At 55.8% G+C, this 55710-nt stretch carries 60 protein-coding genes (2 of these 60 cut by a window edge); 27 read left to right on the top strand and 33 right to left on the bottom strand.

The window, feature by feature from the left end; genetic code table 11:
- From ACR0DL_RS04770 to ACR0DL_RS04755, 4 genes are all read right to left on the bottom strand, one after another.
- On the bottom strand, window positions 1-1488 hold the 5' portion of the coding sequence (locus ACR0DL_RS04770) for a glycosyltransferase family 2 protein (RefSeq protein ID WP_480687836.1). Its footprint begins 189 nt before the window's first position; 1488 of the gene's 1677 nt are visible here — the first part of the coding sequence; its start codon is at window positions 1486-1488; its stop codon lies off the left edge, out of view.
- Complete coding sequence (locus ACR0DL_RS04765; RefSeq protein WP_480687834.1) at window positions 1485-1853, bottom strand: ApeI family dehydratase; 369 nt, start codon at window positions 1851-1853, stop codon at window positions 1485-1487. The genes ACR0DL_RS04770 and ACR0DL_RS04765 overlap by 4 nt, the downstream gene beginning before the upstream one ends.
- 41 nt (window positions 1854-1894) lie before the next feature.
- Window positions 1895-3193: an AMP-binding protein gene (locus tag ACR0DL_RS04760; RefSeq protein WP_480687832.1), complete on the bottom strand. Its 1299-nt coding sequence runs from the start codon at window positions 3191-3193 to the stop codon at window positions 1895-1897.
- Window positions 3194-3360: 167 nt separating this feature from the next.
- Window positions 3361-3954 carry a 4'-phosphopantetheinyl transferase family protein gene (locus ACR0DL_RS04755; RefSeq protein WP_480687830.1) on the bottom strand — a complete coding sequence of 198 codons (594 nt, stop codon included), beginning with the start codon at window positions 3952-3954 and terminating at the stop codon, window positions 3361-3363.
- Between the two features lie 59 nt (window positions 3955-4013).
- Here ACR0DL_RS04755 and ACR0DL_RS04750 point away from each other — a divergent pair, with 59 nt between their 5' ends.
- From ACR0DL_RS04750 to ACR0DL_RS04705, 10 genes are all read left to right on the top strand, one after another.
- Entirely contained in the window at window positions 4014-4574 is a 561-nt protein-coding gene (locus ACR0DL_RS04750; protein ID WP_480687828.1) for a hypothetical protein, read from the top strand.
- A gap of 74 nt (window positions 4575-4648) precedes the next feature.
- Window positions 4649-5284 carry a beta-ketoacyl synthase chain length factor gene (locus ACR0DL_RS04745; protein WP_480687826.1) on the top strand — a complete coding sequence of 212 codons (636 nt, stop codon included), beginning with the start codon at window positions 4649-4651 and terminating at the stop codon, window positions 5282-5284.
- Window positions 5277-6071 (top strand): lysophospholipid acyltransferase family protein, encoded by a 795-nt coding sequence (locus tag ACR0DL_RS04740; protein WP_480687824.1) that lies wholly within the window; start codon window positions 5277-5279, stop codon window positions 6069-6071. The genes ACR0DL_RS04745 and ACR0DL_RS04740 overlap by 8 nt, the downstream gene beginning before the upstream one ends.
- On the top strand, window positions 6052-6327 hold the full coding sequence (locus ACR0DL_RS04735; protein WP_480687822.1) for a phosphopantetheine-binding protein: 276 nt from the start codon (window positions 6052-6054) through the stop codon (window positions 6325-6327). The genes ACR0DL_RS04740 and ACR0DL_RS04735 overlap by 20 nt, the downstream gene beginning before the upstream one ends.
- Entirely contained in the window at window positions 6320-6571 is a 252-nt protein-coding gene (locus ACR0DL_RS04730; RefSeq protein ID WP_480687820.1) for an acyl carrier protein, read from the top strand. The genes ACR0DL_RS04735 and ACR0DL_RS04730 overlap by 8 nt, the downstream gene beginning before the upstream one ends.
- Window positions 6572-6594: 23 nt before the next feature.
- Window positions 6595-7206 carry a COG4648 family protein gene (locus tag ACR0DL_RS04725; RefSeq protein ID WP_480687818.1) on the top strand — a complete coding sequence of 204 codons (612 nt, stop codon included), beginning with the start codon at window positions 6595-6597 and terminating at the stop codon, window positions 7204-7206.
- Window positions 7207-7706: 500 nt separating this feature from the next.
- Entirely contained in the window at window positions 7707-8798 is a 1092-nt protein-coding gene (locus tag ACR0DL_RS04720) for an ABC transporter ATP-binding protein (protein WP_170348690.1), read from the top strand.
- Window positions 8798-9727 carry an ABC transporter permease gene (locus tag ACR0DL_RS04715; protein WP_170409855.1) on the top strand — a complete coding sequence of 310 codons (930 nt, stop codon included), beginning with the start codon at window positions 8798-8800 and terminating at the stop codon, window positions 9725-9727. The genes ACR0DL_RS04720 and ACR0DL_RS04715 overlap by 1 nt, the downstream gene beginning before the upstream one ends.
- 3 nt (window positions 9728-9730) lie before the next feature.
- Entirely contained in the window at window positions 9731-10540 is an 810-nt protein-coding gene (locus ACR0DL_RS04710; RefSeq protein ID WP_170348688.1) for an ABC transporter permease, read from the top strand.
- A gap of 19 nt (window positions 10541-10559) precedes the next feature.
- A complete protein-coding gene (locus tag ACR0DL_RS04705; protein WP_480687816.1) occupies window positions 10560-11597 on the top strand; it encodes an extracellular solute-binding protein in 1038 nt (345 codons plus the stop codon).
- A 74-nt stretch (window positions 11598-11671) separates the two neighbouring features.
- Here ACR0DL_RS04705 and argE read toward each other — a convergent pair whose 3' ends face one another.
- The 7 genes from argE to ACR0DL_RS04670 all read right to left on the bottom strand — a co-directional run bounded on the left by argE (window position 11672) and on the right by ACR0DL_RS04670 (window position 19031).
- Window positions 11672-12820, bottom strand: coding sequence for an acetylornithine deacetylase (gene argE, locus ACR0DL_RS04700; RefSeq protein WP_170375313.1), 1149 nt, complete (start codon window positions 12818-12820; stop codon window positions 11672-11674).
- Window positions 12821-12961: 141 nt separating this feature from the next.
- Entirely contained in the window at window positions 12962-13900 is a 939-nt protein-coding gene (locus ACR0DL_RS04695) for a LysR substrate-binding domain-containing protein (protein WP_170348685.1), read from the bottom strand.
- A gap of 25 nt (window positions 13901-13925) precedes the next feature.
- Window positions 13926-15422 carry an aldehyde dehydrogenase gene (locus tag ACR0DL_RS04690; RefSeq protein WP_480687814.1) on the bottom strand — a complete coding sequence of 499 codons (1497 nt, stop codon included), beginning with the start codon at window positions 15420-15422 and terminating at the stop codon, window positions 13926-13928.
- Window positions 15423-15437: 15 nt separating this feature from the next.
- Window positions 15438-16112, bottom strand: a complete 675-nt coding sequence (locus ACR0DL_RS04685) for a DUF1028 domain-containing protein (protein ID WP_480687812.1) — start codon at window positions 16110-16112, stop codon at window positions 15438-15440.
- Window positions 16113-16201: 89 nt separating this feature from the next.
- On the bottom strand, window positions 16202-16618 hold the full coding sequence (locus tag ACR0DL_RS04680; RefSeq protein WP_170330089.1) for a RidA family protein: 417 nt from the start codon (window positions 16616-16618) through the stop codon (window positions 16202-16204).
- Window positions 16619-16635: 17 nt separating this feature from the next.
- Entirely contained in the window at window positions 16636-17916 is a 1281-nt protein-coding gene (locus ACR0DL_RS04675; protein WP_480687810.1) for a flavin-containing monooxygenase, read from the bottom strand.
- 287 nt (window positions 17917-18203) lie between these two features.
- On the bottom strand, window positions 18204-19031 hold the full coding sequence (locus tag ACR0DL_RS04670; protein ID WP_480687808.1) for a helix-turn-helix transcriptional regulator: 828 nt from the start codon (window positions 19029-19031) through the stop codon (window positions 18204-18206).
- Window positions 19032-19184: 153 nt separating this feature from the next.
- Here ACR0DL_RS04670 and ACR0DL_RS04665 point away from each other — a divergent pair, with 153 nt between their 5' ends.
- Window positions 19185-20537: an aminotransferase class III-fold pyridoxal phosphate-dependent enzyme gene (locus ACR0DL_RS04665; protein ID WP_480687806.1), complete on the top strand. Its 1353-nt coding sequence runs from the start codon at window positions 19185-19187 to the stop codon at window positions 20535-20537.
- Window positions 20538-20596: 59 nt separating this feature from the next.
- Window positions 20597-22666, top strand: coding sequence for an oxidoreductase (locus ACR0DL_RS04660; RefSeq protein ID WP_480687804.1), 2070 nt, complete (start codon window positions 20597-20599; stop codon window positions 22664-22666).
- Between the two features lie 43 nt (window positions 22667-22709).
- Here ACR0DL_RS04660 and ACR0DL_RS04655 read toward each other — a convergent pair whose 3' ends face one another.
- The 4 genes from ACR0DL_RS04655 to ACR0DL_RS04640 all read right to left on the bottom strand — a co-directional run bounded on the left by ACR0DL_RS04655 (window position 22710) and on the right by ACR0DL_RS04640 (window position 26268).
- A complete protein-coding gene (locus ACR0DL_RS04655) occupies window positions 22710-22952 on the bottom strand; it encodes a hypothetical protein (RefSeq protein ID WP_480687802.1) in 243 nt (80 codons plus the stop codon).
- 160 nt (window positions 22953-23112) lie between these two features.
- The gene (gene tcuB / locus ACR0DL_RS04650; RefSeq protein WP_480688472.1) at window positions 23113-24192 is read right to left on the bottom strand and encodes a tricarballylate utilization 4Fe-4S protein TcuB; all 1080 of its coding nucleotides are present in this window, start codon (window positions 24190-24192) and stop codon (window positions 23113-23115) included.
- The gene (gene tcuA, locus ACR0DL_RS04645; RefSeq protein ID WP_480687800.1) at window positions 24182-25576 is read right to left on the bottom strand and encodes an FAD-dependent tricarballylate dehydrogenase TcuA; all 1395 of its coding nucleotides are present in this window, start codon (window positions 25574-25576) and stop codon (window positions 24182-24184) included. Before tcuA ends, tcuB begins: the two co-directional genes overlap by 11 nt.
- Before the next feature lie 11 nt (window positions 25577-25587).
- A complete protein-coding gene (locus tag ACR0DL_RS04640) occupies window positions 25588-26268 on the bottom strand; it encodes a GntR family transcriptional regulator (protein ID WP_480687798.1) in 681 nt (226 codons plus the stop codon).
- Between the two features lie 168 nt (window positions 26269-26436).
- Here ACR0DL_RS04640 and ACR0DL_RS04635 point away from each other — a divergent pair, with 168 nt between their 5' ends.
- Complete coding sequence (locus ACR0DL_RS04635) at window positions 26437-27411, top strand: AbrB family transcriptional regulator (RefSeq protein ID WP_480646626.1); 975 nt, start codon at window positions 26437-26439, stop codon at window positions 27409-27411.
- On the opposite strand, the gene ACR0DL_RS04630 is transcribed toward ACR0DL_RS04635, so the two are convergent.
- The 5 genes from ACR0DL_RS04630 to ACR0DL_RS04610 all read right to left on the bottom strand — a co-directional run bounded on the left by ACR0DL_RS04630 (window position 27380) and on the right by ACR0DL_RS04610 (window position 33024).
- Entirely contained in the window at window positions 27380-28360 is a 981-nt protein-coding gene (locus tag ACR0DL_RS04630) for a D-2-hydroxyacid dehydrogenase family protein (protein WP_480687796.1), read from the bottom strand. The genes ACR0DL_RS04635 and ACR0DL_RS04630 overlap by 32 nt on opposite strands.
- Window positions 28357-28593 (bottom strand): hypothetical protein, encoded by a 237-nt coding sequence (locus ACR0DL_RS04625; protein WP_170348673.1) that lies wholly within the window; start codon window positions 28591-28593, stop codon window positions 28357-28359. The genes ACR0DL_RS04630 and ACR0DL_RS04625 overlap by 4 nt, the downstream gene beginning before the upstream one ends.
- A 51-nt stretch (window positions 28594-28644) precedes the next feature.
- Window positions 28645-29733, bottom strand: coding sequence for a 4-oxalomesaconate tautomerase (locus ACR0DL_RS04620; protein WP_170548828.1), 1089 nt, complete (start codon window positions 29731-29733; stop codon window positions 28645-28647).
- A 91-nt stretch (window positions 29734-29824) separates the two neighbouring features.
- Window positions 29825-31855: a tripartite tricarboxylate transporter permease gene (locus tag ACR0DL_RS04615; RefSeq protein ID WP_480687794.1), complete on the bottom strand. Its 2031-nt coding sequence runs from the start codon at window positions 31853-31855 to the stop codon at window positions 29825-29827.
- A gap of 80 nt (window positions 31856-31935) precedes the next feature.
- The gene (locus ACR0DL_RS04610; RefSeq protein ID WP_170548822.1) at window positions 31936-33024 is read right to left on the bottom strand and encodes a type 2 periplasmic-binding domain-containing protein; all 1089 of its coding nucleotides are present in this window, start codon (window positions 33022-33024) and stop codon (window positions 31936-31938) included.
- A gap of 139 nt (window positions 33025-33163) precedes the next feature.
- Between ACR0DL_RS04610 and ACR0DL_RS04605 the strand changes: the two genes are divergently transcribed.
- The 5 genes from ACR0DL_RS04605 (at window position 33164) to ACR0DL_RS04585 (ending at window position 37239) form a co-directional block, all read left to right on the top strand.
- Complete coding sequence (locus tag ACR0DL_RS04605; protein WP_170409815.1) at window positions 33164-33832, top strand: response regulator transcription factor; 669 nt, start codon at window positions 33164-33166, stop codon at window positions 33830-33832.
- Entirely contained in the window at window positions 33829-35196 is a 1368-nt protein-coding gene (locus ACR0DL_RS04600) for a sensor histidine kinase (RefSeq protein ID WP_480687792.1), read from the top strand. The genes ACR0DL_RS04605 and ACR0DL_RS04600 overlap by 4 nt, the downstream gene beginning before the upstream one ends.
- 193 nt (window positions 35197-35389) lie before the next feature.
- Window positions 35390-35881: a hypothetical protein gene (locus tag ACR0DL_RS04595; protein ID WP_170375278.1), complete on the top strand. Its 492-nt coding sequence runs from the start codon at window positions 35390-35392 to the stop codon at window positions 35879-35881.
- A gap of 172 nt (window positions 35882-36053) precedes the next feature.
- Window positions 36054-36215 carry a hypothetical protein gene (locus ACR0DL_RS04590; protein WP_170505242.1) on the top strand — a complete coding sequence of 54 codons (162 nt, stop codon included), beginning with the start codon at window positions 36054-36056 and terminating at the stop codon, window positions 36213-36215.
- Window positions 36216-36570: 355 nt separating this feature from the next.
- Entirely contained in the window at window positions 36571-37239 is a 669-nt protein-coding gene (locus ACR0DL_RS04585) for a YrbL family protein (RefSeq protein WP_480643763.1), read from the top strand.
- A gap of 118 nt (window positions 37240-37357) precedes the next feature.
- Here ACR0DL_RS04585 and rpsI read toward each other — a convergent pair whose 3' ends face one another.
- Together rpsI and rplM are read right to left on the bottom strand one after the other, a co-directional pair.
- Entirely contained in the window at window positions 37358-37843 is a 486-nt protein-coding gene (gene rpsI / locus ACR0DL_RS04580; RefSeq protein ID WP_039535473.1) for a 30S ribosomal protein S9, read from the bottom strand.
- A gap of 6 nt (window positions 37844-37849) precedes the next feature.
- Window positions 37850-38308 carry a 50S ribosomal protein L13 gene (rplM, locus tag ACR0DL_RS04575; protein WP_170348665.1) on the bottom strand — a complete coding sequence of 153 codons (459 nt, stop codon included), beginning with the start codon at window positions 38306-38308 and terminating at the stop codon, window positions 37850-37852.
- Window positions 38309-38545: 237 nt separating this feature from the next.
- On the opposite strand from rplM, the gene ACR0DL_RS04570 reads away from it, so the two are divergent.
- Window positions 38546-38908 (top strand): nuclear transport factor 2 family protein, encoded by a 363-nt coding sequence (locus tag ACR0DL_RS04570; protein WP_480687790.1) that lies wholly within the window; start codon window positions 38546-38548, stop codon window positions 38906-38908.
- Window positions 38909-38912: 4 nt separating this feature from the next.
- Here the strand turns inward: ACR0DL_RS04570 and ACR0DL_RS04565 are convergent, their stop codons facing one another.
- Complete coding sequence (locus ACR0DL_RS04565) at window positions 38913-40316, bottom strand: aminotransferase-like domain-containing protein (RefSeq protein WP_170394003.1); 1404 nt, start codon at window positions 40314-40316, stop codon at window positions 38913-38915.
- Between the two features lie 98 nt (window positions 40317-40414).
- On the opposite strand from ACR0DL_RS04565, the gene ACR0DL_RS04560 reads away from it, so the two are divergent.
- On the top strand, window positions 40415-40642 hold the full coding sequence (locus ACR0DL_RS04560; protein ID WP_170348662.1) for a DUF1127 domain-containing protein: 228 nt from the start codon (window positions 40415-40417) through the stop codon (window positions 40640-40642).
- A 56-nt stretch (window positions 40643-40698) separates the two neighbouring features.
- Here ACR0DL_RS04560 and ACR0DL_RS04555 read toward each other — a convergent pair whose 3' ends face one another.
- Window positions 40699-41142, bottom strand: coding sequence for a PaaI family thioesterase (locus ACR0DL_RS04555; RefSeq protein ID WP_170358407.1), 444 nt, complete (start codon window positions 41140-41142; stop codon window positions 40699-40701).
- 58 nt (window positions 41143-41200) lie between these two features.
- On the opposite strand from ACR0DL_RS04555, the gene ACR0DL_RS04550 reads away from it, so the two are divergent.
- The 4 genes from ACR0DL_RS04550 (at window position 41201) to gluQRS (ending at window position 45110) form a co-directional block, all read left to right on the top strand.
- Complete coding sequence (locus tag ACR0DL_RS04550) at window positions 41201-41986, top strand: enoyl-CoA hydratase (RefSeq protein ID WP_480687788.1); 786 nt, start codon at window positions 41201-41203, stop codon at window positions 41984-41986.
- A gap of 253 nt (window positions 41987-42239) precedes the next feature.
- A complete protein-coding gene (gene trmFO / locus ACR0DL_RS04545; protein ID WP_480687786.1) occupies window positions 42240-43580 on the top strand; it encodes a methylenetetrahydrofolate--tRNA-(uracil(54)-C(5))-methyltransferase (FADH(2)-oxidizing) TrmFO in 1341 nt (446 codons plus the stop codon).
- Window positions 43581-43617: 37 nt separating this feature from the next.
- Window positions 43618-44232, top strand: coding sequence for a class I SAM-dependent DNA methyltransferase (locus ACR0DL_RS04540; RefSeq protein ID WP_480687784.1), 615 nt, complete (start codon window positions 43618-43620; stop codon window positions 44230-44232).
- Window positions 44229-45110, top strand: a complete 882-nt coding sequence (gluQRS, locus tag ACR0DL_RS04535) for a tRNA glutamyl-Q(34) synthetase GluQRS (RefSeq protein ID WP_480687782.1) — start codon at window positions 44229-44231, stop codon at window positions 45108-45110. The genes ACR0DL_RS04540 and gluQRS overlap by 4 nt, the downstream gene beginning before the upstream one ends.
- A 5-nt stretch (window positions 45111-45115) precedes the next feature.
- Here the strand turns inward: gluQRS and hisI are convergent, their stop codons facing one another.
- Complete coding sequence (gene hisI / locus ACR0DL_RS04530; RefSeq protein ID WP_170358401.1) at window positions 45116-45505, bottom strand: phosphoribosyl-AMP cyclohydrolase; 390 nt, start codon at window positions 45503-45505, stop codon at window positions 45116-45118.
- A 48-nt stretch (window positions 45506-45553) separates the two neighbouring features.
- Between hisI and ACR0DL_RS04525 the strand changes: the two genes are divergently transcribed.
- Together ACR0DL_RS04525 and ACR0DL_RS04520 are read left to right on the top strand one after the other, a co-directional pair.
- Window positions 45554-46006 carry an iron-sulfur cluster assembly scaffold protein gene (locus ACR0DL_RS04525; protein WP_480687780.1) on the top strand — a complete coding sequence of 151 codons (453 nt, stop codon included), beginning with the start codon at window positions 45554-45556 and terminating at the stop codon, window positions 46004-46006.
- Between the two features lie 59 nt (window positions 46007-46065).
- A complete protein-coding gene (locus ACR0DL_RS04520; protein ID WP_480687778.1) occupies window positions 46066-46704 on the top strand; it encodes a MarC family protein in 639 nt (212 codons plus the stop codon).
- A gap of 185 nt (window positions 46705-46889) precedes the next feature.
- Here the strand turns inward: ACR0DL_RS04520 and ACR0DL_RS04515 are convergent, their stop codons facing one another.
- The 5 genes from ACR0DL_RS04515 to sciP form a co-directional block, all read right to left on the bottom strand.
- Window positions 46890-47012 carry a hypothetical protein gene (locus ACR0DL_RS04515; protein ID WP_480687776.1) on the bottom strand — a complete coding sequence of 41 codons (123 nt, stop codon included), beginning with the start codon at window positions 47010-47012 and terminating at the stop codon, window positions 46890-46892.
- A gap of 111 nt (window positions 47013-47123) precedes the next feature.
- Entirely contained in the window at window positions 47124-49214 is a 2091-nt protein-coding gene (gene recG, locus ACR0DL_RS04510) for an ATP-dependent DNA helicase RecG (protein ID WP_480687774.1), read from the bottom strand.
- Entirely contained in the window at window positions 49211-51337 is a 2127-nt protein-coding gene (gene ligA / locus ACR0DL_RS04505) for an NAD-dependent DNA ligase LigA (protein ID WP_480687772.1), read from the bottom strand. The genes recG and ligA overlap by 4 nt, the downstream gene beginning before the upstream one ends.
- A gap of 119 nt (window positions 51338-51456) precedes the next feature.
- Window positions 51457-52173 carry a response regulator transcription factor CtrA gene (ctrA, locus tag ACR0DL_RS04500; RefSeq protein ID WP_170348651.1) on the bottom strand — a complete coding sequence of 239 codons (717 nt, stop codon included), beginning with the start codon at window positions 52171-52173 and terminating at the stop codon, window positions 51457-51459.
- An 82-nt stretch (window positions 52174-52255) separates the two neighbouring features.
- Window positions 52256-52549, bottom strand: a complete 294-nt coding sequence (gene sciP / locus ACR0DL_RS04495; RefSeq protein WP_170358393.1) for a CtrA inhibitor SciP — start codon at window positions 52547-52549, stop codon at window positions 52256-52258.
- 129 nt (window positions 52550-52678) lie between these two features.
- On the opposite strand from sciP, the gene mnmA reads away from it, so the two are divergent.
- The gene (mnmA, locus tag ACR0DL_RS04490; RefSeq protein WP_480687770.1) at window positions 52679-53824 is read left to right on the top strand and encodes a tRNA 2-thiouridine(34) synthase MnmA; all 1146 of its coding nucleotides are present in this window, start codon (window positions 52679-52681) and stop codon (window positions 53822-53824) included.
- On the opposite strand, the gene ACR0DL_RS04485 is transcribed toward mnmA, so the two are convergent.
- The 3 genes in view from ACR0DL_RS04485 to ACR0DL_RS04475 are tightly spaced (each overlapping or abutting the next) and all read right to left on the bottom strand, a layout consistent with a single transcriptional unit that may run on beyond the window.
- Window positions 53821-54402 carry a cadmium resistance transporter gene (locus ACR0DL_RS04485; protein WP_480687768.1) on the bottom strand — a complete coding sequence of 194 codons (582 nt, stop codon included), beginning with the start codon at window positions 54400-54402 and terminating at the stop codon, window positions 53821-53823. The genes mnmA and ACR0DL_RS04485 overlap by 4 nt on opposite strands.
- On the bottom strand, window positions 54402-55559 hold the full coding sequence (gene lpxB / locus ACR0DL_RS04480) for a lipid-A-disaccharide synthase (RefSeq protein WP_480687766.1): 1158 nt from the start codon (window positions 55557-55559) through the stop codon (window positions 54402-54404). Before lpxB ends, ACR0DL_RS04485 begins: the two co-directional genes overlap by 1 nt.
- Window positions 55559-55710, bottom strand: partial view of an LpxI family protein gene (locus ACR0DL_RS04475; RefSeq protein WP_170348646.1) — the end only. Its footprint extends 643 nt past the window's final position; the window shows 152 of its 795 coding nt (coding positions 644-795); its start codon lies beyond the right edge, outside the window — the gene reads right to left on this strand; the stop codon is at window positions 55559-55561. Before ACR0DL_RS04475 ends, lpxB begins: the two co-directional genes overlap by 1 nt.

Here is a 55710-nt window from a genome sequence, read left to right as displayed (position 1 = left end):
GCGCCGGTGGCACCCCATCATGTAGACCGGGCATTCAAGCAAATGTGAAATCAGGAATGGCCCAACGGGAAAGGCAGCCTCATCGCCCAGAAATGGAATGCGAACTACATTGTCACGCGCCTCAACGGGCGTCCTATCCGCTGCGATGACCAGCCATTCCCCCCGCTGGACACGGTCATAAAGCTCACCCGCGACCACAGGATTCAGCGCCGTGACCTCGATTAATCGGGCCTGTGAACCGGGGTCCAGCTTTCTGAGAACACTGTTGAAGTTTTCGGCGTGTTTGGTGTGAGCAAAGATATTGACCACAAAGGATTTCTGTTTAGACGCCACCGCCCGCAGAACCTCGGGATTGCCCTGATGCGACACCAGAACGACAATGCCCTGCCCCGATCCGACCTGATCGCGCAACGACGCAACCCCGTCGCCCAACCATACGTCCTCGGCCCCGATATCGCCATTCCAGGCGCTGGCCTTATCCAAAGCCGCGCGGCCGAAATTCAGAAACTGCCAAAAGCTGTGATACCACGCGGTGCCACAGCGAACCCCCGCCTGCCGCGCCCGGACCAAGTACTGGCCCGACGCCCGCCGTGCGTCGCCCGAGAACAGGAAAGCCATCGCCACAACCGGCGCGATCAGCACCATCGCCGCCCGCGCGCCCAGCAAGCGGTAAATGGAGGCCACGCAGCGAATGCCCCAATAGGTTCCGCGCTCTCTCTGGTCTGCCCAATGTGTCGATCTGACCGGGCGCACCCACCCGAACAACCGTCTGTACAACATCGAGAACACAAGTCGTGTATGCATCTTCGAGATGGCGATATTGTCGCGGAGCGCATCGAAATTCGAATGGTTCTCAGCAGGGTAATTCACTATCACTGGAATCTGGCGAACTGGTGTTTCGTTCCAGAACATGCGCACCATCACTTCTATGTCGAAGTCCATCCGGCGGCCATGGACCTGGGTCGTGCAAACCTCAAGCGTTCGGCACACCGGATAAACTCGCAGGCCGCACATGGTGTCCTTGATCTGAAACGACAGCGTTTCCACCCAGACCCAGAAATGAGTGATATAGCGCCCGATCCGGCGACCCCATGGAGCGTCACTTTCATAAATCGGGCGACCGCTCCATAGTGTGTCGGGCGCACCAAGGGCGTTGGCAAGCAACTCTTCGACCGCATCCAAATCATGCTGACCGTCAGCATCCACCTGAACGGCATGTGTGAACCCAAGTGCCTGAGCCTCTTGCAAGCCACGAATGACTGCAGCCCCCTTGCCGCCGTTTTGCGGGCAGCGAAACACGCGCACTGAACTGCTGGGTTGCGCCAACTGCGCTATCGCCGAGGCCGCCGGTTCCGCCGACCCGTCATCTACAACAATCACCGGCAGACCAAGCTGTTTCAGGCGCTCTACAATAGCTGGCAGACCTTTGTAATGATTGAAGCTGGGGATCAGCGCGCAGGGTCTAAATTCGGAAATAGCGCCGGTCATGCTGGCACCAGTTCGACAATACCGCTGGCATGTTCACCCAACACCGAAGCAATGGTGAATTTGACGCGGTCGCGTTCAAGCTGGTGTTCCAGTGTCAACTCAAGTTGCGCGCGCGGTTCAACCACCTTTTTGAATTTCAGATTCCGCGTACCGGCGACCGAACGGCCACAGTCAAATACCTGATCGGCCAGTCGAACTGCCCAATCAAGCAAGGCAATGCCCGGAACGATCGGGTTCTCTGGGAAATGCCCCTGTAGGCATGTCATCTCTGGCACCACGTCCAGAGACAAAACTGCGTGCGGGCCTTCAGACTTGATAATCCTGAACGGAGGCAAATCGGTGGCGCGAGGGCTCTGTCCACTCACGTCCGAACCGTACGTTTGTTTGTGATTATACACTGCCATACTCACCCCGAAAAAAGTTCAGCCAAGGCGGCCGTCTGTCTTTTTCCGCGCTCATTGGTTGGAATTTCGCGGACAAACCGCCACAGCTTTGGCGCGGATGCCGCGTTTTCCGCCGTCCTGATCGCGGTTGAAAGGACGCGTTCGAGGCGAAATTTCCCCCTGCTTTTCAGCAATTGCTCGCCCTCGGACGTGAGGGTTGCCACCATGGCCAGCTTTTGGCCCTTGTCCGTATCCAGGCCAAGTGCGGCGGCTTCCAGAACGCACGGGTTTGCTTGCGCAAGTGCTTCGATCCGAGGCAACGAGATACGCACCCCTTCGATCTTGAGGACGCGGTCGTTTCGCCCACCCAATTCGAAACTGCGCGCGTCTTCTGACAAGGTACATAAATCTGACGTTTCGAACCAATCAGCACCGGGCGTCACCGCCGAGCGAACGGCCAAGCAACCCGAAGACGTTTGCATGGTTTCAACCCCCGAGAACACGGTCCACTGCTGCCCCAAAACAGCCTGGGTTCGGAAGCCAATGCCCCCGGTTTCCGTGCTGCCATAGACTTCAATCGGAAAGGAACCGGAAATCTTGGCCATAGCCCTCGCAACGTCCGGCATCAGCGGCGCGCCAGAGGAAAAAACCAACATCGGTGCCCGCTCTGATGCCTGTCTGGACCCGAGGCGCATCATATGCGCCGGGCAGGAAACGATGACGGTCGGGCATTGCTCGGCGTAATCCAGCGCCGCGTCGACGGAAATCTGGCGCGGCACAAACAGCGCTCGCCCCGTGCACAAGGGCCAGACGAGGTTAAACAGAATTCCATAGATATGGTGATGCGGAACCGTGGCCACAACCCGAGCCCCGCCGACGTCGGACCCAAACTGCTGGTGAAGGGTTTCAGCCTCGGCCTCAATCTGCCGCCAGGATTTCTGGACTGGCTGTGGTGCGGCAGTTGAGCCGCTTGTGAAGAACACCAGATTGCACTTGGCCGCCTCTGGCAGGGTCAATGTGTCATGTGTAACCATCTCGTCGGAAGTCAGGCGCGCTATCCCGGCATCGGTAACCAAGTGATCAAACTGATCGGCCCTATCTGCCAAGCCATCGGGTGACGTAATTCCGGGCAGGATCGCAATGCTCCGGCACGCGAAACACGCCAACAGGGCCGCCAGAAAGTTCGATGGGTCTTCGCAGGCAATTGCGATCCTGTCCACATCCCCTTGGCGTCTGCGCTCATAGACATCCGCGACGAGTGCGCGCGTCAAACCCAGCACGTCGCCCACGGTCGTGGCAACGGCGGACCCCTGAAAAAGCATCCCGTTTTTCGGCCAATTCGGCAAGTCGCACAGTGTTCTGAATGGGCGCAAAGTATTCCTGCTCGTTCAATTTGGACAGGGCTACCGCTTCTGTGACGTCTACGCCCTAAATTAGAATTCAAAAGCTCTGTACCAACAGATCGGCCTGAGGGATCGCTTCACCCGCGTCAAACCGGACGCTGCACTACCGCATGCACCGTTTCAGCGTCAATACAAAAGGCATACCTAAGTCCACAGACACGTCCCTCCACCCAAGTGGATGTGACGATTTGGGCACAGCTGTCTGCAGTTTTGTCCGCAATTTTCTCAAACTGGTTTTCGGCGCCACACTTCACACACGCCTCCCACAGTGTCCAGAACAGGTAAAACCGCGTCTGATCCTTAGGCTGCATTCCACCCGGCCAGGCCACCTGCGCAAGCTCTGTCCAGTTCGGTCGGTCCTGCAGAATTTCCAGATCCACACCGACCGGTCCGATTTCGGACAGGCCAGCACCAACAAACCCACCGCGATGCGTTATCGATGCCCAAAGCCGCCTGTTATCAGAGGTATAGGTTATTGGGCCATCCCGAGGGTCGCTCAGCACCGCATGGCGCATGTCTTCCCGATCCTGAACCGCCCCCGCCAATAACTCCCGTGCAGCCTGTGATTGCGCGGCTCGGTGTGATGGCCGGTTCAGGGGCTCTCCCTCCAGCTTTGCAGTAAGAACGGTGCAACTCTGCCCGAACAGCAGCTGCGGTTTCTGGGGATAAAATAGGGCCATCCAGAAAGCAGCTACGCCCTACGCCCGGAAACGTCATTGCGACTAAACGTCATCCTTGAATGTTTCAGGCCACACTGACATTCCTGCGTCTATTCGAGTACCTTTCCGAAACTGAGCATCATTGGTCCAATAATCGCATGGCAACCAACATAAGACTTTCAACCATCCTATTCCTGACACTTGTGATCGCTGGCTGCACGAGTGACGTGCAAAGTCTGGACGCCAACCAGACTACATCTTCGGGTCAGTCCTACACGCCTCCGCTCATCGAACGAGTGGTTCCGGTTTTCACACCGGTTATCAACGTTCCGCAAGGTTCAACGCGCCTGTCGTTATGGGATGTGGAACAAGCCATCTTGCGCGGAGCAGGTGCCCGTGACCAATGGCTTGTGACCAACAAGCAACCCGGCCAAGTGGACCTGACCGTCGTTGTCCGGTCGCATCAGGCGCGGGTCAAGATTCTCTACAACACCAAGACAGTCAGCATAAATCTGGTCGACAGCACGAACCTGTTGCAGTCTGGGAACAGGATTCACCGGAACTACAACAAGTGGGTCATCCTGCTGCAGCGCGAAATCGAAACTGAGCTGCTGAAAAAGTCCGGGGGGAGCAACAGCTGACCCATACCGACCAGACTTTTTTTGCTGGACCCTGCCGATATTGGGATGAACGGGGCGGTGATGGCCCGGGCTTCGTGGATGCGCCTCATAAGAACGTACCCCCGAAAATCCGCCGTCGCCTGAGCAATTTTGCCCGAACGGCATTGGGTACCTATCTGGCCGCCGAGGACCCAGCGGACTCGGATCTGATTTTCGCGTCCAGATATTCGGACATGCAAGAGACACTTAAGCTGTTGACCGAACTCAACCAGCAAGAGCTTTTGTCGCCGACGGCCTTTTCAACCTCGGTACACAATGCAGTCCCGGGGTTTGCCACTTTGATACGTACGTTGCGGTCGGCCCACTCCGGCATCTCCGCGGGTGTTGAAAGTTTTACAATGGGACTGACCGAAGCGTTGACCCGCATTTCCTATAACCCGACGCGACCAGTGACATACCTGTTTCACGAGGCTGCCCTGCCCGACGAATACCGCTCACTCGCGCCTGAAGGATCGGATTGTTTTACCCTTTGTGTTTCGCTCTCTGCCAGCCCAAGCGCCTTTCACGAACGCGCATTTGTTCTGTCTCCTGCGGGCATAGAAAAGACACACACAAAACCCTACGGCCTGGAAAATGCCCGCGCGTTTGTGCGGCTTCTGGGTGATGAAACGACCGAGGTCCGATTGCCCGAAACCCGGCGCAATCTATTGCTGAGACGCGTCGATGCGTAAACTGAACTACTATTGGCGCGTTCTGGCCACCGGCATTTCTTTTTCAACCTTCGGACTGGGCAGCCTCGTATTGGGGGCCATTTGGTTTCGTCTGCTGGCATGTATCGAAAATGACCCTGCAGAGCTTGAACGGCGAAGCCAACGCGGCGTCAGCCTTACCTTCAACGCGTTTTTGCAGTTGATGACCGTGTTGGGTGTGGCCCGGTTTAACTATCGCGACATGCAGAACTTGACGACGGCCCCTTCGGCTGATGGTAAGGGCCGCCTTATCATCGCTAACCATCCGACTTTGATAGATGTCATCGCTTTGATTTCCCGCATGCCGAATGTGCAATGCATCGTGAAACACCAGCTTTTTTCGAACTTTTTCATCTCACCTGCGGTGTCCGGGGCGAATTACATCCGGAATGATGAAGATCCGGAGAAATTGGCTCAGGACTGCATCGACGCGATCAATTCGGGTAAATCAATTGTCGTTTTCCCCGAAGGTACACGAACACCTGCCAGCAATGTAATGAAGTTTCACCGTGGGTTCGCCGCCGTCGCCTGCGCAACGCAATGCGAAATCGTCCCAATTACAATCACCGTCAACCACCGGACGTTGATGAAAGGCGTGCCGTGGTACCGTGTGCCGCCTGAGCGCCTTTCGATGACCCTGACCGCGTTGCCCATTGTATCAACCAGTGATCTGTGTGATACGACCCTGCCCGTGCCAGCGCGCAAGCGGCACCTTTCAAGAAATGCACAGAAGATTTTGGAGGTATCCCTTGGATATCCAATCGCTTGAACAACGACTAAAGACACTGATTATCGAGGCTCTTGCCCTCGAAGATGTGTCTGAAGCTGACATTTCGTCATCGGAGCCGCTGTTTGATGGCGGGCTTGAGTTGGATTCGATCGATGCTCTGGAAGTCGGCGTTGCCGTTCAAAAAACTTATGGCGTAAAGCTTGACGCAAACTCGGACGACGTGAAACAGGCGTTTTATTCGGTTGCTACGCTGGCGCAGAAAATCTTGTCTGACCGCGGAGGCGCCAATGTCTAAACCTGCTAATTTCGACGAGGTTCTAGACCTACTGAAGCAGTATCTTGAAGAAGACTTCGAGGTTCAGTCGGCAGACGTTCAACCAGAGGCTCGGCTGTATGAGGACCTGGATCTTGACAGTATTGATGCGGTCGATTTGATCGTTCGCTTTCAGCGAGACATCGGGAGACGATTTTCGGCAGAGGAGTTCAAATCGGCGCGGACCGTTAGGGACGTCGTCGACGTGGTGGTGGCGAACCTCTGAGGTCGCCCAAAGCTCGTAATTCGATGAACATCTTCCGCGCAGCACTTTCTTTTCTTCTGGCCGCTTGCTTGGTCGCCTTCCCGCTTGCGGTATACTGTTTCTCGTCCTTCGCATATCCGTATTGGCTGTTTGCTGCCGCAGTCGCGCTGAGCGTTCTTCGGTTTGCCATGACAGGACGAACAGCAACCGATCTTCTTATACCGCAACTGATCTTCTACCTTGTTGTCATGGCCCTAGCTCTTTTGGCGTTTAAAGATCAGGCCTATCTGCTACACCCATTTGCAATGAGCGGTTCCTTTGCGCTGATTTTCGGCATCAGCCTCACAAAAGAGCGGTCACTAATCGAAATTCTGGCACGGCTGCGAGAACCAGAATTACCAACATCTGGCGTCGTTTACACACGTAAGCTGACACGCATCTGGCTGGTATTTCTGGTATTCAATTCCATTGTCGCAGCAATAACCGCCCTCTTTGCTCCCATAGAAATCTGGGCCTTTTATAACGGCTTTCTGTTTTATTGTTTGTCGGGTGTTCTGATGGCATCTGATTTTTTGTACCGCCGTTTCTTCGTAGCCCATGCAAAAGAATCCAGCCATCCATCTCAGCCCAAGGACGAAGCTGCTCCGGCGGCCTAGAGCGCCCATGGCGGGCATTACTTATTGAACTCCCCTTCCCGACCAATATTAGTTAAGGGAACCTTGGCAACCGCCAGAAATGTCCTGAAAGCTAATTTGCCAGACAGTTCATAAAACTACGTTTAGGTGCGTGAAACGCTCTGCCCCAAGCCGCAGGATACGCACCAATCAGACAAACTTCATTCAGCCATCAGACGCGAAATTGAAGGTGGAGAACAAAAGCTCCGAAATTTAGGACACTGAAAATCTTTCGCGTTAAATAGCGGTTGCTCCCATTGTTGACGAGATCACCGCAGGGAAAAATGCGACACTTCACATATGTTCACTGGGCTTTTCTTTTTGCTGAAAAAGCTGCTGAACCACGATAGCGCATTGATTTATAGGCGATAATAGAAATGATTAGGCAAATCCTAATGTTTAGTGAGGAAGTCAATTCTTAGGACGGCAACGCAGCCCGTATATACCTGAATGGAATTTCGCGATGCTCAGGGGAGGCGCAATTGTCTGGCAAAGAAAATATCGCGATTGACGTGCGGGACGCGGTAAAACGTTATGGCGATTTTACGGCGCTCAAGAAGATCTCGCTGTCGATCATGGACAATGAGTTCTTTACCCTTCTGGGTCCGTCTGGCTGTGGCAAGACAACTCTCCTTAGAATGATCGCCGGGTTCGAGGCCGTAACCGAAGGTGCGATCTACCTATACGGAGATGAAATCGAGAACCTGCCTCCCAACAAGCGCCCGGTGAACACAGTTTTCCAAAACTATGCTTTGTTTCCGCATATGACCATTTTGGACAATGTTGCATTCGGGCTGGAAATGCGCGGGGCCTCGAAATCCGAAGCGCGTAAGAAAGCGGGTGAGATGCTGGAATTGGTACAGCTCTCTCAGTTCTCGGCCCGCAAGCCCAGCCAATTGTCAGGTGGCCAGCAACAGCGTGTTGCGCTGGCACGTGCCCTGGCGCCTCAGCCCAAGGTTTTGTTGTTGGACGAACCCCTGTCTGCACTCGATTTGAAGCTCCGCAAAGCAATGCAGCTTGAGCTGAAGCATCTGCAACGTGAAACCGGGATCACCTTTATCTTCGTGACCCACGACCAAGAAGAAGCGTTGACCATGTCCGATCGCATCGCGGTTATGTCCGCTGGCGAGCTGCAGCAACTGGGGTCTCCGACGGACATTTACGAGCGTCCACACAACATGTTTGTGGCTGATTTTATTGGCGAGACCAACCTATTGGAGGTTTCCGTTGACGATATCTCGAATGGCCGTGCAACCTGCCACCTTGGCGGTGGGCATGAGTTGACCTGCAACTCGGTTGAGGGGGTCGGCGTCGGCTCCAAGGTTCACATGTCAATCCGGCCAGAGCGGTTGTTTATGTCGGACAGCCCTGCCGAAACCGAAAGCCTTAAAGGGCGGATCAAGGAAAACATCTTTGTCGGCACAGATATCACAACCATCGTGGATTTGCAGGATGGCCCAGATTTTGTCGTACGCACCTCAAACTCAGACCGCGGCAACAAGCGGATTTTTGAGCCGGGCACCGAAATGTATGTCAACATGGAGCTGGGGGCTGGTCGCCTCCTGGTCGACTAATGGCGGCGGGTGCGGCAAGCGGCGGCAGCGCAACGACAGATACCTATAAAGAGGCGCGAACCTGGCTTCTGCTGCCCGCATGGGTGACACTGGCCATTCTGGTTCTGGCGCCGGTCATCATGATGCTGATCTACTCTTTCCTGACAAAAGAGTTCCGGGGCGGCGTCATTTGGGAATTCTCGCTGGCGGCTTATGATCAGTTCTTCTTTGATCGAGGATTGTTCGGTGACGACCCCCCTAAGATAGAATGGACCTATATCACGATTTTCTGGCGCTCGATCTGGCAGGCAGGTGCTGCTACATTGCTCAGCCTCGTGATCGGCTTTCCAACGGCCTATTTCATCGCCACCCGATCCGAAGGCATGCGTCCAGTTTGGGTGTTCCTGATTACCATCCCCTATTGGGTGAACCTGTTGATCAGGACCGTGTCGATGAAATTCCTTCTGCGCGATCAGGGGCCGTTGAACGACTTTCTGATGAATATCGGCCTGATCGACAGCCCCCTGCATATCGTTAACACCAATTTTGCGGTGCAGCTCGGCCTGTTCTATTCATACCTGCCCTTCATGGTGTTGCCGATCTATGCAGCGGTAGAGCGGTACAACTTTGCCCTGTCCGAAGCTGCGGCCGACCTCTACGCGTCGAAATGGACCACACTGCGCCGCGTGCTGCTTCCCGCGGTCAAACCCGGAGTATTTGCGGGTTGTATTTTGGTGTTTGTTCCGTCGATGGGGTCGTTTCTTGCACCCGACCTTCTGGGTGGCGCCAAAAACTTTATGATCGGCTCGCTGATTGAAGAGCAGTTCAAAGGCAACGCCGGCAACTGGCCGTTTGGCGCGGCCGCGTCGATGATCCTGCTGACAATGGTTTTGATCATCCTGATGTTATCGGCCCGTCAGCAGGCCAAAGCCGACAAGGCGGGGGGCTGATCCATGGCAAGCAAACAATTCGACATCAAGTCTTACACTGGCTTCAAGGGGATCACCCTGTTGTGTCTGGTCATTCTCTATGCGCCGCTGGTTGTGGTCACGATCTACAGCTTCAACGCATCCCAATCACTAACCAACTGGGAAGGCGTTTCGCTCCGTTGGTATGCGGATGTTTTCACCGGGCCTGAAAGCGGTAAGTTCAAGACGGCTGCCAGGAACAGCTTTATCATTGCGATCATTGCCTCAACCACGGCAACCGCAATTGCAACGTTGGCCGCAACTGGCATGGTTCGAGGTGGCAAGTTCCGCTTTCGCACATTGTCCTTTGGGTTGATCAGCCTGCCGCTGATGGTGCCCGAGATCGTTCTGGCCGTCGCGACCCTGATCTTCTTCAATTCGATCGGATTCGAACGCGGGCTACTTACCATCCTACTTGCCCATATCGCCTTTTGTATTCCGTTTGCCTATCTGCCGATCTCGGCCCGTATGCAGGGGATCGAGGACAGTTATGAGCAGGCCGCACTGGATCTCTATGCTACTAAACGGCAAGCATTCACTAAGATCCTCCTCCCGCTAATGATGCCCGGCATCATATCAGGTTTTCTGCTGGCCTTCATCGTCAGCCTGGATGACTTCATCATCACCAACTTTGTGAAAGGTGCCGGGGTCGAGACTTTGCCAACGGCGATCTTTGGCTCGGTCAAACAAGGGATCAAACCGAATATCATGGCGATTTCGACCATGTTGCTGAGTGTGTCCATCCTCATGGTCACGATCAGCTATTTCGTCAGCAAGTCTGACAACACAAAATAACCAACAGATGGAGAGACACATGAAACATATGATGAGAAGCGGCGTTGCTGCCATTGCTTTGGCTATTGGCGCGAACGCCGCCGCCGCCGATGGTGAACTGGTTCTGTACCATTGGTTTGAGTACATCCCGCAAGAGCTGCTGGACAAGTTCACCGAAGAAACCGGCATCAATGTCACCATGGACACCTACGACTCGAACGAGGCGATGCTGGCCTCGCTCAAGGCCGGTGGTATCGGGACCTATGACGTATCGGTTCCGGGCGATTACATGGTGTCGATCATGGCCGGCGAAGGCATGTTGGACACAATCGCCGACGGTGAATTGAAGAACAAGGGCAACATCGCCGAGGAATGGGCCGATCCCGGTTTTGATCCCGGTCGGCAGTCCTCGATCCCGTATCAGTGGGGCTCGACCAGTTTTGCAGTCAGCCGTGATGCGTTTGACGGCGATATTCAAACCACCGATATTCTGTTTAATCCGCCAACTGAACTGCAAGGTCGTATCAACATGTTGGACAGCCAGGGCGAAGTGATGGCCATGGCCGCGTTGCATATGGGTATCCCGCAATGTTCCACTGACCGCGAGCAGTTGAAGGCGCTGAATGCCATGCTGCAAGAAGCTAAGCAGCACTGGGCGTCGTTCAATTCGGATACCGCGAAAGAGGTTCTGGTTTCCGGTGACGCAGCCGTAGGCCAGATCTATGACGGGTTCTCTGCCAAGGCGCGCGAGGAAGGCGCCAATGTGGAATACGCCTTTCCGACACAAGGTTACATCGCCTGGATGGACAATGTCGTTCTGCTAAAAGACGCCCCCAACCGCGAGAACGCGCTGATATTCATGGATTTTCTACTGGAGCCCGAGAATATCGCAGCTGTGTCCAACTTTGCGCAGTACAACGCCGGTGTGAACGGTGTGGGTGAATTCCTAGACCCGAAGCTGGCTGAACAACCCGAAAAGAACCCTCATGCCAATGCAGGCTCGGGCGTGTTCATCGAAGTATGTGATGAGGAAACCCAGGCGGTCTATGACCAAATCTGGACCAACTTGAAGAAGTAATTCAGGCCCTATTCCTGACGCGAAAGCCCCCGTTTTTTTCGGGGGCTTTTTCGGTTTCAGTAAGGGGGTGTTGTTTAGCGGCTGATGTCTTCGAGGATGCGATCCATCATCGCGTCGCACGCGTTCAGCTGTTCGATTTCAAGGTATTCATCCGGCTTGTGTCCCTGACGCTCCATGGAACCCGGCCCGCAGACAACAGTTGGAATCCCCAACTCGCTGAAAAACCCGGCCTCGGTACCAAAGGCGACTTTGGTGGTGGCGTTGCTTTGCGCAAGTTTCTGGGCGTAAGCGATGACACCCTCGGTCTCGACAACATCCAGTCCGGGATAGGCGTTATACTGTTCGACCTCAATGCGCGCCTCCGAGCATAGGGCCTGATACCGGGCCCCTACCCTGACCGCTGCGTTTTGGATCTGTGACAGAATATCCTTGCCATGATCCAAAGCAAGATGACGGTATTCAAAGGTCAACTCAGCGCGGTCGGGCACAATATTCAGGGCTCTGCCGCCCGACAGTATACCCACGTGGAAGGTCGTATAGGGCACCGAGTAAGCCGGGTCGCTGTTACCACTCTTGGCGTAAACGTCTTGTAGCGCACGCAACTCGGCCACAAAATCGGTTGCAAGATGCAGTGAATTGACAAATTTAGGGGCCAGCGCGGAATGCCCGCTTTGACCGTGGCAAACAGCGCGCAGCGCAGCTTTGCCTTTGTGCCCGATAGCGACCTGCATTTCTGTCGGTTCGCCGACGAAACACGCGCGGGGCTGACCGAGCATTGGGGCGAGCCGATCCAGCATGTGTTGAATGCCGACGCATCCCACCTCTTCGTCATAGGACAACGCGATCTTAAGGGGTTCTCGCAGGTCAACCCCAGCAGTCCGGTCTGCCAAAGCCATAACCGACGCCACATAACCCTTCATATCTGTGGTTCCACGACCGTAGACACGGTTACCTTCTTGCGTCAGGCAAAACGGGTCTTTGGTCCAGCTTTGGCCTTCGACTGGGACAACATCCGTATGCGCAGACAGCAGAACTCCGTCACCGTCAGGGCCTTTTTCCGCGTAGAGCCCAGTTTTGTCGCCGCCGGGATCGGTGATGCGATGAACCGCAAAGCCGCGCGCCTCTAGAAACTCTTCGACATAAGCGGCAAGTTCGAGGTTCGAGTTCTTGCTGACCGTATCGAAGCCAACCAGTTTATCGAGAATACCCAGTGTAGACGTCATGCGACTTGAACCTGCTTTTCGGATTGCCGACCGGTTTGACCCCCTCTGCGTTGGGGATTGTAGATTAGCCTATACGACAGGCAGAATACTTAAATCTGGGAATGACGAAGCAGAGGTTAGGAGATTTCTAAGGACCTGCGGTCACTCTTTCTCTGGAATGCACAAACCCGGGAGGGTTCCCGATTTCACGGCGTGCGCACAATGATCGACAAAGGTTTTCAGAGTGTTTGTTTCATTCTCGGCCCGGGCGCGCAGCAGACCAAGGCGCATGGGGCGCACCTCTCCAGCCAAAGGCACAAAAATCAGTTTCTTTCCGTCCGGTGACAAGCTGTTCAAAGGGCGAATATTCGCAATGGAAAAGCCGAATCCGTTGGCAACCAGTGAACGCATCACCGACATATCTGCGGTTCGTTCCGCGATATTGGGCTTTATGTTGGCCTCGCGGAAAAACGACAAGAAGTACTCACCGCTGAATGGAAGGTCCAACAGAACCATCGGGCTGTCCTGCAGGTCTGGAATCGTTAATTCGACCTGCTTCGCCAAGGGATGGTCTTCTCCCAAAACCACATAGGGCGGGAGCGCGTGCAGAGGTTGGAATTCAAGATCAGTGGGAATGTCCAGGTCGTATGTCAGTGCAATGTCCAGCTCGGCCCGGCGCAATTGGCTGAAGATGTCAGCCTGATTCAATTCACGTTGTTCAATTTGTACATTAGGGTAGCTGTCCTCGAATTCGCGCCGCAAGCCCGGCAAGACGATCTGAGCGAATGTCACAAGACACCCCACGGACAGAATGCCCTGAACCTTACCCGTGATTTCCCCAGCAAGCGTGGCCAGCAGTTCGGCTTCACGCAGAACGAACTCGGTTCGTTCCATGATCTTGTGTCCCGCCTTCGTCAGCGACAGACCGCGTGCATGTTCGCGCACAAACAACGTAACGCCGAATTCGACCTCAAGCTGAGTTATCGCCGCCGAAATCGACGGCGACGACACGTTCAGCTTGTCGCTGGCCGCAGCGATACTGCCCGCCTTCCCGACCGCAACAAAATACTCAAGCTGTCGCAGCGTGTATCTGAAAGGCAATGGTACATCTCCGCTTGGCCGTGGATTAAGCCTTGTACTTGATCCACGTGGTCTTCAAAGCAGTATACTTTTCAAGTGAGTGCAATGACAAATCGCGTCCAAAACCTGACTGTTTCATGCCTCCGAATGGTGTCATGGCTGACAATGCGTCCACCGTGTTGACCGAGACGGTTCCCGCCATCAGCTTGTCAGACACTCGGCAAGCGCGAGACAGGTTGTCAGTCCAGACTGACGCGGCCAACCCATAGATCGAGTCATTTGCCATCGTGACCGCCTGCTCTTCGGTGTCAAACGGGATCACCGACAAGACGGGGCCGAAAATCTCATCCCGAGCCAATGGGTTGTCATGGGTCACGTCGTCAAAGATGGTCGGTTGAACAAAACAACCTTTACCGTCCACGGTGACACGTTCACCCCCTGTCACCAGATTGGCCGTGTTCTTACCTTCGTCCACAAAGCGCATGATGCCTTGTGTTTGCTTCTCATCGACGATCGCTCCCATCTTCGATGCCGGGTCTAGCGGGTCGCCAGGCTGCATTGCTTGCGCGCGGGCAATCAGCTTTTCAACAAACGCATCCTTGATCGAGCGCTCCACATAAAGCCGAGAGTTGGCCGAACACACTTCGCCCTGATTGAAAAAGATGCCAAAGGCCGCCATGTCCGCGGCGGCGTCCAGATCCTCGCAGTCGGCGAAGACCAGATTGGGGCTTTTGCCGCCCGTTTCCGGCCAGACCTGTTTCAGGTTCGACTGGCCCGAATATTGCATAAACATTTTACCAATCGCGGTAGAACCAGTGAAGGCCAGGCAGTCGACATCCATATGCAGGCCAAGTGCCCTGCCCGCAGTCACCCCAAAACCGGGAACAACGTTGAAGACGCCATCCGGAACACCGGCTTCAGCCGCCAGCTCTGCCAGGCGAAGTGCTGACAGGGGCGATTGTTCTGCGGGTTTAAGCACAACCGAGTTTCCCGCAGCCAGCGCTGCAGCGGCTTTCCAAGTCGCCATGTCCAGCGGAAAGTTCCAAGGGGTCACGGCACCAACAACGCCCAGCGGCACGCGACTGACCAACGCCAGATCGCCAGGGCCGGTTGGGGCCACTTCATCATAGACCTTGTCGATGGCCTCGGCGTACCACTGAAAGAAATGTGCCGAGCCCGGCGCGTCGATAGTCGCCGCATCGGTTACCAGCTTGCCCATATCAAGGCTGTCCAGCAGCGCCATCTCCTCCAGATTTTCCCGGATCAAGTCAGCCAGATTCAGCATCACCGCCTTACGGTCACCCGGAGCCATACGCGACCAGCGGCCATCCTCAAAGGCAACACGACCTGCGGAAACGGCACGATTGACGTCTTCTTCGTCACATTCGGCGACCGGTGTCAGAACCGCACCTGTGGCCGGGTTTATACTGTCAAAAGTCTTGCCTGACACGGCATCGGTGAATTTACCGTCGATAAAGGCTTGCCCCCGGAACGACAGACCGGCGGCGAGGCTTTTCCAATCCGCGTGGGTATTGTCCAACATTTTGTTTCTCCCTGATTATTCGTCGCCGGGGACGCCATAAGACGGTGCCTCGCGCGGGTCGAGCGCACGCTGGACATAGGCGTCAAGTTGCGGCTTATAGATGTCCCAGGCGGTCGCGATGGCCTCAATGGGGCAATCCTCGGTCCAGTCACAGCGAAGATCGGCGACGGGCCAACTGACTTTGTCGACAATCTTCATGCCTGCGGAATGCACCGGGCCAGCCTCGCCCCCTGCGGCCAATCCGGCGCGCATGGCGGCGATCAGACGGTCGCCGATATGGCCCGAGGCCGACAGAAAGCCATCGACGATGGCCTGCGGGACCCCGTTATTGGCCAAAAGGTTGCCGCCCGAGGCAACATTTTCAGCCTGTGCTTGCGTCCAGATACCAAGGCTGTTGGGACCGGAATGGATCGCCGTGCGCCCGGCCGTATCCACTGCCAGAACCTGCCGGTATTCGATGAATTTTGCCTTCGCGGTCATGGCCTCGATTGCTTGAGGTGCTGTCTTGCCCTGCTCCATCAGGTCCAGCGTCAACGGACCGAGGCTTGGGTCTGTAACGTTCTGCGATGCAACCGCGCCAACACCTGCCCGCGCAAAAGAACAGCGCGCAGCCACGGCGGGTGACGATGACGAAATCGCCAGACCGAACATGCCGGTTTCAGCGCAGCGGGCGACCAGTGAAAAAGTCATTCGAATCTCCTGGAAATAGAAAGTCCGGACCGCGCCTGTTTGGAGGAGAACAAGTGGCGCGGTCCGGCTAAGGTGGTTGATCTGGTGGATCAATCGGGAATAACGGCGGTTCCGTCGATTTCAACCAACCAGTCGGGACGCGCCAGTGCCTGAACGACCAGCCCTGTCGAAACAGGATGAACACCTTTGATGTACTCGCCCATAGTGCGGTAAACAGCCTCACGGTGGCGCACATCGGTGATGTAGACGACCACCTTGACCAGATGCTCCATCGAACCGCCGGCTTCTTCGATCAACTGTTTGATGTTCTGCATCACTTTGTGGGTCTGTTCGACCGGATCATGACTGTCGATATTTACCGCATCATCCAGATTTTGCGGGCACTGACCACGCAAGTAAACCGTTTTGCCGCCCTGTGTCACAACGGCCTGACACAGGTCGTTATCCAGGTTTTGCTCAGGATAGGTTTCTTTGGTGTTGAATTTGCGAATGCGTGTATGGGCCATTTCGAAGTCCTGACTACTTATTCCGCCGCGGCGGGGGCGATGATCGCAGCTTCGCCGTCGTATTCGGCATAAGCGCGTTGAATAGCGATCTGATCGGCGATGTATTTCGCGTCGTGCCAGACGCCCCAAATGAAGGTTGAACCGCGTCGCGATTGCCAAGGCAGGCCCAGAAAATAGATGTCGGGCTCGACAGACACGCCTCGCTGATGGATCGGTGCGCCTTTGGCGTCAAAGGCGTCGGCCTTGATCCAACTGAAATCCTGACGGAAGCCTGTCGCCCAGATAATTGTCGTGATGCCTTCCTTAGCAAAATCGACTGAAGTCAGGGGATTGGTTAGGCTATCGGGATCAGCAAACCGCTCTCGTGCCTCTGGCTCTTCGGGCAAATCAATACCAGTACGAGCGATGTAGGCGTCCGCCATGTCCAGCATTTCAAGGTAGTTGGCATCGCCCGCAGCGACGTTGCCTTGGAGATCATCGGCAAAGCTGAGAATACCGTTCTCGAAGCTTTTGGTCATCCCGGTAAGGGTCACCCCTTCATTTCCCAAGCGGCGGAAATCCATCGTGTGGCCGCCATTCGCGCCGCTGACCGAGATCGTAACGTGTTCAGTACCTGGTTTCTGTGCAGCCATATCCCAGAGTCCCAGAACGCCCAGCCACCAAACATTATCGCGGCTACGATAGCGACGCGGGGGGCGATCATGAGGACCAACAGACAGGAACACCTTGCGACCGGCGCGATTTAACTCATCCGCAATCTGAGCACCGGACGAGCCGGCGCCCACAACCATCACCGCCCCTTCGGGCAGTTGCTCGGGGTTTTTGTAGTAAAAGGAATGAAGTTGCTCGACGCCGGCCGTTTCCGGCACAATGGGCGGAATAACCGGGTGCTGGAAAGCGCCTGTTGCGGCGACAATGCGCTTGGCATGGATTTCACCGGCGGTCGTCTTAATACGGAACCCACCTTCGCCGGGCAACCGTTCGGCGTTCAGCGCCTCAACACCCTCGCGGATTGGGGCGTTCACCATTTCTGCGTATTCAACCAGGTATTCGGCGACACGGTCCTTTGGCACAAACGCATCCGGATCATCCCCGTTGAACTGGAGGCTGGGAAAACGGTCATGCCAGCATGGTCCATTCGCAACCAATGCATCCCAACGGCCGGTGCGCCACGCTTCGGCAGTTCGGTTCTTTTCCAGAATGATATGGGGCACATCGTTGTTTCCAAGGTGCTCGCTTAGCGCGATACCCGCCTGCCCGCCGCCAACAACCAGCGTATCCGTTTTCTCAATGGACATGTGTCGGTTCCCTATTCCTGCGTCTCGAATTGACCTGAAATGGTCGTTGTGCCCGTGCATCTTGCGCTGCCTGGACGGACGAACGACCACAACGGGCCGAAGACCTTGCACTTTCAAAACAGAAGACATCAGAGCGGAGCCATCGCATCGACCAACACCGAACAAGGGCCGCTTTGGCGTTCCGTTTCCTGTGCCACTCCAGCACGTTTTGCACGTTTCCGGGTAAAGGTTTCACAAGTTGGGAACAGACGAAATTACTGTCTAACTTACTCTTAATTAGGCTTTGACTAACCCGCCGGGAATTGCCCTTGTTTCCCAGCCGGTTGTCCGCTTTCCGACAGATACGGCGCGATCAGATAGTATAGTTCACCCTGCGAAGAGATCTGACATTTCCGGTAGAGTTGCTTACGCAAAACCTTGACGGTCTGAGGGCTGATACCCAGTGTCAGGCCAATAGAAATCGATGAATGACCCTGCAGGATTAACAACGCCACCTGCGCCTGCCTCGGACTTAAACCGATATCTTGTTCAACAGACAAACGCTGACGCAGTTGCGCGACGATATCTTCCGGCTTTTTTTCATTCGAGGGCTTCAGATCAGGCCAATTCCTTCTCACCAGCGCATTGACGATCGGCGCGACATTTTTTGCGATGGCAAAATCCTTGCTGGAAAAACGCGATGCGGTGGTTGCGTCCCTGCCGAGACAAACAGTGATCGAACTCATGGGGTTGAGACCGGCGTAAAAGGCCAGCTCGTCCGTCAACGTCGTGTTTGTGTAATAGGATTTAAAGTACTCGTTCCGTTGAAACTGATCCGGGGCAACATCGGTCAATCTGTAAAGACCGTCCGCCGCGCGGCTTTGATGCAGGCCATAAAACGGATCCAACAGATAAGCGCCTTTGACATAGTGGCTGTCGATCCGTTCAAAAACGCGGCTGTCGCGGGCATGTGTCATTAGTACCATCGGGCTGCTGCGCCGAAAAAATGCGATGATAGCGAAGTTGTCGAAGGAACAGGTTGCATCCAGCCACCTGTAGAGCGCATCGCCGAACCCTTCTGATCCGATTGCCGTTATTGCGGCTGATAGAGCGTCTGGTGCTTCAACAGTTGACATTTCGAATACCCCCCTGGGGGTATGTACCCCTCAAATGAGCCTAAGTAACCTTTGAAATGAATATAGGTGGTATGCAATCGCCAACACGTTCGTGGTTCCTAACAAACCTCACCGGATCAGCGAAATTGCATCGCGAAAACAAAGGGGTTGATCATGGCCATAGATACACTCGACATTCTTGCACAGGACGAACACCTGATTCAGTCCTTCGCTGATCTAAACGCACTTAAGCAACAAGGCGCGCGCACCGTGATCTCGCGCGCAAAGGGCGCATATGTTTACGACAGCGATGGCAATGAACTGATCGACGGCATCGGCGGGTTGTGGTGTGTCAATATCGGCCACGGCAATGATGAAATGATTGAGGCGATTTCCAATCAGCTGAAAACGCTGGACTATTATTCGACTTTTTACAATTTCACGCACCCGGCAGCGGCAGCACTGGCTGATAAGATTGCGCAACTTGCACCGGGTCATTTGAACGCCGTTTATTTTGGCAATTCCGGTTCCGTCGCCAATGACAGTGCCATTCGGATGCTGCATCACTACTATATCCGCAAAGGGAAGCCGGAAAAGAAACTGGTTCTGTCAAGGCGCGGGGCCTATCACGGCTCGACCCATCTGGCGATGGCGATGACCACGCCCGGTTATTCCGAAGGCTGGCACGCGGCCAGTGAATTGGTGCATCATCTGCGCTCGCCCCATTACTGGCGCGAAGGCGGTGATATGACCGAGGCCGAGTTCCTCGACGCGCTGATCGACGATCTGACGCAAAGCATTGAGAGTATTGGTGCCGAGAACATCTGTGCCTTCATCGCCGAACCGATCCAGGGCGCGGGTGGTGTCGTGACCGCGCCAGCTGGTTACCACAAGCGCGCGTGGCAGGCCTGTCAAGCTAACGACATCAAATACGTTGCTGATGAGGTCGTTACCGCCTTTGGTCGCCTTGGGCATTTCTTTGCATCAGAAGACGTGTTTGACATGGTGCCCGACGTCATCACCACGGCCAAAGGTCTGACCTCAGGCTATCAGCCGCTGTCTGCTACGATCGTTTCCGACGATATTCACGAGGTCATCTCAGGCCCGGACGGAATGTTCCTGCACGGCATGACCTATTCGGGCCATCCAGCAGCTGCGGCAGCGGGTCTGACCAATATCGCAATTATGGAGCGTGAAGAAATTCCTAAGCGTGTGCAGACAACCGGGAAGCAGTTTGAAAACAACCTGCGCGGCCTGACCGATATCGAAATGGTCGGCGAAGTACGTGGCAGCCATTTCATGATGGGGGTCGAATTCGTCAAGGATCGCTACACAAAGGAAGGCCATCCGGCAGAGGCGCAAGTTGGTCTGAAAGTCGCACGCGCTTGTCAGAAACGCGGTCTGATTGCTCGTCAGCTCGGCAACGTTCTCATCTTGTCTCCGACGCTGATCATGGACGAGCCGATGATTGACCGTATCGAAGCCATCCTGCGCGACGCCATCACTGAAGTCGCCGCTGGTCTGTAATCCCGCATTCGGGGCGGCACGGCCCCTTCATCATCTTAGCCATCCATAAGGAGCCAGCTATGCGCGATCCACGCTATGACATCCTGTTTGAACCGACGAAAATCGGTCCCCTAACAGCCAAGAACCGGTTCTATCAGGTGCCTCACTGCAACGGTGGTGGATATCGCGACCCATCGGCGGCGGCTGCGATGCGAGGCATCAAGGCTGAGGGTGGCTGGGGCGTGATCTTCACCGAACAGTGCGAAATGCACCATACATCTGAAATCACCCCATTTATCGAGCTGCGCCTTTGGGAAGACAAAGACATCCCCCAATTGCGCAAGATGTCCGAGCGCATGAAAACCCATGGTGCTCTGGCTGGCATTCAGCTTGCCTATTCGGGCATTAACGGTCCCAACCTTTATACCAAGGAGGTGCCACTGGCCCCCTCTGCCATGCCGATCCGGACCTTTACCAATGATCCGGTGCAGGCGCGCGCCTTGGACAAGCAGGACATCAAGGATTTGCGCCGGTGGTTCGTGAATGCCGCAAAACGCTCGAAAGAAGCAGGTTTCGACCTGATCTGCCTGTATGGCGCGCATGGGTTTGGTATCTTCCAACACTTCCTCAGCAGGGCAACCAACCAGCGCAGCGACGAATATGGTGGCTCACTGGAAAACCGCGCCCGATTCAGCCAGGAGGTTATCGCCGATATGCGCGACGCCGTGGGCGATACGATGGCGATCACGCTTCGGGTGTCGTTGGACGAGACCATTGGCGATCTGGGCTTCTCGAATGCCGAAGTGCGTGACTACATCGAAATGAACAAAGATCTGCCCGACCTCTGGGATCTTGCGCAGGGTACTTGGGAGGATTGCTCCGGCCCTTCGCGGTTCAAAGAAGAGGCTGCCCAGGAACAACTGGTGCGTGGCATTCATGAATTGACCGAAAAACCGATCGTTGGGGTCGGACGGTTCACTTCGCCCGATGTTATGGCCAAGATGATCAAGTCTGGCACACTGGATTTCATCGGCTGCGCCCGACCGTCGATCGCTGACCCGTTTCTGCCGAAAAAGATCGAAGAGGGCCGGATCGAGGACATCCGAGAGTGTATCGGGTGTAACATCTGCATCACTGGCGATATGACCATGTCAATCAGCCGCTGCACCCAAAACCCGACCTTCATGGAAGAATGGCGCAAAGGCTGGCACCCAGAGAAGATGAACGACAAGGGGGATAGCTCGAACGTGCTGGTCGTAGGTTCTGGCCCCGCCGGGCTTGAGGCTGCCTGGGCTCTTTGTCGCCGGGGGTATGACGTCGCCGTGGCCGAGGCGCGTGATGTGATCGGTGGTCGCGTGGCCCGCGAACGTCTGCTTCCGGGGCTGTCGGCCTGGGGCCGTGTCGTGGACTATCGCGACTATCAACTTAGCCAACGTCCGAACGTGGAAATCTATCGCGAAAGCGAGTTGGGTGCCGAGAGCATTCTGGAGTTCGGTTTTGAAAATGTCTGCATCGCCACGGGATCTACATGGCGCAACGACGGGGTCTCGCGTCAGCACGTCGTGCCAATGCCGATTGCCGAAGGCGCCAAGGTCTATACACCGGACGATCTGATGGATGGCGCAATCCCATCGGGCCGCGTGGTGGTGTATGACGATGACCACTATTACATGGGCGGCGTTCTTGCCGAACTTCTGGCCAAAAACGGTGCGCAGGTGACACTGATCACTCCGTCGGCTTATGTCAGTGACTGGACGAACAACACGCTCGAGCAAATCGCAATCCACCCGCGGCTGGTGGATGCAGGTGTCGAAATCGTCCTCAACCAGGGTGTCACCGAAATCCACCCAGATCACGTGGTCTCGAACTGCGTCTACACCGACCGAACCTGGAAGATCGAGGCGGATGCGGTTGTGGTGGTGGCGTCACGTCTTGAAAACAACACCGTTTTCAATGACCTGAAAGCCCGCGAGGTCGAATGGGCGGACGCAGGTATCAAGTCGGTCAAGTTGATTGGGGATGCCAACGCACCGGGCCCAATCGCCTGGGCAACCTATGCCGGCCACCGCTATGCGCGTGAGCTTGACGGTAAAGATATTGGTGACGACTTGCCATTCCGCCGCGAAATCACAGAGCTTGCGGTGGACTAAGGTCGTGACCGCGTAACGGGCGGTAAAGTGCTCACTCCGCCCGTCACATTTGAACGCCAACTGCCATCTGCGATGCTTCAACGGATACAACCGTATTCTGTGCTCCCCAATGTTCGCCTTCACCGGTCAGTGGCAAATTACTCGCTGTTTTTCTCAAACTCGTAATAGCTTGTTTGCCCGCTTTTTCTTTAAAATTTATAGCCGTATGCAATGGCCGCGAATGACTGCCCTCAGCGCCGTGCTTGACTATTGTTGCCTTCACAAAGCCCTTGTTGTATTGATCCAAGGACTTCCGTTTGTTGTCTAAATCGGAACCGCAAACTGTTGTGAGTGCAAGCCCAGCCAGGGTTCGAATCCCTGTCTCTCCGGCATTATGTCCCTTGGCTACGATACTTTCGGACTAATGATGCGAAACGGCCCTCCCTGCGCCCGGCAGAGACTGGTTTTTAACCGGCTGAAATCAAATCTCTTTTCCTTTGCGCATCCCTGATAAGAGCTGCAACCCGATAGAAACCGTGCGCCATCTTGGTATACGGCATCAAAACAAAGAACGTCAGGACCGATCCAAGATGGACGGCAAGCAGCGCTGGCATCATGGCTGTTGAACCGAGGGCGTAAAGACCAAGTCCACTCAACCCAACAAATCCAAGCAAAAGGGTAAAGGCGATTTCCCCTCCCCACGCCATAGGGTCACCGAGATCGCGGTCGGATTTTTGTTTGAGATACACCATAGCACCACACCCCACTGTCAGCAAAACACCACCGGGAATCCCAAGCAGTTTAGGCAATGACCAGAACCCATAGGGCGCATGCATGCCAAAGCCGTAGTGCATCACAGTTGCGACCGAAGTTGACGCAAAGCACAACAGGAAGCCATACATTATAGCTTGGTGAATGTGTCGCCGCGCTTGGCTGAAGCGGTCTTCGTCCTCAAAATTGCAGCCCTCTGCGTGCCCAGCAGCAAGATCCTGCATCTTTCCTGCGCGCTTGAAAGCAGCTGTCACGTCCGCAATTTGAACAGGTTTGCCGCCGACTTCGACCCAATAGCGCCTTAGGCTTATGGCTAAACTAAAGAGCGGCAGCAGGAAGGCAGGTGCAAAGATCGCGACCATCGCATTATGCGACAGGACAGCATAGAACCCCTCGCCTCCGCTCGATCCAATGGCGCGAATGGCCAAGAACAGCATGGCAAATCCAATTACTAGCGCCAGGGCTATGGTGCCACCATGGGTGTGGAACCGACGCGCTAAAGGTTGCGGCCAGGCGAAGCATTCCCAGCTGTTCCGCCGCACCTCGGCCAAAGCTTTGGGCAGGTTTAGGTTGAACTCATGCGGAGCTGTGTACTGACAAGCGTAATAGCAACCCCGGCAGTTGTGGCACAGATTAGCCAGCTGCGTGATATCCCCATCGGAAAACGCTCGTTCGGCATGCAAAGAAGGAAAAACCGAGCAATAGCCTTCGCAATACCGGCAGGCGTTGCAAATTTCGGCCTGACGACGGGCCTCATGAATCAGTTCAGTTTGCATAAGCGGCGGCCTCACGTCCTGCGATGCGTCCAAAAACGGTGCCTATGGTCATGCCAAAGCCCGCCAGATAACCCTGTCCAAGGATCGACCCGGCCATGGTTTCTCCGGCGGCCCAAAGGTTTTTGATCTTTCCGTCAGGGGTCGAACACTGAGCGGTATCGTCTACCTTGAACCCCAGATAGGTGAAGGTCACGCCGGTGCGTAGCGAATAACCATAGAACGGTGGCTCGGTGATCGGGCGGGCCCAGTTGGTCTTGGGCGGTGTCAGGCCAGAGGTTGTAACACCGTCCAATTCTGTTGGGTGAAAGCCCGTTGTGTCACCACAAGCTGCGTTGAATTTGCTGACAGTCCCGGTCAGCTTGTCGGCTGGCAGGTCCATCATCCCGGCCAATTCTTCCAACGTATCCGCCTTATACGGCGGGAACACTGACGGCATAAACAAGTTCAGCGATTTGGCATCGATAATCACATAGCCCACCTGATCCGGTTGGGCTGCTACAAGTCGTCCCCAGATCGCATAGCGCTTTGGCCAGACGTCCTCACCCTCGTCATAAAACCGTTCGGCATCTTTGTTCACAACAATGGAAAACGGAACGCAATCAAGCCGAGTGACAATCCCGCCATCGAATTTCGGCGCGCGTCCGTCGATGGCAACGGCATGACATTGAGTCGGATCTCCAACGCTCTCGACGCCTTGATCCAGAAGGTCTGCCAACACTACACCCCGGTTATAGGGCGTTCCCCGGATCAAAAAGTTCTTTGCTGGCTCACCCCAGGCACGCGTAAGCCAATCGGTATCGGCCTGAAACCCGCCCGAGGCGACAATCACTGCTTTGGGTGTTATGCGATGCGACTGGCCTTCAAAGGTGTAATCGACCCACTCGATTTGGTCACCGCTCAGTTCCAGATGCGTAACCGCAGCCTCATAAAGCACATCAACGCCCAGACTAGCCGCCGTGCGGTAATAGGCATTCACCAACGACTTGCCACCCCCCATGAAGAATGCGTTGGTCCGTGCCAAAGATAGCGTTCCTGACAATGATGGCTGAAAGCGAACCCCATGTTCCTGCATCCACGTTAGGCACTCTTCTGAAGAACGGATTGCCAGCCGGGCCAGATGCTCATCGGTCTTTCCGCCAGTGACTTTCATCAAATCCGAGAGATATTCGTCTTCGCTGTATTTTTCGATAAGTGGACCAAGAGGAGATCTGTGCATGCAGCGGAAATTACGCGTGTGGCGAGAGTTTCCTCCGCGATACGGTTTTGGCGCCGTTTCAAGGATCAGAACTCGGGCGCCTGCCTCGGCAGCGGTCATCGCGGAACAGAGGGCAGCATTGCCGCCGCCAATCACAGCGATATCGTAAGCTTCACTTTTGGGGACCATGTCCTGACTACCTATAGGCTTTCGTCGATTGTGCGGTCGCGTTCCTGCAACGCACGTATCCGCATCCGTTGCGCGGCCTGAATATGCGCACGCATTTCCGTCTCGGCCGCAGCACCATCACGGGCTTTCAACGCGATCATGATGCGCCGATGTTCGGCCACTGCCGCCTCAGCCCTGTCACCATCCAGCAGTTGCGATGGCCCAAGGATCAACAGCGCCTTTTGAAGCGACAGCATGGATTTCGTCAAAAACCGGTTCTTGGCCGCGTCAAGCAAAGTGGCGTGAAAAACTCTGTTAATCCGTGCCGTATCTGTACCGGTGCCCGCTTCGGCCAGCCGGTCTGTCAGCACGTCCAGCTCATCCAGCTCGACTTCTGACGCCGCGCGAGCTGCCAGCCGGGCTGCGGTACCTTCCAACACCGCGCGCATTTCATAAAGCTCCATGATTTCGGCGTAATCCAGACTTCGAACGGTCGCGCCCTGCCGGGGAACATGGGTAACAAGGCCGTCGGCCTCAAGCTGCCGTATCGCCTCACGCACGGGGGTACGGCTGACGCCTAACCGTTCGGACAACTCGACCTCGCGCAGGCGTTCGCCGGGCAAAAGCGTGCCTTCGCGAATTTCTTCCAGCAAACGCTTATACGCGGAATTTCCTTGCGGACCGGGCTGGAAAGGGTCGTCCTGAATTGTCATTGCGGGCTCTCTTGTCATTGTGTGTCCTGATGTATACAAATGGATACATTGTGAGTCAACAACGCCGGAATTCTTCCCTTGTCCGACCAGTTAAAGACATCTTCTCTGTTGTTAAGACGGGCCGTAACACTCGGCCTTGCAGTATTGGGAACGGGAGTATTCTGGGCATTGAGCTTGCCGTTGCCCTTTCTATTCGGCCCAATGAGCGCTTGTCTGATTGCTGCCTTGGCTCATGCCCCCATGGCGGGTTTCGGTCAGGTCTCAGTCGCGGCTCGCACAATATTGGGTGTGGCGGTTGGGGCGTCTATTACACCGGCCCTGTTTGTTGAATTGCCAAAGATGGCAGCATCGATCGCGCTGATCCCGTTCTTCATCCTTTTGATCGCGCTGGTTGGGGTGCCATTCTTTCGAAAAGTCTGGGGCTTTGACACCACAACCGCTTTCTACGCGGCTATGCCCGGTGGATTGCAGGACATGATCATCTTCGGTTCCGAAGCCGGGGCAAACCCGCGTACCCTATCCCTGATCCATGGCACGCGTGTGCTGATCATCGTGACGCTGGCCCCTTTGTTTTTAACCGTGTTTTACGACGCACAACTCACCAACCCTATCGGAGAGCCCGCCCGCGACCTGCCCTTGCGTGAACTGGCGCTTATGGTTCTGGCGGCCTTTGTCGGCTGGAAAGGCGGCGAACGGATCGGCCTGTTCGGCGCGTCCATACTGGGACCAATGATACTGACTGCGGCGCTGTCTCTGGGGGACTTCATTCATACCCGCCCGCCGCGCGAGGCCATCCTCGCGGCGCAGTTCTTTATCGGCTGCGGGATCGGTGTAAAATTTATTGGCGTCACATGGGGTGAATTGCGCAGGGTTGTTGCAGCGGGTTTTGCCTATGTCGTCGTGCTAGCCATACTTGCGGCCGCCTTTACTGCTGTCGTCACTACACTGGGCTTCGGTCAGCCGGTTGAGGCATTTCTTGCTTTCGCACCCGGCGGACAGGCTGAAATGACGGTTCTAGCCATCGTTTCGGGGGCAGATCTTGGCTTTGTGATCACCCACCACCTGACGCGGATCGTTCTGGTGATCATCGGCGCGCCCATCGCGGCCAATCTTATCTTGCGTTGGTCCAAATCTCGGGATTGATCATGTGAATCGGAGCATTCTCGGCATAGGCGTTAACCTGATCGAAGATGTCGGCAAATTGCAGGTCGAACTCATCTTCGGTGACGAAACCGATATGCGGGGTTGCGATCAGGTTGGGATGCGACAGCAACGGATCATTCGGATCTGTAAGGGGCTCTGTATCAAAGACATCAATTGCGGCCTTACCAGGACGACCCGCGTTTAACGCGTCAAGCAACGCACCGGGAACAATTAGCCCTGCACGGGATGTATTCACAAACAGCGCGTCTGATTGCATCTGCGCGAAATCTGACGCCGTGAATATCCCATGCGTGTCTGGTTTCAGGCGCACATGGATCGAGACGACGTCACTGTTGGCAAAGAACGCGTCGCGGTCGGGCGCGACCTGTACTCCATCTGCTTGCGCCCGTGCCCGGCCTTCGTCCGAAGACCACCAGACGACGTTCATACCGAACGCCTCGGCATAACCAGCGACGGCGCGGGCAATACGGCCATAGCCATAAAGGCCCAATTGCCGCCCCCTCAGTGTTTTGCCAACTCCGGCCTGCCAATGCCCCGCCTTGGCCGAGGCTATCTGTGCAGGTAAATCGCGCATTCCGGCCATGATCAGCGCCCAGGTGAGTTCGGCAGCGGCATATGAGGGCGTCCCGCCATGCATGTTCGAACACAGCAGTACGCCGTGGTCCGAGCATGCCTGCACATCGACATGGGGGTACACGCTGCGCTGGCTGATAAGTTTCAGGTTGGGCAGTTTTTCAATCAAGGCGCGACTGATTTTGGTGCGTTCGCGAAACAGCACCAGCGCCTGAGCCTGATGCAAGCGCGCGGCCAGTTCGTCGGTGTCTTCGACATGATCGGTCCAGACCTTCACGTCATGTTTGGAAAGCTTCCCAAAACAGGGCAGACCCTGCAGCGTATCAAACCAATCATCCAGAATGTGAACCTTCATCGGCTTTCTAAACCCTGCCCTGTTGTCAGCTTTCTTGGTGTCGGCACAAAATGCTGCGCGTCGAGTGCGGCAAGCGCATTTCGAACGCGTTCGCTTTGATCAAGTAAATGGTTGAACTGCTCATCGCATCCGGCGATCGGTGTTGGGTATTCCGCCATGTCCCGTCTTAGGGCCGCCTGCGCCAACCTGAGTTCCTGACGCGCAATATCAAGGCATTCAGAATAGTCATCCATCGCGGCATCCTTAAATTGTATACCGTAGTATACCAAATTATGATCCCTATTTCAACTCCCGTTCCATACAGATTCCGGCACATAGACATGTCCATCCGCCAACTTCCGCGCGGTCCGCACCAGACCTGCTGAGTTGACTTTGAACTCCTGGCCATTTGAAAAGTCCACCAACACGTCGATGTTGCCTGATGCATGTTCCAGCACAACATCAGCCGGGCTTGCCTCGGGTCGATCCAACAGACTGTCGGCGACTGTTCCGGGTGTCAAAGCGCAAGACGCCATACATTGTGCGCCGGTAACAGCCATGGTCGGATGAGTCTTCCACGGCATGAAATACCGAATTGCTAGGGTTCCACCTTTCTTTGCGGGCGCGACAAGGCCAAATTTGGGTGTCACTGATTTTGACACGTCCCCCATGCCCATCAATTTTCCGGCTTCGATCCGAACCGCCTCCATCCGGTCAAAGAAACCGCGGTTGGCATCCAACTCATCAGCGCTTTCATACCCTGTCAGGCCGAAATCTGAGGCCCGCGCGATGGCCATCGGCATGGCGACATCCATACAGGTCAACTCGATCCCCTGCACTGTATCGCGCAGGTTTCCGGTGGGCAAAAATGCACCAGTGGCTGATCCTACAACCCCCATGAAACTAAGTTGTACCGGCGCTGATTGCCCGGGTACCCCGGCGATTTCTGCATCGCCTTCATAGACCAGCTCACCCCCCGGCGTCTGCACTTTGGCTACAACACGGGCACCCGTGTTGACTGCGCGAATGCGAACCTCCGTCACATCACCTTGTGGCTGGAACAAACCCATTTCGATCGCAGCCGGAGCGACGCCGGACAGGATGTTGCCGCAGGTGGGTTTGAAATCGACCAACTTCTCTTCAACCGAAACCTGCGCGAAGAAATAGTCGATATCGGCCCAGTCATCGTCGCTGACAGACAGCATTGCAACCTTTGTGGTCACCGCTGTGCCACCACCGATCCCGTCGATGTTGATTGATTGCCCTGCCCCAAGGGCCGCGACCAGAACGTCGGCCAACCTGTCCCGATCTTCGGGCAGATCAGAGCGGCGGAAATAAGGCCCCCGCGAAGTGCCTCCACGCATGAAAATATACGGGATTGCTGTCTGGGTCATAGCGAACCGTCCTTTACAAACCGTGTGAGATTTTTTGTGAATTCAGCCCCGTGCTGCGTGCTGTTCATCAGGTCGGGCATCATTGGACCGCTTACTTCAGTGGCCATGGCAAACTGACCATGTCTTGCAGTAGACCCGGCGGGAAATCCCGGTTCAGAGCACCTGCCATGAAGCACATGAAGCCAATGCCGCAGGCGGTCAGGATCAGAGTTAACCGCCAGTCCGCCCCGGAACGAATGCGAAAGAAGGCGATCAGGAACCCAAGCAAGGCGAGGATGAAACCCACAACCCAAGTGGCCGCGATCAAACTGGCGAACCATGCCAAGGTAGACCAGAGGCCGTGAGGCGCGCTCGCGTCCTCGCCGGCGATCTCTTTGTCGGCAAAGATTGGATCACCTTCTGGCCGCCTCATCATCTGGACCAACAAAATGACACAACAGAACAAAGACACGCTGCCGATCACCAGCGGGATGATCTTGTCGGTCATGTTGTAGTTGGGGATCATATTGGCGTTCACCAAAGCGACGATCAGGTAGGCCATGATCACCAGCAGGAAGATCAGCGGCGCACGTTTGGTGCCTGCTTGAACCTCACCCTCGGCCATGATCATCTTGGCTTGTCGAATACCTAGAATGATCGAAACAACCGTAACCACGATCAGCACGATGACGATTGGGCTGAACACGTACTCCATCCCCTCACCAAAGCTTTTGCGGAACCGGAAAGAGGCGATCTGGAACGCCTGATTGGTGAACTTCTCAACCGGGTTTGACAGGACAAAACCGATCAGGAAAGCCGGGCGCGACCAGTCGAAACGGCGCAGGAAGATGCCAATCAGACCGATGACAAACAAGGCCAGAAGATCTTCGAAATTCTGACCAGACTGAAAGGCCGCAAAGCTGATCAGCATGAACAGGAACGGCGCCAGATAGGTGAAGCGGATGGTTGTCAGTTTGGCGATACCGCCCGAAGCGGCGATACACAGAATGGTTCCAACGACGTTGGCCAACGCCAACAGCCAGACGATGGAATAGGTAATGTTGAGATTGTCCTTGAGCATGCTCGGGCCAACCTCAATGTCGCCAGACCCCAACAATGCAACTGCACCGATGAAAATCGCCATCGATCCCGAACCTGGAATACCAAACAGCAAAGTAGGAACAAGCCCACCCCCCTCTTTCGCGTTGTTCGAGCTTTCCGGGCCAATGACCCCACGCACTTCGCCCTTGCCAAAGTTGCTCTTGTCCTTGGTGGTTTGCACCGAGTGGCCATAGGCGATCCAGTCGACGACCGAACCTCCGAGGCCGGGGATGACACCGACAACCACACCGATGATCGAACACCGGACTGACAGCCAGATATTCGCAGCCCAATCCTTTACACCATCCAGCCATCCAGCCCCCAGCGAGGCCCCCTTGGCGATAGATCGATCCTGTCGCAGCAAAGAGACAATTTCGGGGACGGCAAAAATACCCAAGCCCACGATGACCAGTTTCAGACCGTCTGTCAGATAAGGAATGTCGTAAGTCGCCATCCGCAGCGACCCGCCCGCATCGGCCTCACCGATGGTGCCGACCATCAGGCCCAAACCCGCAGCGGCGACGCCTTTCAGCGGAATGCGCCCCGCCAGAATAGCAACCATCGACAGGCCGAGAATGGTGATCATCAGCATCTCGGGCAGGCCAAAGGCCAGCACGATTGGTCGCGCGATCAGAATGAACATGGTCAGGAAGGTCGCGCCAACGAGCCCGCCAAACAACGAAGACGAAAAGGCTGCTGACAAGGCCCGCGCAGCCTCGCCCTTTTTCGCCATGGGGAACCCGTCCAGCACCGTGGCCTGCGAAGCAGAGCTGCCGGGAATACCCATCAAAACAGATGCGAACGTGTCCGAAGTGGGCACAACTGCGACCATCCCGATCATCAGCGCCAGCCCCAGGATCGGGTCCATGCCGAACATGAATGGCAGCAACAGGGAAAGACCGGCTATTCCACCGAGGCCAGGAAAAACCCCTACGGCCAGCCCCATGACAACACCCAATATTAGGTATCCCAGAACGATGGGTTGCAGGATCAGACCCCACGCCTCTCCAAGCGCAGGAAGAGCGGTGGCGAAAACCTCCATAGCGGCCGCCTTTCGTAAATTGTCTTGTGTATGGAAAAGCGCGCGCCCTTCGTTACAGGCGCGCGCTGCGGCTTATCGGCTTAGTTCAGCTCGACGCCATAGGCCTCTTTCAGCCAATTCAGGACATATTCCTTGGCATTGTCGTCGACATTGGTTGCCGTCTGCAGCGCCGACTTAGAACCGTCACCGACGAAAACCGGGTATTTCCCAACGCGCTTGGAGGAGATATCAGCAAAATCCCCGCGCTCGGTCACAGCCTGAAATGCGGCGGTATAAGCATCGACCACTTCCTGCGGTGTGTCGCCCGGCAGAAAGGCCAGTTTCTGCACCGGGAAACCAGCAACGAAGAAGGCTTTCCATGCGTCCCAGGCCTCGCCGCTGGTTTCACAACCATCAGTGGCCTCGCAAACCTCTTTAAAGGTCGGAATGTCCGGGAAGGTCGGGTCGCGGACGATGTTACCGTCAGCGTCCAGTGCGCCCCACGTCATCATTGGCACGGCCTGACCGGCCTCGACCAGCGGTGCCGAACCGCCCAGATACCCGGACGACGTCTGGTAGTCGATGTTGGCTTCACCGCGCTCAAACATCAGTCGGCCGTCGCCACGACCCTTGATGCCAAATACCGGCTCAACATTCATACCCAACATTTGCCATGCCAAAAGCGGCACGAGGTCCAGCCGGGTCGCGCCCTGCGAACCGTAAATGAAGTTGGTGTCTTTCAATGCATTTGCAGAGCCATCAAACTTGGCGCCATCTTCAGTGTTCAGATAAGCCACACCGCCGGTGCCGGACGCCATCACCGGAATCCAGTCATTGTATTCATAGCGGACGCGCGGATCGCTCAGCAGATACGGGAACTGTGTCGAACCCGAGGTGCCGAACAGCAAAGTTCCATCATCGTGCGCCTGTTCCTGGAACCAGTTGGCACCTTTGGTCGAACCTGCGCCTGGCATGAACTTAACAACCACGGTTGGCTGTCCTGGCAGAGCCTCGGACAGAAGTGGTGCAAAGAAATTGGCCCATTTGGCCGAACCGCCCGTTTCCGAGAACGGGATGACCCATTCGATAGTCTTGCCTGAGAAGTCGACCTCGGCTGCGGCGGGTGCCGTGAGACCGGCGGCGGCAATCAGCCCCACGACGGCGCGACGGGTGAATTTGGTAATGGCCATTGGTTCCTCCCTGTTGACCAGACAACCATGCCAGCGACTGTCGCGCCACCATGATCGTAAATAGAACTGTGGGGTTGATTCCCCCTCCCATCTGGCAATCATGGAGTGCCAACCTTGCGCGAAACTTGCAGGAGACCCGATGCGGATCGTCATCGTCGAGGATAATGAACCCCTTGCCAACGCAATTGCCTATCGTCTGCGAGACCGCGGACATGCAGCAGATGTACTGACCGACGGCGACGCAGCGAACCTGTATCTTGAACAGGAAAGCGCGGACTTGATCGTTCTGGACATCAACTTACCGGGCCGGTCCGGGCTGGAAATTCTGAAATCGCTGCGCAACCGTGGAGACAGTGCGCCCGTAATTCTGCTGACTGCACGCACTGAGACAAGCGACCGGGTGTCTGGCTTGGACATGGGGGCCGATGATTATCTGGTCAAACCCTTCGAAATGGACGAGTTGGAGGCACGCATCCGGGCGCTTTCACGCCGCAAACAGCTTGATTACGGAGCGCGGGAAAGCATCGGCAGCCTAGAGTTCGACCGCACTGCTCGTCAGGTCAGCGTTAAGGGTGAGGTGATGGATATTCCGCGACGGGAAATAGCGGTGCTGGAATGCCTGTTGGAGCGTCGGGGCAGGATCGTTCCCAAAAGCCAACTAACTGATTACGTCTATGGTGTAGGGGCGGATGTCGAGGTTTCGGCTGTTGAACCTCATGTTTCGCGACTGCGAAAGCGCCTTCAAAACCTGGGTATAAAGATTAAGACAGCCCGCGGTCTGGGGTATCTGCTTGAGGTGCAGAAGTGATTAACCACGGCTCGCTCAGGCTAAGGCTGTTCATTCTTATCCTGACACCTTTGGTGCTGCTTGCAGTGCTGCTTGGGTTTTGGCGTTTTATGGTTGCCCAGAAGACCGCTCAGGAGCTTTTTGACGACAGTCTACTCTCAGCTGGCCTGGCAATTTCGCGGGATGTGGCGATTTCGGGCGGTGATGCGTTGTCGCCCACCACACGCAGTCTGATCCGCGACGCTTCGGGCGGTGAGATCTTCTATCATGTGACTGGCCCTGGCGGCATTTACGTGACGGGTTATGCCTACCCTCCGGCATCCGCGAACTCGTCGGTGCAAGAGGCGTACAAGCCACAGTTTTTCGAAGCGATCTACCGCGATGAACCGGTGCGCGTTCTAAAGATGACAGAACGTGTGACCTTGGAAAATCTTGTAGGTGATGCGACGGTCACGGTTTGGCAACGGATGGCGGATCGCAACGCATTTGCCAATGAACTGTCCATTCGCGCCGGAATTGTCATGGGCATCCTGCTGGCCACCTTGGCTGTTGTGGTATGGTTCGGTGTGGCGCGTGGCCTGAGACCATTGCTGGATTTGCAGGACGCAATCGACCTTCGTTCGCCAGATGACTTAAGTGAGATTAAGCGCCCTGTCCCGGACGAAGTGCAAGGTGTTGTAAAGACCTTGAACCGGCTCTTTGGGCAGGTCGAACACAGCATCAACGCCCATCAGGTTTTCATATCCGAAGCAGCTCATCAGTTGCGGAATCCGGCGGCCGCAGTCCAGTCGATGGCCGAGGCGCTTCGGGATGCGAAAACGGATGAAGACCGAGAAAAACGCATCCACGAGCTTGTGGCGGCCGCAAAGAACTCGGCAACGGTGGCCGAAAAACTGTTGTCACTTGAAAGGCTCAGGCAACCGACGCACCAGGATCAAATGGATGAGATTGATTTCCGCTTGGTTGCGGAAGAAGCCTGTGCCGAGATGGGTGTTCACATCCTGGCGAAGGGGATCGAGTTTGACGTTACGATGCCCGAGGCGGCGATCATGGTGTCCGGTGATCGGGTGTTTTTAACTGAGGCCCTGAAGAACCTTTTGGACAACGCAGTAAAGCACGGCGGCACTAAGTTGAGCCGAATTTCTGTTGTGCTGCAGCGTGACGAAGGCGCGGTCAGTGTAACCGTAGCTGATGACGGAGCGGGCCTTTCGCCCGATCAAAGCGAAGCGGCCTTCAGTCGGTTTTCGCAGCTGGACTATTCCGAAGGCAGCGGGTTGGGGTTGTCAATCGTTTCAGCCGTGGCTCAACGGCATGGGGGATCGGTGTCGATCAACCAAGTCGAAAAAGGAGCAAGCATCACGCTTGAGGTTCCAATCGCCCTTTAAAACGGACGAATCCGTATGCTGAGCCGTGAAACCGCGCATCTAAATGTATGGCGGCGTGTTATTGCCGCTCGCTCTTCGCGGATAGGCATAGCATGGCTCAATCCACGGATTTGAAAAGAATTTCCGGGATTTCCCCTTTGAACTCGGGTAATTTTGACCCATCTCGGCGACACATTTTCCAAAGGAGAGACACATGTCGCGTACTATCATATTGGCCGTGGTCATCATTGCCGCTGGCGCAGGAATTTATTTTTACACTACCCAACCAGACCCCACACCCGCCGAACAATTGCAATCGGCGGCAGAGGACGCTTCTGAGGCTGTTAGCGAAGCGGCAAGCTCTGTGACCGAGCAAGCCAGTGAGGCCGCGTCTTCCATCTCGGAACAGGCCTCAGACGCGGCTGAACAAGCAGGGCAAACAGCCACGGATCTGGCTGATCAGGCCGGTGATCAAGTTGCCGCCTTGGCAACTCAGGGCCAGGATCTGCTAAATTCATGGATTGAAGACGGCACACTGACCCTTGATAATTTTGACTATGACACGTTGGTTGCCTCGGTTCAGGAAAGCGATCTGGCGCAAAACCTTAAAACACAAGCCATCCAAATTCTGGACGATATCAAAGCATCGCCTGAAACGATCGCGACAAAGATCCAAGAACTCAGCAATCTGCTGTCAGGACAGTGAAACTCGGCGGGCTGCCATTCGGGGCAGCCCGTCCTCTTTTGGCTTGATCATTATTCCAATCACGTCATCTTGCGTGTCGATTGGTCTTCCACACCGCATTTGATTGGTTGCGAACTAGCGGAACGCACACCAAGTCCATTGCCGCTGTGCCGCTCAATCGGAAAGAGCGACTATGACCACCCTGCCCCCGACCATGTTCGGAACCGATCTGACACAAGACGGACATTCCGCTGAGGCCACCGGCACGAAAATCAGGCGCGGGTTGCGGCCAAGGTCCAAACCCGTTTCACCGATGGACGCCGGCAAACCGACGTTTCAGAACGGCTTGCTTTGAAAGATGTGGTCTCAAGCTTGACCAGTGCTTCGAAAAAGAGCGATGGAAAGGTGATCATCTCGCCTTAGCAAAAAGACGCTCTGGTTGAGGGGGGTATGCTCGGCGCGATTAGAGTGTTGTTCTCGCTGTGCCAGAGGGTTTGACCGGTCAGCGCGTTGCTGATGATCGGCGGGCCGAAGCTCGTACTCCGACTTCGCCTAAATTCGAACAAAATCACTGTTAATACTTACTTAACAACGTATTATGTGACTTATTTCAACTACAGAAGTTCATCCGATCACCTGTGTTTTTCGGGGGGATGTTCTGAGGCACGACCTCGGCTTGCACCTTCACGAAACTGTTATAATTTGGCGGCATGGCAACCGCTCGAATCGAAAACTTGGTAAGGCTCAAAAACTCTGAGGTGATAGCTCAGGGTAATCGGCAGTTTGTTTACCAACACCCTGATGCATCTGACGCGCTTCTAAAAGTCCCGCAACCGGACACGACGGATGGCCAGGACGGTCTTTTGGGTGACACATGGTTCGATCGAACGTTTCGGCGATCTACTGTATTCAAAGGTTTCCTGCGCGAGTTTCACGAATCCTTTGACCTTATGGTGCGTTACCAGCACAGGGATGAGGCTATTCCTGTTTGTGAGGTCCGGGGTGTTGTGCAAACCGATATCGGCCTTGCCCTCGTCTATGAACGAATTTCCGAACCCGATGGGAAGTTGTCGCCCAGTCTGAAGGAATTGGCGAAAAGTGGGGGCTTGACGCAAGAACATTTGGCTTCCCTGCAAAAACACTTCGATATGTTGATCGAAGAACAGGTCCTTATCAGCAACAAGAATACCGGCAATATTGTCTATCAAACGTTTTCTGACGGGTCTGGCCGCTGGGTGTGGATAGACAGTTTTGGTAGCAAGCAGATCATCCCCGTTCGCCGCTGGTTTCGGTCTTTGAACCGGCGCAAGATCAATCAGATCAGAGAGAAATTTACGACCGTTGCCGAGAACGCTTTGCTCTCGAAGTCAGAGCGTTAGTCAACAAACCTCTCTTTGGCCAAAGAAACTACTCACTGGGTATCGGTCAAATATTGATTGCCCAAAAGAAAACGGCCGCAATTTCTTGCGACCGTTTGAAATTTGTATTTTGCAGCGATTAACGCTTGGAGAACTGGAACGAACGACGGGCTTTGCGCTTACCGTATTTCTTACGTTCGACAACGCGACTGTCGCGGGTCAGGAAGCCAGCGGCTTTCAGTGCGCCACGCAGCGACGGATCGTACAGTTGCAGCGCTTTCGAGATGCCGTGCTTGACCGCACCGGCCTGACCGGTCAGGCCACCGCCTTTGACGGTTGCGACAACGTCGAACTCACCTTCTACACCAGCAACCTGGAACGGCTGGCGCAGGATCAGCTGCAGAACGGGACGAGCAAAGTACTTGTCCTGATCCTTTCCGTTTACGGTGACCTTGCCGGAACCCGGCTTGATCCAAACGCGGGCAACAGCGTCTTTACGCTTGCCGGTGGCGTAGGAACGGCCCAGCTCGTCACGCACGGGTTCACGCACGATGACTTCTTCGGCCACGGTTTCAACGCCTGCGACGGCGCTCAGCTCTTCGAGAGTATTGATCTGATCAGCCATCGGTCATTAGCTCCGGGTGTTTTTCTTGTTCATGGACTTAACGTCCAGAACTTCGGGCGCTTGCGCCTCGTGGGGATGCTCGGCACCGGCGTAAACGCGCAGGTTGGTCATAACCTGACGCGACAAGCGGTTGCCCGGCAGCATACGCTTGACCGCTTGGGTCACGACGCGCTCGGGGTGTGCACCCTCGAGGATCTGCTGCTTGGTGCGAGACTTGATGCCGCCCGGGTGGCCAGTGTGCCAGTAGAAGTTTTCTTCGCGCTTCTTGCCGGTCATCTGGATTTTGTCAGCGTTGATCACGATGACGTTGTCGCCCATGTCCATATTCGGGGTGAACGACGCTTTGTGCTTGCCACGCAGGCGCATGGCGACGATCGAGGCAAGACGGCCCAGAACAACGCCCTCGGCGTCGATCAGGATCCATTTCTTGTCGATGTCTGCAGGTGTTGCAGAAAAGGTTTTCATGGCAGGATAGTCCTGTTTGATGTGAAAGACCGCCCCAAATCAGAGCGGCCCGAATTCGATGGAGCGTATTTAGAGGCCCCCGCAGCGCAGGTCAACAACACCAAACTCTTTTAAATATAGTAAAATCAATGAGTTATAAAATAGGTATTATTTTACCCCACAATTAAGCCCATTTACCCCCGCCCCGCCTCGCCCGCTATACTGAATAAGCAAATCGATTCAAGGAGCGTGACTACTATGGAGTGGCAACAAACCATCGCTGACTACGGCGCATCCTGGCAAGAGACGGACCCGGATAAGCGCCTAGTGCTTTTGACAAAGTGCTTTGCTGAAAACGGTCGCTATGTCGACCCGACCGCCGAAGTGAATGGCCGCGTGAACCTGTGCGATCATATTGGCGAAGTTCTACTGAGTTCTGGTGGACGTGTTGAACTGACAAGCGAACCGTCCAACCATCACGATGTTGTTCATTTCACTTGGCACATGGTTAGTCCAGAAGGCAGTATCGTTGTGTCTGGTCACGATTTTGTTCGTTTGGATGCCGGGGGTAAAATATCCGATTTGGCGGGTTTCTTTGGTGATCCGGCCCCACTGAATTGAACGATCAAACACTGATCTGTTCCGGCGGATTGTCCAGCAGACGCCGCAACCTGTGCATCGCATCTTCAAACCGTTCCAGGGACACATGCCCGTTCATGGCGATACGAACCGCATTCGGGGCTCGTCCGTCCCGCAAAGCGAACTCATCGGCAGACCGGAGCTGTATCCCCTCTCGTTCAGCCGCACGGCTGAAGGCTGCGGCGCGCCAGCCCGAAGGCAGGTTCAGCCATACAAAAGGCACATCCGGCGCCCAGTTCAAATCGAACCCGCCCAAGGCGTTGACCGCAACGCGAACATATTCACCCATTCGAACCCGCACGTCCCTTGCAATCTGCAGCGTACGAGGATCAGACAGCAGCAACCTGGTCAATTCCGCCAACGGCTGCGCCAAACCAAAGTACCCGTATTCCGCCGAACGCCGCAGGTCGACGCTCCGCTCACGCGGGGCAATGGCAAACCCAACACGCAGCGCAGGTGTCAGAGTTTTCGAGATTGAAGATACATGCCACCCCCGTTCCGGTGCCAAAGCACGAAAGCTGGGTTCACGAGCGTCGCCCATGCGATAACAATCATCCTCGATGATCTGAAGGTCAAAGCGCCGGGCCACGTCGACAATTTCTTTCCGACGTTCAAGCGGTGTATGCGCGCCGGTCGGATTCTGTACCTCTGGTGAAACGCAGATGGCTTGTGCTGGTGTCTGGCGCAGGACATGTTCCATCGCGGACGGATCGACGCCCCACTTATCCATTTTCACGCCAACCACGTCAGCGCGCATCAATTCCCCGGCCCGGCGGAACCCGGCATAGGAAAGATCTTCGACCAGAACGACCGGTTTTGGCCCCCGCAGGATGGTTTGAAACACAAGGCACAGCCCATTTTGCCCCCCATGCGTCAGCACAATATCGTCATGCGACAATGCACCCAAAGGTAGGTCAGACAGCCACTCCACCACCGCCTGCCGCATGGGTTGATAGGCGTCGCGGGTCGGGTAGTTCAAAAACAGGCCCGGATCAGCCTGGGCCACTTTTTGCAGGCACTCCCGGATTAGCGAGACCTGCCCAACATCCGCCAATCGTGGGCTGAAAAGACTGACATTGGCATTGTACTTGTTGTCTTGCAAATGCAGCTGACGGGCCCAGACATCATCCAGGATTGGCGATTTGGGCGGGGCGACAAATGTACCACGTCCGACCTCGGCGTGTAACAATCCCTCATCCGTCAGAATCGTATAAGCCCGCGCAACTGTGCCCGGCGTGATTTGTAACCGATACGCCAATTCACGCACTGGGGGCAGCTTTGTCCCGACCTCCAGCAACTTGTTATCAATCGCTTTTCTGATTGTATCAGCGACCAGAGTATATTTCGGCCCCTTGGATTTTGGCAGCGATTCCGGCCAAATTGTATCCATTACAATTCTTCCTTTGATTTTGGCACAATCCTGAATGTATCAAGCAAATATACCGAACACTTTAACTTTGTGTCAATACAATTTGAAAGGATACCCTGATGACACGCTCGATGCACAACCCCGCCCTCTTGCTGCTGAACGACAGCCCCCGGCTGCCGCTGATCGCCGCGCTGGCCGTGCGGTTTGCGGCGACGGTCACGAAATGGGAACGTCAACGCCGTAGCCGGCTCAATCTGTCCAAGCTGGATGACAGGCTTCTTAAGGATGTCGGTCTGACAAGATATCAGGCTCGTCAGGAATTCACCCGCCCATTCTGGCAGGGTTGAGTTTTCCCCAGTCCCTTGATGGGACCTCTTCCTGGCCGGGCTTCGCCCGGCCTTTTTTATCCGAAGGCCGCCGCGGCCGATCCTTCGGGAGGTAATGAATAGGTCATCGTGGCGCGCGCGACGGGTTTGTCCGACCCTTCTGAAAACATCAGCACATCCCCAACAGCCAGACTGCGGCCCAGCTTTAGCAGTCGACATCGGGCAATAATATCTTTGCCGCCCTCGGGTTTTCTTAGAAAATCCAAGGAGCTGTTCGTGGTAACGGCCAAAGATTGGCGTCCCTTGCGTGCCAGGATCATCGCATAGACACTAACATCCGCCAGCCCGAACATGGATGGCCCTGAAACTGTACCGCCAGGGCGCAGATGGCGATCTTCGACTACCAAACGCATCTCGATCGAGTCCTCATCCAACTTTTCCACGACGAAATCCCGATGTACCTGTGGGAAGATTTGCCGCAGGTATTCCATCAGGTCTTCCCGGCTCATGGCCAATGACATGCTTCCCCTCCTCGACTTGCCGACCTAGAGTTGGCCCAACATCGCTACGGAGGGCAAGATGGCAATTTTGGAACGTAACGACACAGGCGCAGTCGCCACACTGACAATGAACGCGCCCGATCGTCTGAACGCCCTGAGCGACGAAATGCTGGCTGCCCTGCAATCCGAGTTCGACAGCCTGCGCGATGACAGCGCGATTCGGGCGGTTATCCTGCGCGGTGAAGGCAAAGCGTTCTGTGCGGGTCATGATCTGAAACAGATGACAGCCGGACGTCAGGCCGAGGACGGCGGCAAAGCTTATTTCCAGGGCTTGTTCGCCAGATGCACCCAGATGATGCTGTCAATCCGGTCCCTGCCCCAACCGGTCATCGCACAGGTCCACGGTATCGCCACCGCTGCGGGATGCCAGTTGGTCGCCACCTGCGATCTGGCCGTCGCGGCTGAAGGTACGCGGTTTGGCGTGAACGGTGTGAATATCGGTTTGTTCTGCTCGACACCGATGGTTGCCCTCAGCCGGAACATCTCGCGCAAGCGCGCGTTCGAGATGCTGACGACTGGCGACTTTATCTTGGCCGAAACCGCAGCCGAGCTGGGTCTGATCAATCGCGTCGTGCCCGAAATGCTGTTGGAGCATGAAACAGTGTCGCTTGCCGATCAGCTTGCGGCCAAATTGGGTTCGGCTGTGAAAATCGGCAAACAGGCCTTCTACAAGCAGCTGGAAATGCCTCTGGAGCAGGCCTATGACTATACCGGAGACGTAATGGCGCAGAATATGCTGCATCGCGATACCGAAGAAGGCATATCTGCATTTATCGAAAAAAGGCCGCCGAACTGGCACCAATAAAGCGATTATTGTCAACAATTTTTACGATTGTTCGTAATTTTGCACTTCCCAAAAGGGCGACACTGTGGCAATGCTGGGACAGGGCTATGGCTCTAGATACACTTTTTGGGTCGCCGTGGGCGGAAGGTCCCTCCAAGCTGGTTTCTCTCACCGGCGTCGACATTCCCGCAGCGGCGACCCCAAAATTCTCATAAATTCTTAAACTAAGCGGCCTGTGTTGCGTTGCACGGTTCACTGTCCTATGTGGCAGCGCATGACACAAAAACTGCATATCGTGGGCGGCGGCATGGCCGGGTCCGAGGCCGCCTGGCAGGCGGCGGAAATGGGCGTAGATGTGGTGATCCACGAAATGCGACCCAAAGTAGGCACCTTTGCGCACCAAACTGGCAATCTGGCCGAGATGGTGTGTTCGAACTCTTTCCGCTCAGACGATGATGAACAGAACGCAGTTGGCTTGCTGCATTGGGAAATGCGCGCCGCGAACGGCCTGATCATGACAACGGCGGACGCGCACCGGCTGCCCGCGGGTGGTGCGCTTGCTGTAGACCGCGATCCTTTTGCCGAGGCGGTTACCGCCAAACTGCAGGCCCATCCGCGTATCGAGGTTACAGGGGAAGAAGTCACCGCCCTGCCCGATGGCGGCCACTGGATCTTTGCCACTGGTCCTTTGACATCGGCAACATTGGGTAACTCCATCCGAACCGAAACGGGTGCAGAGTCCCTGGCATTTTTCGACGCCATTGCCCCGATTGTCTATGCCGACAGCATCGATATGAGCAAAGCCTGGATGCAATCGCGCTATGACAAAGGCGAGACCGAGGAAGAACGCACCGCCTATCTGAACTGCCCAATGGACCGCGAACAGTATGAGGCATTTATCGACGCTCTGCTGGCCGCTGACAAAACTGAGTTTCACAAAGGCGAAACGGCGGGGTATTTCGACGGCTGCCTGCCGATCGAGGTGATGTCAGAGCGTGGTCGCGAAACGCTGCGCCACGGCCCGATGAAGCCGGTCGGCCTGACTAATCCTCATCAGCCTGACGTCAAACCGCATGCGGTGGTGCAACTGCGCCGCGACAATGCCCTTGGCACGCTGTTCAATATCGTCGGCTTTCAAACCAAGATGAAATATGGCGCGCAGACCGAAGTGTTCCGTATGATCCCCGGTCTGGAGAACGCCAGCTTTGCGCGGTTGGGCGGTATTCACCGCAATACGTTTATCAACTCTCCGACGCTTTTGGATGCGCAGATGCGGTTGAAATCGAAACCAAATATCCGTTTTGCGGGGCAGATCACCGGGGTCGAGGGTTATGTTGAAAGCGCGGCGATGGGCCTGTTGGCCGGTCGTCTGGCCGCGGCCGAGATTCTGGGCCGGACCCTGCCCGAGGTTCCGCAGGACAGCGCCATGGGCGCCCTGATCCACCACATCACCGGCGGGGCCGAGGCCAAGACTTTTCAGCCCATGAACGTCAATTTCGGCCTATTCCGACCTGTCGAAGGGCTAAAAGGCGGTCGGCGCGGTCGCAAGGACCGCTACAAGGCTTATACGGATCGCGCCAAGGCCGAGTGGACCAACTGGCTGGAGCAGTGTTGACTGGACGCTGTTGGCTCATGCAGCGTAGTATCCGTGTATGAGCGATAAGTACCTCAAAGACGTCTATAATCTGGACACCCCGCAAGAGACACATGCGCACTATCAAAAATGGGCGTCCTCCTATGATGCCGAGGTTGGCGCGCATGGCTATGCGACCCCCGGGCGGGTGGCCGAGGCGTTATGGTCAAAACTGCCCGAGCCGCAAACACCGATCCTGGATTATGGCTGTGGCACCGGATTGTCCGGTGTAGCCTTGCGTGCGGCGGGTTTCGAAGTGATTGACGGCGTTGATCCAACTCCGAAGATGCTAGAAGGCGCTCTGGCCAAGGGGGTATATCGAAGTCTTTCAACCTTTGAGATCACCAATCCCGATCCGTTGAATCAAGGAGCCTACAAGGCGATCACCGCAATCGGTGTCATTGGGGTTGGCGCAGCACCGCCCGAGGTTTTCGATATGCTGATGCGCGCGCTTCCCGAAGGTGGCCTGCTTGGCTTTTCCTTTAATGATCATGCGCTTGAGGACGTCTCTTACACTTCACGCTTGAATGATTGGCTTGATATGGGGGCAGCTCGTTTACTGTTTCGGGAATACGGTCCTCACCTACCAGGAATGGACCTTAAGTCAGACGTATATATCGTTGAAAAAGCGTGATATTTAAAACCCGATTTGCGCCATCTCCCACAGGTCCGTTGCATCTGGGACATGCGTATTCAGCGATGCTCGCCCATGATTTGGCCGGGTCTGAAGACGGTCAATTCCTCTTGCGGATCGAGGATATCGACCAATCTCGATCGCGCCCCCACTGGGAAGAACAAATTTATGATGACCTGCGGTGGCTTGAGCTGTGGTGGCCTGAACCCATCATGCGTCAGTCCGACCGGTTGGCAGTATATGACAGAGCATTGGATGACTTGTGGTCGCGGGGCCTGCTTTATCCCTGCACCTGCAACCGCAAAGATATCGCCGCTGCGGCCAGTGCCCCACAAGAAGGTGCACCGCTGCACGGGCCTGATGGGATCATTTACCCTGGGACGTGCCATGGCAAACGTCGAGACACACAACGTCCCACGGACATTCCTTTGAGATTGGATATGGCCGCTGCAGGCCGCGTGCTTACGGGTTCAGCCCAACCCGGTGCAAAAGTCGGCGCATTTCACGAATCCGGCGCGGGACCAAATGGAGAGACGGGCACCATCCCGTTTTCTTTAGGCGAGCTGACAGACACAATCGGCGACGTTATCCTGTCGCGACGCGATATGGGAACGTCTTATCACTTGTCAGTGGTCTTGGACGACGCCGCACAGGGTATTACCCACGTTGTACGCGGACAGGACCTGTTCGAAGCGACCCGCATTCATGTTGTGCTGCAAGCCTTGCTGGGTTTACCGACACCGCAGTACCTTCATCACCGGTTGATCCGCGACGACGTAGGAAAACGTCTAGCCAAGCGTGACGATGCGCGGGCGATCTCGAAATACCGGGCCGAGGGGGCGTCGCCAGCAGATATCCGGGCGATGGTTGGACGGTGAACCGGTCACTCCATGGGTGACATCAGCTCGACCTCGTCGCCGTCTCGTACCGCGGTATAGAAACAGGTACGGCGATTTGTATGGCACGCAGCACCGGTTTGACGCACTAGAACCAGCAAACAATCGCGGTCGCAATCAAAGCGGAAATCCACCAATTCCTGCACATGGCCCGAGGTTTCGCCCTTGATCCAAAACGACTGACGCGACCGCGACCAATATGTGACGCGCCCGGTTTCCAACGTCTTCTCAATGGCTTGAATATTCATCCAAGCCATCATCAACACTTCGCCCGAGCTTGCATCCTGAGCGATGGCAGGGATCAGCCCGGCCTCATTAAACTTCAGCGAGGACGGATCAAACGCGACGGTGGCAGACATGAGAAAAACCTTTTGCATCCCGGTAGATGCTCACTATGTATGGGGAACAGACAACGAGGGAAAGCCATGTCCGGCGAGAACGACCTGATAAAGCTCTATTCCGGCCGCATTCTGGCGCTGGCTGCGGATATTCCGCATCTGGACCGACTTGAGAATCCTGATGCTACGGTGAAAAAACGCTCACCCCTGTGCGGGTCGACGGTGACCGTGGATGTGAAGATACAGGACGGCAAGATCTCGGAGTTCGGGCAGGACGTCAAAGCCTGTGCCTTGGGCCAGGCTTCGGCCTCAGTCGTGGGCAGTGCCATCATTGGGGCGACTCGGGCGCAGGTGGAAACTGCACGCGATAAATTGGCCGCCATGTTGAAGAAAGACGGGCCCGTACCTGATGCACCATTTGATGGGCTCGAAGTTCTGATCCCTGCGCGGGACTACAAGAACCGCCACGCATCGATACTGCTGGCCCTTGAGGCCACCGCCGAAGCGATGCGGCAAGCTGAACAGGCAAATTGCGCATAACATTGGAATTATTGCGGGCAATCCGGTTTAATCACCCCGCATGATGTCGGGGGGATTGGATGGAAAAATTGCTTGAACACTTTGTTACACTCTGGGTCGTAATTGACCCGATTGGCACAATCCCTGTTTTCATAGCCGTCACAGCGGGCCTGACTGCAGCGGCCCGTCGCAAAACCGCCCTGCTCGCCGCGCTGGTCAGCGCTGGTGTCCTTCTGTTCTTTTTGATTTTCGGCCAATTGCTGATCGAGGCGCTGGATATCGGACTGAATTCGTTTCAGGTCGCTGGTGGCATCATCCTGTTCCTTTTCGCGCTGACAATGATCTTTGGCGAAAGCAAACAAGTCGTCGAGCAGCATGAAGCTGAAGAGGAAATGGAGATTTCCGCCAACAAACCCAATCCGGCGATTTTCCCGTTGGCAGTGCCATCCCTGGCGTCACCCGGTGCTATGCTGGCAATTGTCATTCTGACCGACAATAACCGTTACAGCGCCGCGGATCAGGGTATTACGGCGCTGGTCATGCTGTCCGTTATTCTGATTTCGTTTGTTCTGATGCTGCTGGCGGATCCGATAATCCGTGTCATCCGTGCTTCAGGTGCTGCGATTATCAGCCGGGTCATGGGCATGATCTTGGCTTCGGTCGCAGTAAATTCCGTTCTGTCCGCGCTTCTAGAGATCATGAAAACCGGGCAGTTATAAGAAAAAACCGCCGCACCTTCCGGGCGGAAAGGGCGGCGGCAGGTTGTGCGTGTCTCGCGTGGGGTCCGGATAGCCGCACGGGGCCGAGGCAGGCCCCTCAAGGGAATTGGGACAGGCAGGTCACCCTTGACTGAAATGGGGATGACAGCGCGGTATGATCGGCACGAGATCGCAGGCAGAAAGGCTTAGAACGCTCCGGGCAGGTGCAGGGCAACCATCAACATGACCACCAAAGACACGGCCCCCACAGTATCCTGCAAAATCGTCGATTGCGAGCGGCTCAGGGCGGTCTTGATCTGGGTCAGCATGGTCTCACCTCCGGTCGAGATTTAATCCTTTGTTGACCTTTTGTTCTCATATTTTGATGAGTCGGTAAAGAACTTTTTGAGAACATTTGTGAACTTAGTGGAACAAAGTTTCTAACCTACTGAAATCAAACGGATTGCCTGATCCTGTTTCATAAGCCACAGCAGAACACGTGCCGCCTGCCCCCGGTCCGATTTCAAACGGGGATCAGCAGAAAGTAACGCACGGGCATCAGTCTGCGCTGTTGCCATCAACCCAGCCTGACGTTCCAGGTCCGCAATCCGAAATTTCGGCAACCCGGATTGCGCTGTCCCGATCAAATCACCCGCACCACGCATCTGCAGATCAGTTTCTGAAATGCGAAACCCGTCTTCGGTTTCGCGCAGCACTTCTAATCGTTTGCGTCCTCCTTCACTGAGCGGAGGCTGATACATCAACAAACAGGTTGAATCCGCCTCGCCCCGCCCAACGCGACCGCGCAACTGGTGCAGTTGCGCAAGCCCAAAAATCTCAGCGCGCTCTATGACCATGATTGAGGCATTTGGCACGTTGACCCCAACCTCGATCACGGTCGTGGCGACCAGTACCTTGGTTTGCCCGTCCTGAAAGGCCTTCATGGCGGCATCTTTATCGACCGATGGCATCTGGCCATGCACCAACCCGACCACTCCTTCGCCCAGAATGGCGCGCAAGCGCTTGAAACGCTCTTCGGCTGCCGTAAGGTCCGAAACTTCGGATTCGTCGACCAACGGACAGACCCAGTAACACTGACGTCCTTCATCAATCGCGCGACGTAGGTGCGAAACGACGTCGTCCATGCGATCTGTGCTGATGATGGCAGTCTTGATGGGTTTTCGTCCCGGCGGTTTTTCGTCTAGCACCGAAACATCCATATCGCCATATTGCGCCAAGGCCAGACTGCGAGGGATCGGAGTGGCGGTCATCACCAGCACATCCGCGCCCTGCCCTTTTTCCGACAACTCCATTCGTTGCCGAACACCGAACCGGTGCTGTTCATCGACAATCGCCAGCCGGAGCGCTCTGAATTCAACATCGCTTTGAAAAACCGCGTGAGTTCCGACCAGGATTTGAATTTCGCCATTCTTCAGCGCCGCCAGCTTTGCACGTCGTTCCGCGCCCTTGTCCCGGCCAGTGAGGATTTCCAGCACGACCCCAGCCTCTTCGGCCAACGGGCGCAATCCCTCCAGATGTTGCCGGGCCAGAATTTCGGTAGGCGCCATCATGACGCCCTGGCCTTTGGCCTCGACCGCGATGAGCAAAGCCATGAAGGCCACCAGCGTCTTGCCCGCACCCACGTCGCCCTGCAATAACCGGTTCATACGCGCGTCCGAGGCCATATCGCCACCGATGTCGTCAATGGCCCGCAGCTGCGCTTTGGTAGGTTGATATGGCAGGCTGGCAAGAACCTTGGCCTGCAAAGCCCCCGTTCCGACACTGACCAGACCCCGCGCTTTCCGCTCTCGCTGACGGGCCAAGGCCAACGTCAATTGATGCGCAAACAACTCATCATAGGCCAGACGTTCCCGTGCCGGAGCATGAGGCGCCACATCATCTGCCCCCTGCGGGTTATGCGCAACTGCAATTGCAGTGGCCCAGGCTGACCACCCTTGCTTAGCCACCAGGGCGGGATCGATCCATTCAGCCAATTCCGGGGCCCGCGCCAACGCGCTGCGGGCAGCCTTATAGGCCGTTTTCTGTGTGATCCCCTGTGTCAGATGATACACCGGTTCAAAATCCGGAATTTCCTGCGCCTCTTCCACAGGCACCATATGATCCGGGTGGACCATCTGCGCCATGCCATCGAACAGTTCGAGCTTGCCCGAAATCACCCGCCGTGAACCTTCCGGCAAAATACGCTTCAGGTAGTCACCACGCGCGTGAAAGAACACCAACTGGAAATCTGCCTGGCTATCCTCGACATGCACCCGGTAAGCGCCGCCCTTACTGCGGGCGGGCCGGTGCGTACCAACAGTCACTTCAACTGTCAGAGTGGTCGGCAGGTCAACACCCTGAATCGTATCGCGCCGACGGCGGTCAATGACGGCATATGGCAGGCTGAACAGCACATCGCGCGGCGACTCCGTCCCCGCTTGGGTCAAGACCTGAGCTGTCTTCGGCCCAACCCCATCCAGTGTTTCCAACCCCGCGAACAGAGGAAACAGGCTTTCTGGGCGCCCGCTCATGCGGTTCCGATCAGCTGTAACCAACCATCCTCATCCAATGTTTCAATACCCAGTTCGGCGGCTTTCTTTGCCTTGGAGCCAGCACCGGGGCCGGCAACCAGAATGTCGGTTTTCTTGCTGACCGAACCCGAGACTTTAGCCCCTAATGCCTCGGCGCGGGCCTTGGCCTCGGCGCGAGTCATCTTTTCCAGCGTGCCCGTGAAGACGACCGTTTTGCCTGCGACCGGACTGCCGGCTGTGTCGGGGCGTTTCGCCTCTTGTATGTCCAGCTGGGCGACCAGCGCATCAATGCTGGCGCGCTCGGCCTTTTGCGCGAAGGCTGATATGAGGGCGCGGGCCATAACCTCGCCGACGCCATCCACGCCCAACAAGTCGTCCCATTCGGAGCCTTCGAACCCCGCCGCAGAGGTAATGGCGCGTTCAAAGTCACCCCAGTTTCCATAATGTGTCGCGATCAGGTTCGACGCGGCCTCACCCAAATGGCGGATGCCCAGTGCAAACAGTAGCCGACCAAAGGGAATTTTGCGTTTCTCGTCGATGGCCTCCCACAGATTACCCGCACTTTGCGCCCCCCAGCCTTTGCGATTGGCCAGTTTGTTCAGGTTTGCCGCGTCGCGTGTCTGCAGGGTGAAAATATCGACCGGCGTTCTGACTGGCAGATCCGGGTCATCGTAAAACATCTCGATCTGCTTGGCGCCCAAACCTTCGATGTCGAAGGCCTTGCGAGAAACGAAGTGCTTCAACTTTTCAACCGCCTGTGCCGGACAAATTACACCCCCGGTACAGCGGCGCACTGCGTCGCCCTCTTCGCGGACCGCGTCGCTGTTGCATTGGGGGCAGGTCTTGGGGAACTGAAACGGCTCTGCCCCTTCGCGTCGTTTCGAGATATCGACATCGGCCAGTTTCGGGATCACATCACCGGCTCGGTATACCTGCACCCAATCACCGACCCGAATATCCTTGCCGTCGCGGATAGTACCACCTTTGGCGTCACGACCCGCAATGTAATCTTCGTTGTGCAAAGTGGCATTCGACACGACTACACCACCCACCGTGACCGGGTGCAACCGGGCAACCGGGCTGAGCGCCCCAGTGCGGCCAACCTGAATGTCGATCGCTTCAAGTCGGGTCCAGGCCAGTTCTGCAGGAAACTTGTGCGCAATCGCCCAGCGGGGGGTTGTGGAACGGAACCCCAGACGCCCCTGCAAGGACAGATCGTTCACCTTGTAGACAACGCCGTCGATATCATAACCCAAGGTGGATCGTTGGGCCTCGATTTCGCGGTAATGCGCCAGCATCTGATCCGTCGTTTCACACAGCTGGGTCAGGGAATTGGTGGCGAAACCAAGACCGCGCAACCGGTCGATTGCCTTCATTTGGGTTTCTGCCAACGGTTCGGACAGCTCACCCCAGGCATAGGCAAAGAACCGCAATGGACGGGATCGCGTGACGGACGAATCCAATTGCCGCAAGGAACCCGCTGCTGCGTTTCGTGGATTGGCGAAAGGCTTTTCACCTGCCTCTTCCTGCCGCGCATTTAGCTTTTCGAAGTCTTCATGAGACATGTAGACCTCGCCCCGAACTTCCAAAATGTCCGGCGCATTTTCCAAGGTTTGGGGAATATCTGAAATCGTCCGGGCATTTGCCGTGACATTTTCACCAACTTCGCCGTCTCCGCGGGTGGCCGCCTGAACCAATTTGCCCTTCTCATACCGCAAGGAAAGCGACAGACCGTCAATTTTAGGTTCAGCCGTGTAAGACAAAGGTTTAGATGCTTCCAACCCGAGGTACTTTCGGATTGAGCGGTCAAAATCCTGCACGTCTTCGTCGTCGAACGCATTGCCGAGCGACATCATGCGAACAGCATGGGTGACTTTCGAAAAACCGTCAGACGCGCGAGCGCCGACTTGATCCGAGGGGCTGTCGGCGCGCTTTAGTTGCGGAAACCGCGTTTCGATTTCAGCATTTCGACGCTTGAGCGCATCATATTCGGCGTCCGAAATCTCGGGGGCGTCTTCGCCGTAATACAGCGTGTTTGCCCGCGCCAACTGTTCGGCCAATTGCGCCAACTCAGCGCGCGCGGCCTGTTCAGTCAGGTCAGATACCGGAATCAATTTGCTCATGGCCTCGCCCTGTCACTTAGTCTTGGACCTCAGTGATAGGGCGAGGTCATGTTCAGGTCCAGACGTGCTGTACAGTGAGTGAAAGCGGTCGCCCCGGACCACGGGCGGCCATGTTAAAATCAGGCCCCAACCGCCATCCGCGTTTCGTCAACACTGTTGCTTTGCGGATCACGCAGGACATAGCCCCTGCCCCAAACTGTCTCGATGTAATTTTCACCACTGGTGGCGTTGCTGAGTTTCTTACGCAGCTTGCAGATGAAAACGTCGATGATTTTCAGCTCGGGCTCGTCCATGCCGCCATAAAGATGGTTCAGGAACATCTCTTTGGTCAGCGTGGTGCCCTTACGTAGGCTGAGCAGCTCAAGCATCTGATATTCCTTACCGGTCAGATGAACCGCCTTGCCTTCCACTTCGACCGTTTTGGCATCAAGGTTCACAGCCACACGCCCGGTCTGTATGATGGATTGCGAATGCCCTTTTGAGCGGCGGATGATGGCATGGATTCGGGCCACTAACTCTTCTCGATGGAAAGGCTTGGTCATATAATCATCGGCACCGAAGCCAAAACCTTTGATTTTGCTTTCCGTGTCGTCTGCGCCTGACAGGATCAGGATCGGTGTTTCCACCCGAGCGATGCGCAGTTGCCGCAGGACTTCATGCCCATTCATGTCCGGCAAATTCAAGTCCAGCAGGATCAGATCGTAGTCATAAAGCTTTGCAAGATCGATACCTTCCTCACCCAGATCCGTTGCATAGACGTTGAGGTTTGCGTGTGTCAGCATCAATTCAATGCTTTTGGACGTAGTCGGATCATCCTCGACAAGAAGTATACGCATTTACTGCTCCAATTCGGGTCAATTTACCAATTCAAATTGAGCCTGCTCAAAAATGGTTAATCTGACGTTACCGTTGAATTATTTATTCCCTTTCGCCCTTAGGTTGTCGATATTTTTTTAACGCGGTCACCTTTAAAGCGTCCGTGCCGTGTTCTGCGACGGCCGCAACCCACGCGTTAAATTCCTCATCACTAAGGCCGTATCGCTTTTTGGCGTCTGACAGTGTGATCAGCCCGTAAACCACTCCCCGCACGACGATTGCCTTGCGCGATGCGACCCAGCGTGTCGTATCCTTTGGCGGCAGATCGGCGCGCGATAAAACCGTTCCATCCGGTAAGGTTATGGATCTTGGACCCTCAACTTTGTGCAAAAACATTTTATGACCCTCTTCGTGCTGCGACAAAGCTGACACCACCCTACTTAATGCTGAGTGAAACCGCCCCTTGAGAGTGTGTAGAATTTTCCTATATTCTGCCGGTCTTTCTTAACCCGCACTGGAATCACCATGGCCCTCGCTGCCGAGACCCAACTCAATTCGCTTGGCTTTGCCAAACCGCCCTCGGAAACGCGGGTGGTTGTTGCCATGTCCGGTGGCGTAGACAGCTCTGTCGTGGCGGCCCACCTGGCCGACCAGGGCTATGACGTGGTTGGTGTAACGCTACAGCTTTACGATCATGGTGCAGCGCTGGCCAAGAAAGGTGCTTGCTGTGCGGGGATCGATATCCATGACGCACGCCGTGTGGCCGAGGAACGCGGATTTCCGCACTATGTTCTGGATTACGAGAACATCTTCAAAGACGCGGTGATCGACGAGTTTGCTGACAGCTATCTGGCCGGAGCAACGCCTGTGCCCTGCATCCGCTGCAACGAACGGGTCAAATTCAAGGATTTGCTGGAGACCGCCAAGGATCTTGAGGCCGACTGCATGGCCACCGGTCACTATATCCAACGCAAAATGGGTCCCAATGGGCCAGAGTTGCATAGCGCCGAGGACGCGAACCGCGATCAGTCCTACTTCCTGTTCTCGACCACGCCCGAGCAGTTGGATTTCCTGCGTTTCCCTCTGGGCCACCTGCCCTCGAAGGACGCCACCCGCGAAATGGCCGCGCAATACGGGCTGGCCGTGGCGGACAAGCCGGACAGTCAGGACATCTGCTTCGTGCCCAACGGCAATTATGCCAGCGTCATCGAAAAACTGCGCCCCGGTGCGGCAGAACCCGGTGAGATCGTGCATGCGGACGGTCGCGTTCTGGCGCAGCATAACGGCGTGATCCACTATACCATCGGACAACGCCGCGGTCTGGGCATCGGTGGCCTTAGCGAGCCATTATATGTCGTAAAGCTGGACGTCGATGCGAAACAAGTAGTTGTTGGCCCCAAAGAGATGCTGGCCACCCGAACCATTCCTGTACGTGAAATCAACTGGCTTGGGGATGAACCCTTCACCTCACGAGATGAATGGCATGTTCTGGTCAAGGTCCGCTCGACACGGCCCCCGCGTGAGGCGATCATCCGGCCTTTGTCCGAGACTACGGCCGAGGTCGAGCTGTTGACGCCCGAAGAAGGTGTCTCACCCGGTCAGGCCTGTGTGTTTTACGCGTCGGAAGGCAGCCGTATCTTTGGCGGCGGCTGGATCTGGCGCGGGTACTAAATCGCGTCCGTCCACGAGTTGCTAAGGATATAGAGCCCGGCGCAAATCATCACATAGGGAACCAACCGTTCCAACCGCCGGGCCAGCGTGCCGCTCATGAACGGCGCTTTGGCCCCTAACAGCGCAACGGTTGCCAGACCAAATGCCGCCAACACGGCCCCGATAACACCAGCCGTTCTGAACGTGGGGGCCGAGTCGGCCAGCAGAGGCGCAAGGACGGCAAACGTATCCATCGACAGGCTGATGAACAGCAGCGTGACCATGATCACCGACGCCCCGGTATCCAGATTTGCGTGCGTTTCAGTCTCGGTTCCCCGCCTTTGCCGGATCAAGGCTAAGATGCCCAAACTCAGAGGTATCAGACCCAGATACCCGGCCCAGTGCGGCACGACATCCTCAACCCCCAACGCCAGCAAAAGCGCTGCGCTGATCACGACCCCCTGCGCAAGCAGAAAGCCAAAGACCGCGCGTTTGGCCCCCGACACCAGCGATAGCGCCAGCAGCGCCGCCAGATTGTCCAGATTGGTCAGAATCTGAGCCATAAAGGCAGACAGTCCGAACAGCACGAAATCCAGCATTACGGAGTCATCCGATCAAGAACGGCTCGGGCGGCCCTCAAACCGGGGGCCTCACCTCCGCGCCCCAGACGTTCCATCGTGAGGGTCATGGCATCGCGCTGCGCATCGGGGGCAGCCGCGACCTGTTTCAACGCCTCTGCTATCTTTTCAGGCTGGCAATCATCCAGCAAACACTCGGGGACCGTTCGGGTCTCGGACACCAGATTGACTAGCGTTACAGTATCCAGCTTGACCATCCGCTTGGCAATCAGAGTGGTCAGCCAGTTCAGATTATACGCTATCACCATAGGCGTCGATTGCGCGGCCAGTTCCAACGAAACCGTCCCCGAAGCGGCGAGTGACAACTCTGCCGCCGCAAACGCGACCCGCTTTTGTGCTTGTGCCTGATCCGAAGGCATCTCGCGCGGATCGACGACAACAGGGTTTCCGGGCCAGCTTTGCATATGCTCGGTGACGGTATCCACCATATGCGCAACCGCGGGCACCACAATACGTGCGCACGGCCGTTCATTCAGATAAAGGCGCAGCGCCTCACCAAAGATCGGAGCCAGGCGCTCGATCTCGCCACCACGCGAACCAGGAAGCGCCAGTATGATCGGTGCGTCGCCCAGATCGTAGGTCGCGCGAAAATCCTGGATATCCTGATCCGAAGCTATCGGTTCGCTGGCCACCGGATGACCAACGAAATCACACTCCATCCCCGCACGTTCCATATAGGGCGGTTCAAATGGTAACAACGCCAGAACTTGGTCGATCACCTTGGCCATCTTGTCCGCGCGCCCGGGGCGCCATGCCCAGACACTGGGGGCGACGTAATGCACCGTTCTGATATTACTCTGCGCTTTTACCTGCTTGGCGACGCGCAGTGAAAAATCCGGGCTGTCGATGGTAATCAATACATCGGGAAGCGTATCCAGAACGGCCTGAGCTGTCTCGGCAATCCGGCGTTTAAGGTGGAAGAACTTGGGCAAAACCTCAACCAGCCCCATCACCGACAGTTCAGCCATTGGAAAGCGGCTGTCCAAACCCTGTGCCTGCATCAGCGGTCCGCCAACGCCATCGAACTGGATATCGGGTACGAGACTGCGCAATCCTTCCATCAAGGCGCCGCCCAAACGGTCGCCCGAAGGTTCACCGGCGACCAGGAAGACGCGCATCAGATCGCCCGCTCACGCACATACAGAAACAGGCCCAGACGGTTGCATTCGTCGATCACACGATCCTGTTGCAACACGATCACGCCACCTTTTTCGATGACAATACCCGCTAGCCCAGCTGCCACCGCACCAGAAACGGTCCCAGGGCCAA

The organism is Ruegeria sp. BB5, from assembly GCF_056539405.1.
Note: the sequence above shows the minus strand (reverse complement) of the source record. Positions and strands in the feature narration are given on the sequence as shown.

What these genes read in the sequence shown, in the direction of transcription:
- ACR0DL_RS04525 (WP_480687780.1), top strand. Translation starts at nt 45,554, where the DNA reads ATGTCCGGCGAGAACGACCTGATAAAGCTCTATTCCGGCCGCATTCTG.
- lpxB (WP_480687766.1), bottom strand. Translation starts at nt 55,559, where the DNA reads ATGCGCGTCTTCCTGGTCGCCGGTGAACCTTCGGGCGACCGTTTGGGC.
- ACR0DL_RS04555 (WP_170358407.1), bottom strand. Translation starts at nt 41,142, where the DNA reads ATGTCATTGGCCATGAGCCGGGAAGACCTGATGGAATACCTGCGGCAA.
- ACR0DL_RS04730 (WP_480687820.1), top strand. Translation starts at nt 6,320, where the DNA reads ATGTCTAAACCTGCTAATTTCGACGAGGTTCTAGACCTACTGAAGCAG.
- rplM (WP_170348665.1), bottom strand. Translation starts at nt 38,308, where the DNA reads ATGAAAACCTTTTCTGCAACACCTGCAGACATCGACAAGAAATGGATC.
- ACR0DL_RS04565 (WP_170394003.1), bottom strand. Translation starts at nt 40,316, where the DNA reads ATGGATACAATTTGGCCGGAATCGCTGCCAAAATCCAAGGGGCCGAAA.
- argE (WP_170375313.1), bottom strand. Translation starts at nt 12,820, where the DNA reads ATGACGTCTACACTGGGTATTCTCGATAAACTGGTTGGCTTCGATACG.
- sciP (WP_170358393.1), bottom strand. Translation starts at nt 52,549, where the DNA reads ATGTTTTTGCACAAAGTTGAGGGTCCAAGATCCATAACCTTACCGGAT.
- ACR0DL_RS04605 (WP_170409815.1), top strand. Translation starts at nt 33,164, where the DNA reads ATGCGGATCGTCATCGTCGAGGATAATGAACCCCTTGCCAACGCAATT.
- rpsI (WP_039535473.1), bottom strand. Translation starts at nt 37,843, where the DNA reads ATGGCTGATCAGATCAATACTCTCGAAGAGCTGAGCGCCGTCGCAGGC.
- ACR0DL_RS04625 (WP_170348673.1), bottom strand. Translation starts at nt 28,593, where the DNA reads ATGGATGACTATTCTGAATGCCTTGATATTGCGCGTCAGGAACTCAGG.
- ACR0DL_RS04560 (WP_170348662.1), top strand. Translation starts at nt 40,415, where the DNA reads ATGACACGCTCGATGCACAACCCCGCCCTCTTGCTGCTGAACGACAGC.
- mnmA (WP_480687770.1), top strand. Translation starts at nt 52,679, where the DNA reads ATGGCCCTCGCTGCCGAGACCCAACTCAATTCGCTTGGCTTTGCCAAA.
- ACR0DL_RS04640 (WP_480687798.1), bottom strand. Translation starts at nt 26,268, where the DNA reads ATGACAATTCAGGACGACCCTTTCCAGCCCGGTCCGCAAGGAAATTCC.
- ACR0DL_RS04760 (WP_480687832.1), bottom strand. Translation starts at nt 3,193, where the DNA reads ATGCTTTTTCAGGGGTCCGCCGTTGCCACGACCGTGGGCGACGTGCTG.
- ctrA (WP_170348651.1), bottom strand. Translation starts at nt 52,173, where the DNA reads ATGCGTATACTTCTTGTCGAGGATGATCCGACTACGTCCAAAAGCATT.
- ACR0DL_RS04570 (WP_480687790.1), top strand. Translation starts at nt 38,546, where the DNA reads ATGGAGTGGCAACAAACCATCGCTGACTACGGCGCATCCTGGCAAGAG.
- ACR0DL_RS04740 (WP_480687824.1), top strand. Translation starts at nt 5,277, where the DNA reads ATGCGTAAACTGAACTACTATTGGCGCGTTCTGGCCACCGGCATTTCT.
- recG (WP_480687774.1), bottom strand. Translation starts at nt 49,214, where the DNA reads ATGAGCGGGCGCCCAGAAAGCCTGTTTCCTCTGTTCGCGGGGTTGGAA.
- ACR0DL_RS04670 (WP_480687808.1), bottom strand. Translation starts at nt 19,031, where the DNA reads ATGTCAACTGTTGAAGCACCAGACGCTCTATCAGCCGCAATAACGGCA.
- ACR0DL_RS04590 (WP_170505242.1), top strand. Translation starts at nt 36,054, where the DNA reads ATGACCACCCTGCCCCCGACCATGTTCGGAACCGATCTGACACAAGAC.
- ACR0DL_RS04705 (WP_480687816.1), top strand. Translation starts at nt 10,560, where the DNA reads ATGAAACATATGATGAGAAGCGGCGTTGCTGCCATTGCTTTGGCTATT.
- ACR0DL_RS04595 (WP_170375278.1), top strand. Translation starts at nt 35,390, where the DNA reads ATGTCGCGTACTATCATATTGGCCGTGGTCATCATTGCCGCTGGCGCA.
- tcuA (WP_480687800.1), bottom strand. Translation starts at nt 25,576, where the DNA reads ATGGTCCCCAAAAGTGAAGCTTACGATATCGCTGTGATTGGCGGCGGC.
- ACR0DL_RS04685 (WP_480687812.1), bottom strand. Translation starts at nt 16,112, where the DNA reads ATGACTTTTTCACTGGTCGCCCGCTGCGCTGAAACCGGCATGTTCGGT.
- ACR0DL_RS04715 (WP_170409855.1), top strand. Translation starts at nt 8,798, where the DNA reads ATGGCGGCGGGTGCGGCAAGCGGCGGCAGCGCAACGACAGATACCTAT.
- tcuB (WP_480688472.1), bottom strand. Translation starts at nt 24,192, where the DNA reads ATGCAAACTGAACTGATTCATGAGGCCCGTCGTCAGGCCGAAATTTGC.
- ACR0DL_RS04690 (WP_480687814.1), bottom strand. Translation starts at nt 15,422, where the DNA reads ATGTTGGACAATACCCACGCGGATTGGAAAAGCCTCGCCGCCGGTCTG.
- ACR0DL_RS04615 (WP_480687794.1), bottom strand. Translation starts at nt 31,855, where the DNA reads ATGGAGGTTTTCGCCACCGCTCTTCCTGCGCTTGGAGAGGCGTGGGGT.
- ACR0DL_RS04680 (WP_170330089.1), bottom strand. Translation starts at nt 16,618, where the DNA reads ATGGCCCATACACGCATTCGCAAATTCAACACCAAAGAAACCTATCCT.
- trmFO (WP_480687786.1), top strand. Translation starts at nt 42,240, where the DNA reads ATGACACAAAAACTGCATATCGTGGGCGGCGGCATGGCCGGGTCCGAG.
- ACR0DL_RS04675 (WP_480687810.1), bottom strand. Translation starts at nt 17,916, where the DNA reads ATGTCCATTGAGAAAACGGATACGCTGGTTGTTGGCGGCGGGCAGGCG.
- ACR0DL_RS04585 (WP_480643763.1), top strand. Translation starts at nt 36,571, where the DNA reads ATGGCAACCGCTCGAATCGAAAACTTGGTAAGGCTCAAAAACTCTGAG.
- ACR0DL_RS04665 (WP_480687806.1), top strand. Translation starts at nt 19,185, where the DNA reads ATGGCCATAGATACACTCGACATTCTTGCACAGGACGAACACCTGATT.
- ACR0DL_RS04755 (WP_480687830.1), bottom strand. Translation starts at nt 3,954, where the DNA reads ATGGCCCTATTTTATCCCCAGAAACCGCAGCTGCTGTTCGGGCAGAGT.
- ACR0DL_RS04550 (WP_480687788.1), top strand. Translation starts at nt 41,201, where the DNA reads ATGGCAATTTTGGAACGTAACGACACAGGCGCAGTCGCCACACTGACA.
- ACR0DL_RS04620 (WP_170548828.1), bottom strand. Translation starts at nt 29,733, where the DNA reads ATGACCCAGACAGCAATCCCGTATATTTTCATGCGTGGAGGCACTTCG.
- ACR0DL_RS04660 (WP_480687804.1), top strand. Translation starts at nt 20,597, where the DNA reads ATGCGCGATCCACGCTATGACATCCTGTTTGAACCGACGAAAATCGGT.
- ACR0DL_RS04485 (WP_480687768.1), bottom strand. Translation starts at nt 54,402, where the DNA reads ATGCTGGATTTCGTGCTGTTCGGACTGTCTGCCTTTATGGCTCAGATT.
- ACR0DL_RS04725 (WP_480687818.1), top strand. Translation starts at nt 6,595, where the DNA reads ATGAACATCTTCCGCGCAGCACTTTCTTTTCTTCTGGCCGCTTGCTTG.
- ACR0DL_RS04540 (WP_480687784.1), top strand. Translation starts at nt 43,618, where the DNA reads ATGAGCGATAAGTACCTCAAAGACGTCTATAATCTGGACACCCCGCAA.
- ACR0DL_RS04710 (WP_170348688.1), top strand. Translation starts at nt 9,731, where the DNA reads ATGGCAAGCAAACAATTCGACATCAAGTCTTACACTGGCTTCAAGGGG.
- ACR0DL_RS04630 (WP_480687796.1), bottom strand. Translation starts at nt 28,360, where the DNA reads ATGAAGGTTCACATTCTGGATGATTGGTTTGATACGCTGCAGGGTCTG.
- ligA (WP_480687772.1), bottom strand. Translation starts at nt 51,337, where the DNA reads ATGAGCAAATTGATTCCGGTATCTGACCTGACTGAACAGGCCGCGCGC.
- hisI (WP_170358401.1), bottom strand. Translation starts at nt 45,505, where the DNA reads ATGCAAAAGGTTTTTCTCATGTCTGCCACCGTCGCGTTTGATCCGTCC.
- ACR0DL_RS04515 (WP_480687776.1), bottom strand. Translation starts at nt 47,012, where the DNA reads ATGCTGACCCAGATCAAGACCGCCCTGAGCCGCTCGCAATCGACGATT.
- ACR0DL_RS04520 (WP_480687778.1), top strand. Translation starts at nt 46,066, where the DNA reads ATGGAAAAATTGCTTGAACACTTTGTTACACTCTGGGTCGTAATTGAC.
- ACR0DL_RS04750 (WP_480687828.1), top strand. Translation starts at nt 4,014, where the DNA reads ATGTTTCAGGCCACACTGACATTCCTGCGTCTATTCGAGTACCTTTCC.
- ACR0DL_RS04610 (WP_170548822.1), bottom strand. Translation starts at nt 33,024, where the DNA reads ATGGCCATTACCAAATTCACCCGTCGCGCCGTCGTGGGGCTGATTGCC.